This is a genomic window from Stenotrophomonas sp. RIT-551, assembly GCF_026241915.1.
GTDB lineage: Bacteria > Pseudomonadota > Gammaproteobacteria > Xanthomonadales > Xanthomonadaceae > Stenotrophomonas > Stenotrophomonas bentonitica_A.
Genome location: NZ_JAPJIU010000020.1, coordinates 1 through 45,699 on the forward strand (window position 1 = coordinate 1; position 45,699 = coordinate 45,699).

A 45,699-nucleotide genomic window follows, 5' to 3' on the forward strand; every position below is an offset into this window, starting at 1 on the left:
CACGGCGCGCGAGCCGCTGCTGGCGCTGACGGTAGCGTTCGCGTGCGGCCCAGGCCCGTTGCAGCTGCTGCTGCGCCTGCTGCAGGCGCTGCGGCAGGTCGGGATGACCGGGCAGCAGCTGTGCGTCGCCCGGGTGCGGAACGTAGTCCATCAGCCCGGCGTCCAGCGCGGCGTCCCAGTGATCATCGAGCACGAGCGCCAGCAACTGCGCCGGCGAAACGGTAGGGGGAGGCGACATGGCTCAGCGGTTCTGGAATACCGGTGGGCGGCGCGCCAGGAATGCGTTGGTCCCTTCGCGCATGTCCTCGGTGGCGAACATCAGGCCGAACTGCGCGCTCTCGTACTCCAGGCCCTCGCCCAGCGGGCACTCACCGCCGATGTGGATCGCATCCAGGATGCCGCGCAGTGCCAGCGGCGCGGCCGAGGCCAACTGCGACGCGATGGTCTGGACCCGCGCATCGAGCTCCGCGGCGGGGACGACCTCGTTGACGATGCCCAGTTGCGCGGCACGGGCCGCCGTGATCGGGGTACCCAGCAGGCACAGCTCCAGCGCCGCGGCGCGGCCGCACAGGCGCAGCAGCCGCTGGCTGCCGCCGAAACCGGGAATCAGGCCCAGGTTGACCTCCGGCTGGCCGACCTTGGCGGTCTCCGCCGCCACCCGCAGGTGGCAGGCCATGGCCAGTTCCAGGCCGCCGCCCAGCGCAAATCCGTTGATCTTGCCGATCACCGGCTTGGGCATGCGCTCGATGCGGCGCATCAGCCCTTGGCCGAGCAGGGAGAAATCACGACCCTGAACCGCGCTCAGGCCGTTCATTTCGGCGATGTCGGCACCGGCGACGAACGCCTTGGGACCGGCGCCGGTCAGCACCACCACCCGCACCGCAGGGTCGGCCGCGGCCTCGGCGAAGGCCGTATCCAGGGCTTCCAGCGTCGCCCGGTTGAGGGCGTTGAGTTTGTCCGGGCGGTTGACCGTCACAGTGCGTACGGCACCATCGTCCATAATCGCGATAAGGGCGTCGGCCACGGCAGGACTCCTGAAAACGTTAAAAAAAAGTGATGTTGAACTCTTGAAACGAAGTCAGGTCAGAGCCTGCGTCGTTAGTGGCGGTTCAACGTTGCGGCGGCTATCCTAACCCGTCGCCTCAGGGCGGCCCAACGCGTCCTGAGTTACCACCCCTGGAGAAAAGTTTGATGAAGTTGCGTTCTATCGCGGTCGCCGTCGCGGCCCTGGCCCTGACGGGCAATGCCTTCGCCCAGGACACCTCGTCCGAAAAGGGCAAGCTGAGCTATTACTTCGGTTACGACTACGGCAACAACCTGGCTGAACTCACCGCACGCGGCGAGCAGCTGGACATCAACTCGGTGGTGAAGGGCCTGCAGGATGCCTATGCCAAGAAGCAGCCGTCGATCACGGCCGAGCAGTTGAAGCCCGCCGTCGAAGCCTTCCAGAAGCGTGAGCAGGGTCGTGCGCAGGCCGCCAAGGCCGAGTACGACAAGGCTGCCGCCGAGAACAAGACCAAGAGCACCCAGTTCCTGGCCACCAACAAGGCCAAGGCCGGCGTGCAGTCGCTTCCGAGCGGCGTGCAGTACCGCGTGATCGAAGCCGGCAAGGGCGCCAAGCCGACCCAGGCCAGCACCGTGCAGCTGGAAGTGGCCGGTCCGTACCCGTTCGGCACCCGTCCGGCCGAAGCGCGTCCGGCCCAGCAGATCCCGGGCATCAAGGTCAGCGAAGTCGAAATGAAGGCCATGCGTGAAGCCCTGCTGCAGATGCCGGCCGGCTCCAAGTGGGAAGTGACGCTGCCGCCGGAACAGGCCTATGGTGCCGATCCGCGCACGCCGTTCCCGCCGAACGTTGCGGTGCAGTTCGAAATCAAGCTCGTCAGCGTCAAGTAATTTCCGCAACATCAAGAACGCGCCGGTGGCAACACCGGCGCGTTTTTCGTTTCCGTGCCATTCGCGCTACTGTTGACCGGTGCAATCGATGGAACACTCCCCGCATGCCGTGCCCACTCCCTGCATCGGAATCTGCGCGCTGGATCGCGCCGGTGTCTGCACGGGCTGCCTGCGCACCGTGGATGAAATCACCCGCTGGCGAACCATGAGCCGACCCGAACAGCAACACGTCATGCAGCACACGCTGCCCCTGCGCGAACAACTGCGGCAATCGCTGCAAGGCTCGCTGGCCGAACACGAACGCCTGATGCGCGCGCTGCATCCGCTGGACCGGCCGCCGCCCGGCGATGGCTGGAACCGCAGCGAGCTGGTCGATCTTCTTCCACCCGGCCCGCCGGTTGAAGCGGCCGTGTTGGCCGGCATCATTCCGCGCGAAGGCGGTGCCCAGGTATTGCTGACCCGGCGTACCGATACGTTGCGTCATCACGGTGGCCAGGTCGGTTTCCCGGGTGGCCGCATGGAACCGGACGACCGCGATGCGGTGGCCGCTGCGATCCGCGAGAGCGATGAGGAAATCGCCCTCAAGCAGGATCAGGTGCAGGTACTGGGATACCTGGATCCATTCGTGACGATTACCGGTTATCGGGTCATGCCGGTCGTGGCCGTGATCGATCCCGCATTCGTGGCCGTGCCCGAACCGGGCGAGGTCGCCGAAGTCTTCGAAGTTCCGCTCGCGTACCTGATGGATCCGGCCAACCTGCACCACGTCGAGATCGATCACCGCGGGCGCATCCGCCACGTGCTCGAGTATGGCTGGCCGGGGCAACGGATCTGGGGCGCGACCGCCGCCATTCTCTACAACCTGCGTCGCCGCCTGGAGCAGACCGCATGACCACGCCGCTGATCGATGTCACCGCCCTCGCACAGGCCCTGGAGGAGGGCGCCACGCGCCTGATGGATGCACGCGCGACGGCCAGTGCCGCAGCGCCGCTGCGCGTGGTGGATGCCCGTTTCTCGTTGGCCGACCCGCAGTCCGGTGCGCAGCTGTACGCACAGGGCCATCTGCCCGGCGCGCTGTACGCCGATCTCAACCGGGATCTGTCCGATCTGGGCCGCACCGGCCATGGCCGTCACCCACTGCCGGACAGCGAGGCGTTCGCCGCACGCCTGGGCGAGTGGGGCATCGGGCCCGATACCCGGGTGGTGGTCTATGACGCCGGCGATGGCAGCATGGCCGCCGCGCGCCTGTGGTGGCTGTTGCGGTTGATCGGGCATGCCAACGTGCGCGTCCTCGATGGCGGCTTCGCGGCCTGGCAGGCGGCCGGCCTGCCGGTGACTACCGAGCGGCCGCAGGTGACCGGGCTGCCGCCCTACCCCGGTCACTTCGACCGCAGCCAGATCGCCTCGGCCGAGCAGGTGCAGGCGCGTCTCAAGCATGCCCCGGGCTGGTTGATCGATGCGCGGGCCGGCGAGCGTTTCCGGGGCGAAGTGGAGCCGTTGGACCCGGTCGCCGGCCATGTGCCCGGCGCGGTGAATCGTCCGTTCGCGTTGAATGTGCATGACGGGCGTTTGCGCCCTGCGGACGATCTGCGCGCGGCGCTGCAGCCGCTGCTCGGCACGCACGCACCGGAGGAGGTGGTCCTGATGTGCGGCTCCGGCGTGACCGCCTGCCATCTGCTGCTGGCAATGGAAGCGGCCGGCCTGGAAGGCGCGCGGATCTATGCCGATTCGTGGAGCGGCTGGGTCAGCGATCCGTCGCGCCCGGTGGCAACCGGCTGATCATCGGCACACCCGCTCACCCACGCAGTTCCTGCAACGGCACCGCCGCGAGCACGCGCGGCCACGGGAACAGCGGGCCCGGGTCGCGCTTGCGCGGCACGCGCCGCTCCGGATCGTCGCTGGCCACTTCTTCACGTGTATCGAGCCACTCGTGGCCGGCGATATGCGCCAGCGCCGGCAGCGTGCCGCACAGGTGCTGCAGCAGATCGATCAGCGCCGCGATCTGCGCATCCGGGTAGGGCTCGTCCATCGCCTGGTGGCGGGAATCCCACCAGTGCGGGTAACGCCCGGTGTTGACCAGTTCGATGCCGATCGAGCGCGGGTTGAAACCCGTGACCTGATGCGCGATGCGGTCCAATGACACGTACTGGACGATGCGCCCGTCGCGGTCGATGTAGTAGTGCCCGCTGTTGCCCGTGCCGCTCTCATACAGCACGCGCTCGCCGTACTCGCGCGCCATCGCCAGGTCCGGCAGTTCGGTGCAGTGGATGACCACCAGATCGATGTCGTCGTGGGTGCGGGGCAGCAGCCTGTCCTGGTAGGGCAGGGGCTGTGCATCGATGGCGGGCGGGGCGCGGTCGGGCATGCGGCGATGCTAGCATTCGGGCATGAACGCTCCTATCGATTCCCGCCCGGTGTGTGCATGAGCCGCGGCCACTGCATTCTCTCCCACGGCTTTGAAAGCGGCCCGGACGCCATCAAGGTGACCGCCCTGGCCGACGTGGCCGAGCGCCTGGGCTGGACCCACGAGCGCCCGGACTACACCGACCTGGACGCCCAGCGCGAGGTCAGCAGCCTCGGCGATGTGCGCGCCCGCCTGCAGCGACTGGTCACCCTGGCCACCGCCCGCGCCGCGCAGGGCCCGGTGGTGCTGGCCGGTTCCAGCCTGGGCTCGTACATCTCGGCCATCGCCTCGCTGCAGGTGCCGGTCCGCGGGCTGTTCCTGATGGTGCCGCCGACCCGCATGGGGCCGATGCCGGCGCTGGATGCGGCGCGGGTGCCGACCAGCGTGGTGCATGCCTGGCACGACGAACTGATCCCGCCCGCCGAGGTCATCGCCTGGGCCCAGGCCCGCTCGGCGCGCCTGCTGATGGTGGACGACGGGCACCGCCTGGCCAACCACGTGGAGGCGTCGACCCGGGCCTTCGAGGAATTGCTGGCCTCGCTGTAAGCCGGGCGATCCAGCCCGCCTCACGTACAATGGCCCCCCGGGACCCCGTGCCCGGCTGCTTGCCGTGCCCGTGGGCACCCCCTCTCCGCTGACCTGCGATACCGATTCCGTGAAATTCTTTGTTTCCTGCGCCAAGGGCCTGGAGTATCTGCTCGCCGACGAACTGTTGGCGCTCGGCCTGGACAAGGCCACCGCCACCATTTCCGGCGTCAACGCCGAGGGCGAGCTGGCGCAGGCACAGCGCGTGGTGCTGTGGTCGCGCCTGGCCAGCCGGGTGCTGTGGCCGCTGGCCGAGTTCGAGTGCCCGGATGAGGGCTCGCTCTACCAGGGCGTGTCGGCGATGGCGTGGGAGCAGCACATCAGCCCCGAGCTGACCCTGTCGGTGGATGCGCATGTGTCCGGCACCGAGATCACCCACGCGCGCTTTGCCGCGCAGCGGGTCAAGGATGGCGTGGTCGACAGCCTGCGCGCGCAGGGCCTGGAACGGCCGTCGGTGAACGTGGAGTTCCCGGATGTGCGCATCAACCTGTCGCTGCGCAAGGGCCGCGCCACGATCTCGATCGATCTGGGCGGTGGCCCGATGCATCGGCGCGGTTGGCGCATGGCGCAGAACGAGGCGCCGCTGAAGGAAAACCTGGCCGCCGCCGTGCTGCTGCGCGCCAACTGGCCGAAGATCCACAGCGAAGGCGGTGGCCTGCTGGACCCGATGTGCGGCAGCGGCACGCTGCTGATCGAAGGCGCGCTGATGGCCGCCGACGTCGCCCCGGGCCTGCAGCGCCACGGCAGCATCCCGCCGAGCCGCTGGCTGGGCTTCGACCGCGAGAGCTGGAACACCCTGATGGCCGAAGCGCGTACGCGCGAGGAAGCCGGCCGCGGTGCGCTCAAGCAGGTCATCCACGGCAGCGATATCGACCCGCATGCGATCCGCGCGGCCAAGGAAAATGCCGAGACCGCCGGTGTCTCGCACGCGATCTGGTTCGGCGTTCGCGACGTGGCCGATGTGCAGGTGCCGCCGCAGGAAACCGGCTGCGTGGTCTGCAATCCGCCCTATGACGAGCGCCTGGCCGCCGATGCGCTGCTGTACCGCCGCCTCGGCGACGCGCTCAAGCGCGCGGTGCCGCAGTGGCGTGCCAGCCTGCTGTGCGGCAGCGCGGACCTGGCGTTTGCCACCGGCCTGCGCGCCAACAAGAAGTACCAGCTGTTCAACGGCGCCATCGAGTGCGCGCTGATTGTCTGCGACCCGATCGCCGTGCCGCAGCGTGAGAACACCGGCCAACCGCGCGAGCTCAGCGAAGGCGCGCAGATGGTGGCCAACCGCCTGCGCAAGAACATCAAGAAATTCAAGACCTGGCGGGCGCGCGAGAGCATCACCTGCTACCGCGTCTACGATGCCGATTTGCCCGAATACGCCGCCGCCATCGATGTCTACGAAGAAGACGGCGGTGCCCGTCGCACCTTCCTGCATGTGCAGGAATACGCGGCCCCGGCGACCATTCCCGATGTCGATGTGCGTCGCCGCCGCAACGAGCTGCTGTCGGCTGCCCGCGAGGTGTTCCAGGTGCCGGCCGAGCAGGTCGCACTGAAGTCGCGCGAGCGGGGCAAGGGCGGCAGCAAGTACGGCCGCTTCGAGCAGCGCGGCGAATTCGTGCTGGTACGCGAGAACGACGCGCTGCTGCGCGTGAACCTGTTCGATTACCTGGACACCGGCCTGTTCCTGGACCACCGCCCGCTGCGCTGGCACATGGCGCAGGAAGCCCAGGGCAAGCGCTTCCTCAACCTCTTCTGCTACACCGGTGTCGCCTCGGTGCAGGCCGCCGTGGCCGGCGCCGCGACCACCACCAGCGTGGATCTGTCCGGTACCTATCTGCAGTGGTGCGCCGACAACCTGGCCTTGAACGGCAAGGGCGGCAGCCAGCACCAGCTGATCCAGGCCGATGCACTGGCGTGGCTGGAGGCCGAGCGCCACCGCTTCGACGTGATCTTCTGCGATCCGCCGACCTTCTCCAACTCGGCCCGCGCCGATGACTTCGACATCCAGCGCGAACACGTGCGCCTGCTGCGCGCGGCCGTGGCCCGCCTGAGCCCGGAAGGCGTGCTGTACTTCTCCAACAACTTCCGCCGCTTCAGGCTGGACGACGAAGCGATCAAGGAATTCGCGGAGTGCAAGGAGATTTCGCCCGAGACCATCGGGGCGGACTTCGAACGCAACCCGCGCATCCACCGCGCGTGGGAACTGCGCCGCTACGGCGCCTGACGGGACGGCAAGGGACTGACATGGACGACAGCCAACTCCACGCCGACGGGCTGCTACTGCGTCCGTTCAAGGATGCCGACGCCGCCCCGTTTCTGGCGGCGGTGCGTGAATCGGCCGAGGGCATGCAGCGCTGGATGCCGTGGAGCTCGGTCGACTACAGCGTCGCGCAGGCGCTGCAGTGGTTCCAGGCCTGCCGCGACGGCTGGGCGGCAGGCTCGGCCTGCGAGTACGGGATATTCGAGCAGGACACGGCGGCGTTTGTCGGCGGCGCGGGACTGAACAAGATCCAGCACGATCCCCGGTTCTGCAACCTGGGCTACTGGGTACGGCAGTCGTGCCGTGGCCAGGGCGTGGCGCCCCGCGTTGTCCGGGCACTGGCTGCCCAGGCGTTCGGGCCGCTGGGCCTGCAACGGGTGGAGATCGTGGTGGCGGTGGGCAACCTCGCCAGCGAACGGGTGGCGGAGAAGGCCGGCGCGCTTCGCGAGGGCGTGGCACGCAACCGGCTGGTCATCGACGGCCGTCCCGCCGACGCGCACATGTTTTCACTGGTGCCCTGACCGGCGATCGCGATGCGGCGACGCCCGCGAGGGTGCGGCGGGTGCACCGCAGGGATCGATCTGAAGGTAGAGCCACGCCATGCGTGGCTGCTCCCTCAATGCCCGACCAGTGCCACCGCCAGCCCCACCACCGGCAACGCCCATGCCAATGGCGCGATCCAGCGCGGGCGATACGGGTACAGCCCGAACGCGATCAGCAACCCGCTGATCGTCAGCGCGCCCAGCCACAGCACCGGGCCGATCGCCCAGCCGTGATCCAGCACGCACAAGGCGAAGGCGACGGTCAGCAACGTCCAGCCCAACCAGCGCCACACCCGCATGCGCGATGCGCTGGCGCCGGCTTTGCCGTGCAGATCCAGCTGGTGCTTGTCCATGGCCAGCGACAGCGCCGTGAACGCGGAGAAGGTCAGTGTGATCGCGAGCAGCATCATGCCGTGGCCCCCGCAGCAGCGGCCTGCTGGCGACGCTTCTTCTCGGCGGCGCTCAACGGTGGCTGCCAACGCTGCATGCGATGGCCGCAGTAGGCCAGCATCGCGCCGAAGGCGAGCATGGTCAGATCGAAGCCGGCCAGCACCCAGTCACCGGTACGCAGGGTCACGCCCAGATGCGCGTGCGTGGTCAATGCGTTGACCACCGGGATCAGGGCGAACAGCGCGCCGCCCAGATACAGCTGCCAGGTCCACATCATCCGCTTGGGCCAGATGAAACCGGCCAGCAATGCGGCGGCCCAGGCGTAGAAGAAGGCATTGACCTCGGCCGCGGAGCGCTCGGCCATCTGCACCGGCAGCAGGCGGTTGGCCAGGAAGTAGGTGGCGAAGGCAATCGGCAGGCCGGCCACTGCGCCGATGTTCAGCGCGTCGACCAGGCGCAGGCCGAAGCCGGTCTTGCCGGACTTGGCGTGCTTGGGACGTTCCTTGACCGCCCACAGCACCACGCCGCTGGCGACCATCAGGCAGCCGATCAGGCCCGAGAGGAAGAACAGGGCACGCAGGCCCCAATCGGCGAAGCGCGCCAGGTGCAGTCCGTACATCACGCCGCGGGTCTGGGTCGCACCACCGGAGGCCGGGCTGGCCTCGAGCAATTGCCCGGTGACGGCATTGAAGCGCAGCGACGGGGTATCCACCGACAGGCGCTTTCCATCGCGCTGGGTGATATCCACGATCGCATTCGCTGCGCCCGGGTGGTACAGGGTGAAGCCGGCGACATCGGCCCCCTTCCATTCGGCGCGGGCGCTGTCCAGCAGCTGCTGGATCGGCAGCGGCGTGGCGCGCCCTTCGGCGGGGGTCTCGATCTCGGCCAGGCGCGCGAAAGCCTCGCTGAAGAACGCCTCCTCATCCTTGGGGTAGGCCACGCTCACGCCCCACGGCAGGTACATGAACATCAGGGTGACGATGCCGGTGTAGGTGATCATCGCGTGGTACGGCAGCGCCATCACGGCGCTGACGTTATGGAAATCCAGCCACGAACGCAGGCCCTTCTCCGGGCGGAAGGTGAAGAAGTCCTTGAAGATCTTCTTGTGCGTGATCACGCCGGTGATGATCGCCACCAGCATGAACATCGCGCAGAAACCGACCAGGTAACGCGCCCAGTAGACCGGGATGTAGTGCAGGTCGAAATGCAGGCGGTAGAAGAAGTCGCCGCCGCGGGTTTCGCGTGCGGCGATTTCCTCGCCGGTGTTCGGATCCACGGTGGCATCGCCGAAACGGCCACCGCCGCGCCGGCGGCGCTCGCCTTCCACCGGCGGCTTGACCATTGATTCGGGGTTGCGCCAGAACATGCGCATCGCCGGGTTGCGCGGGTCGGGCAGGGTGACGTTCCAGCTCTCGGCCTGTGGCGCCTTGTGCTGCAGGAAGGTCAGCGCACGCTCGGCGGCCACATCGGCGGTGACGCTGCTGCGCGGCAGCTCCGGGCGCATCCAGCGGCTGATTTCCTCACGGTAGTAGCTGGCGGTGCCGGCCATGAAAATCAGCAGCAGCAGCCAGCCGACCAGCAGGCCGGTCCAGGTGTGCAGCCACGCCATCGACTGGCGGAATCCGTTCTTCATGCGGCCCCCTGCAGCAGGCGGGTGCCCACCCAGAACAGCACGGTGGGTATCAGGATGCCGACCCAGGCGCGCAGGGCAGTGCGGGTAGCGAACGCCCACAGCGCCGCGCAGGCGCACAGCACGATCGCCACCATCATGCCGGTCAGCACGGCCTGCCCGCGCGCGATCGGCAGGGCGACCGCGAAGAACATCGAGCAGGTCGCGGCCAGCGCGTAGCCGCCGAAGATCGCCGCGAGCGAACGTGACAACACACCCAGCCAGGGGCGGGTGAAGAAGGAACCAAGACGGTTGAACCTGGCGCTGGCGTGCGGCGTGCTGTCCACGGAAACCTGCTGATCGATCGGGGAAACGGGCATCACCGGCCGCAGCCGGTGATGAAGGATAGTGGCCATCCGTGGCCGTGTTCACTGCGCGTCGCAGTGGTCCCTTGGAGCCGGTGTCAGAGCTTCCAGCGCAGGTTCAACATCACGTTGCGCGGTTCGCCCCAGTACACGCCGTTGTAGAAACCGACGTTGCTGAAGTACTTCTTGTCGAGCAGGTTGTTGACGTTGAGCTGCGCGGAGAAGTTGTCGTTGAAGCGGTAGCCGGCGAACACATTCACCAGGTAGAACGCGTCCTGGGTGATGAACGCCGATTCGGTACGGCCGCTGGTCGCGTAATCCGCGCGCGGCTTGGTGCTGGTCCGGTAGATCCGGCTCTGCCAGGTCACGCCACCGCCCAGCGACAGGCGGTTCCACTCACCGCTCGGGCGCCAGCTGGTGTTGAGGCGGAAGGTGTCCACCGGGTTGGTGGTGTTCTGCGCCACGCCGGCCTGGTTGCGGATGGTGGTGTGCGCGAAACCGGCCGAGAGGTTCCAGTTCTCGGTCAGGCTGCCCTGGGCTTCCAGTTCCCAGCCCTTGACCTTGTTGCCCTTGCCGGTGGAACGATAGGCGCTGCTGCCATCGGGCAGCGAGGCGGCCGGCACCGAGTCATCGAGCTCGGCGACATTGTCCTTCTCGCCCTTGAACACCGCGGCGGAGGTATTCAGGCGTCCACCGAAGAATTCACCCTTCAGGCCGGCCTCCCACATGTCGCCGACCACCGGCTCCAGGTAGTCGTTGTTCTTGTCGCGGTAGTCCTGCGGCTGGAAGATGTCGGTGTAGCTGGCGTAAGCGCTGAACTGCCTGCTGAAATCGTAGACCAGGCCGAAGTACGGGGTCAGCGAATCGTCCGGCTTGTAGCCGCCGCGGGTGGTGCCGGTACGGTTGCCGGCAGCATCGTGGGTGTAGCGCCAGCTGCGGGTTTCCCAGCTGCCGTAGCGCGCGCCGAGCACGGCCAGCAACGGATCGGCCAGCTGCAGGCGGGCGGCCACGTAGGCGGCCTTCTGCGTCAGCTCGTTCTCCGAGGCCAGCCAGTCATGCCGTGTGAGCGGCAACGGGGCGACATCCCCGGTCCAGTGGCGCCAGTCCGGCACGACGTCATAGCCCGGCGGCTGCGTGAATGCCGAGGCAGGCGATTCGCCCTTGCGCACGGATTGGCCGACGCCCGCCACCAGCTCGTGTTCACGGCCGAACAGCTGGAACGGGCCGCTGGCGTTGAGGTCGAACACATTCATTTCGCTGCGCTCGGCGAAATGCGAGAGATAGGCGCGCACCCCGGTGCCGTCCGGTGCCGGATACCCCTGCGCGCCATACCAGACGTCGCCATCGGTGTTGCGCTTGGCGCGGGTCGCGCTGGCCTTCAGCGACCAGCCGTTGCCGAGCTGCTGCTCCAGGCGCACGAAGGTGGTCTTCTCCACGATCGGCCAGCTGCTCCAGCGTGCCGAGAGGTTGGTCGAGCGGGGCAGGTTGGCCGGCTTGCCGTCCGGGCCCCAGTACGGCACCACGCCCCAGGTCACGCCCTTGGTTTCCGGCGACTGGTAGTCATAGCCGACTTCGAACAGGGTGCTGTCGGTCAGGTCGGCCTGCACGATGCCGTAGAACACGTCCTTGTCCAGACGGTACACATCGCGGAAGGAATCGCTCTGCTGCTTGGCGGCCACGAAGCGCGCACGCACGCGGCCATCCAGCGCGATCGGGCCGCCGATGTCCGCTTCCAGACGCTGGTTGCCCCAGCGGCCCAGGGTCAGCCCGGCGCTCATCGCCATCTCCTGGGTCGGTCGCTTGCGGACCATGTTGATCGTGCCCGACGGATCACCGGCGCCGGTGGTCAGGCCGGTGGCGCCGCGGACCACTTCGATGCGCTCGTAGATCGCGCTGTCGGTGTTGGTCTTGAGCGAGCCACCAAACGTGTTGAGCATCCCGTCGATCTGGAAATTGGTGATGCTGTAGCCACGCGAGATGTAGTTGATGCGCTCCGAATCGGTGACCGACACGTGCACGCCGGTGACCTGGCCCATCACATCGGACAGGGCGTACAGGCCCATGTCGTCCAGACGCTGGCGGGTCAGCACGGTGACCGACTGGGGGGTGTGGCGCAGCGACAGGTTCAACTTGGTGGCGGTGCTGGCCTGCTTGACCGTGTAGGAATTCGGGATCTCGCCATCGGCCGTCACCTTGACCGTGTCCAGCGTGGTTGCCTCATTCGGCCCGGCCTCGGCAAAGGCGGGCAGCGCCGGCCCGGCGAGGGCAGCAACAAGCGCGAGGGTCAACAACGATGGCCGGGACAACGGTGACGCGGACGAACGGGTCATGGCAACACTTCCAATGTGGGAAAACGGCGGCACGCGCGCAGTGACGCTGCCGGGGGCAGCAGGGCAGGCGAGGCAGCGGATCAGGAGGTGTACACGGGGCGTTGCGCAGGGAAGGCGTGAGGCATCCGGGCGCCGGTTGGCTAGGCGTACAGCCGATCAGTGAATGATAGTCATTATCATTTCGTTAGACAAGCGTCATGGCGGTGTCGAAATCAGGAAAAAGCCGTGCGCGGGCGTATGTGCGGGGGCGGCAACGACGGTCGTCTGCGTGTCACTGCCGGGCAATATCGCGTCAACACACTGTGAGGATGTCGTGACAAGCCGTCACGGCGAACCCCCACCTGTTCGTACGCGGAGTCGTCAGTGAATCGTTGTGTGCTTGCTGTAGCGGTGTCGTCCGTCCTTACCTTCGCCCTGGCCGCCGATGCGCGTGCCGAGGCCGCCCCGGCAGGGAATGCCGCGGCCCCCGCCACCCTGGACACGATGATCGTCACCGGCACGCGCGGCAGCAACCGCACGCAGTTCGACACGCTGGCCCCGGTGGACGTGTTCTCGCAGGAAGAAATCCAGGCGATCGAATCCTCCGACCTCAACGATGTGCTGGCCCAGCTGGTGCCGTCGTTCGTGGTCCAGCGCATGCCGATGAATGATGGCCTGGTGTTCGTGCGGCCGGCCACGCTGCGCGGCCTCTCGCCGGACCAGACCCTGGTGCTGGTCAATGGTCGCCGCTTCCACCGCTCGGCGCTGCTGGGCGCGCGCGGTGCGCAGGGGCCGGACCTGGCCCAGATTCCGGTGCATGCGATCCAGCGCATCGAAGTGCTGCGCGACGGCGCGTCCGCGCAGTACGGCTCGGACGCGATCGCCGGTGTCATCAACATCATCCTGGATGACCGGGTCGGCGGCGAACTGTCGCTGGGGCTCTCCGAGTACAGCGAGGGCGATGGCCTGGGCCGCAAGATCGGGGGCCGCCACGGCTTCGCGCTGGGCGACAAGGGCAGCCTGTCGCTGTTCGCCGACTGGGACAAATCCGATGCGACCTCGCGCAGCCGTCAGCGCGCCGATGCGATCGCCTTCCAGAACGCCCACCCGGCGCTGGCCGTGCCCGATCCGGTGCAGCGCTGGGGCCAGCCGGACCTGGAAAACCGGCATTTCGGCTTCAACCTCAACCTGGCCTTGAACGACAGCGTCGACCTCTACGGCTTCGGTCTGTACGGCCACAGCGAGGGTGTCAGCGATTTCAACTGGCGCAACCCCGATGGCACCGCCTCGGTCTACAACCGCAGCCGCGTATTCCCCGGCTGGGACGCACGCAGCCTGTACCCGACCGGCTTCAGCCCGAAATACGGCAACGAGCAGGACGATCTGCAGGGCGTGCTCGGTCTGCGTGGTTACTGGGGCGAGCGCTGGCGCTGGGATGTGAGCGGCTCCTACGGGCGCAACCGCATCGACTACACGCTGGGCAATTCGATCAATGCCTCGCTCGGCCCGGACAGCCCCACCGCGTTCTACCTCGGCCGCCTCTCGCAGGAAGAGAAGAACCTCAACGCGGATATCGTCTACTCGCTGCCGGTCAGCGCGCTGGCGGCGCCGATCAACATCGCCTTCGGTGCGGAGACGCGCGAGGAAACCTACGGCGTGGATGCCGGTGATCCGGCGTCGTATGCGATCGGCCCGGGCGCGGTGACCGGCCTGGCCGGGGGCGCCAACGGTGCGCCGGGGTTCAGCGCGGCCAATGCCGGGCGCTGGAGCCAGCGCAGCCGCGCGGCCTACATCGATGTCGAAGCGCCGTTGACCGCCCGCTGGACCGTCGGCGCGGCGACCCGTTACGAGCACTTCTCCGCCTTCGGTGAAAGCGTGGACGGCAAGCTCTCCAGCCGCTTCGAGTTCACCCCGGACCTGGCGCTGCGCGGCTCGGTCTCCACCGGCTTCCGTGCCCCCACCCCTGGCCAGCTCTACACCCAGAGCACCCAGCAGGGCCTGGATACCGTGACCTTGCAGGTGTTCACCACCGGCCGCCTGTCGCCCAGCGATCCGCTGGCGATCCAGCTGGGGGCCAAACCGCTCAAGCCGGAGCAATCGCGCACCGCCTCGCTCGGTCTGACCTGGAAGAATGAGCTGGGCTTCTCCGGCTCGGTGGACCTGTACGACATCAAGGTCACCGATCGCTTCAGCCAGTCGGCCTCGTTCGCGGTGCCGGCCGGCGTACCCAACCCGCTGGCGTACACCTCGGTGAGCTTCTACACCAACGATTTCGACACCACCACGCGCGGTGTCGACGTGGTGGCCAGCCACACCACCGCACTCGGCGCGGGCCGCCTGAGCACCACGCTGGGCTACAACTACAACCAGACCCAGGTGGACAGTGGTGCCACCGGCGTGGCCACCAACGAAAGCCAGCGCCGCATCTTCGAAGAGCGCCTGCCGCGGCAGAAGGCCACGCTCAGCAGTACCTATGCGTGGGGCCGCTTCAGCGTGCTCGGCAAGCTGCGATACTACGGGGCATGGACAGACTCTTCGGGCAATGCCACCGGCGACATCTTCCAGCGCTTCGGGGCGATGAGCTTCGTCGATCTGGCGGTGAGCTGGAACGTCACCGGGCAGCAGACGCTGCGGATCGGCGCGGACAACCTCTTCAACCGCTACCCGGACGAGGCCAGCTTCCAGGCCAGCCGTGGCCTGATCTACTCGCGGAACGCGCCGTATGACACTGACGGCCGCAACCTCTACGCCGAATACCGGATCCGCTATTGATGGACCGGCAACGACGACATCTGCTGCGTGGCGCGCTGGCCCTGCCACTCGCCACGGCGCTGTCCGGTGCGACCGCCATGGGCCCTGAACCGATGGCGCTGCCGGCGGTGGGCACGCGTACGCCGGCCGAACTTGCCGGTGATGAAGGCTGGTGGGACCAGGTCCGCGCACTGTATGACCTCACCGATGAGGTCGTGATGCTGGACAACGGCTACTGGGGCGCAATGGCGCGCCCGGTACTGCAGGCGTACCAGCAGGCTACCGCCACGGTGAATGCCGGCAACGCCTGGTTCGGGCGGCTGGCGTTTCCACCGCTGTTCGAACAGGCCCGCGTACGCCTGGCACAGGTGCTGGGCGTGGAGACCGACGAGATCGTGCTCACCCGTGGCGCCACCGAGGCGATGCAGGTACTGATCGGCAGCTACCGCGGGCTGTCGCCAGGCGATGCAGTGATGTATGCCGACACCGACTACGACAGCATGATCAGCGCGATGCAGTGGCTGCAGGCGCGGCGCGGCGTGCAGCCGGTGGCGATCACGCTGCCCGAGCCGTTCGACCACGACAGCATCGTGGAGACCTACCGCCGCGCGCTGGCCGCCAACCCGCGCGTGCGCCTGCTGTTGCTGACCCACGTCAACCACCGCAACGGCATGCTGCTGCCAGTGGCGGAGATCGCCGCCCTGGCCAGGGCGGCCGGCGTGGAGGTGGTGCTCGACGCGGCGCACGGCATCGGCCAGGTGGATACCCCGCTGCGCGCGCTGGGGGTGGATTTCATCGGGATCAACCTGCACAAGTGGATCGGCGCGCCGGTCGGCGTCGGGGCGGTGTATGTCCGCCGCGGGCGTGTCCGCGATCTGGATCCGTACATGGGCGAGCAGGATCACGACGACATCCGCACCCGCGTGCACACCGGCACGGTCAACTTCGCGGCGTACATGGCGCTGCCGGTTGCACTGGACCTGCACGAGCGCATCGGTGTCGCCAACAAGCGTGCGCGCCTGCTGCGCCTGCGCGCTCAGTGGATGGACGCATTGCGGGACGATGCGCGCATCCAGTTGCTGGGGTCGGACGATCCGCGCCTGTCCAGTGCGATCACCTCGTTCCGGTTGCGCGGGCAGACCACGATGCGCGACAACACCGCCACCTCGCAGCGGATGGTGAAGCAGTCGGGGGTGTTCGTGGTGCCACGCGAAGGGCTCGCCTCCGGCGCCTGCCTGCGGGTGACGCCGGGCATCTTCAGCACGCCGGCGCAGATGGACGCGCTGGTGGCGGCGGTCCGGGCGGTCGCTGGCTGAGTCATCCCACGACGCTGGCAGCGATCCTGCCAGCGTCGCAGGGCGCGGATGCTTCCGGTGTTACCAGTGGAACCAGACGGTCAGCGCGTGCAGGATCACGCCGATCAGGCCGCCCACCAGGGTGCCATTGAAACGGATGAACTGCAGGTCGCGGCCAACGCTCAATTCCAGCTGCTCGACCAGGTGGCGTTCGTCCCACCCTTTGACGGTCTGCGCGATGTGCTCGGTCACCCCGCTGCGCAGGCGCGTGGTCAGGCGTTCGGCACCGTCCATCAGGTGCTGGTTGAGTGCTTCGCGCAGCGACGGGTCGGCCTGCAGCGCCTCACCCACCGAGGCCAGGCTGCGGCGCAGATGGCCGGCCAGCGCGGAGTCCTCGCTGGCCAGGTCGGCACGCAGGCTGGCGTGGATCCGCGCCCACAGGCCCTGCACGTACTCCTGCACGGCCGGGTGGTCGATCACCTGCTGTTTGAGCTGCTCGACCTTCTCGGCCAGGGCCGGGTCCTCGCGCAGCCGCTGGATGTAGTCGCTCAGCCAGGTTTCGTAATCGCGCCGCAGGGGGTGTTCGGGCTGGGCCAGGATCTGCTGCAGTTCTTCCAGCACCGCGTGCGCCAGGCGCTCGGCAAGGGTGTCACCGATCTCGTCGATCGGCTTGACCCAGTTGACCGTACTGGCCAGCTTGGGCCACTCGCGCTGGATGTAGCCCACGATCAGGGTGGACGCGCGGTCCTTGACCGTCTCGTTGCCCAGCCATTCGCTGATGCGGGTCAGGCCTTCATCCAGCACGCGCTGGTGGCGGTTGTCGGCGGTGAGCAGGCTTAGCAGTTCACCCGCCGTGGCGGCTGCGTTCCATTGCCGAAGCTGCTGGATCACAAAGCCCTGGATGCTGCGCCGGACCGCCGCTTCATCAAGGAAATCCAGCGCCTGCAGGGCCCAGCCGCGGGCCATGTCCGCCAGCATGCGGGCCCGCGCCGGCTCGGCCAGCCAGCTGCCCAGGCGGCTGGCCGGATCGAACACCTGGAGCCGGGCCAGCAGCGCTTGGGGTTCCAGGAACTGGTCGCGGACGAACAGCGCCAGGCTGTCGGCGATGCGGTCCTTGCTGCGCGGGATGATCGCAGTATGCGGGATCGGCAGGCCCAGCGGACGCCGGAACAGCGCGACCACCGCGAACCAGTCGGCCAGGGCGCCGACGGCAGCGGCTTCGCAGAAGGCCGAGACCCAGGCCCAGATGCCGCGTTCGCCGTGCCAATGGCTGACCGCGAAGCCGGCCAGCATCGCCACCAGCATGGCCAGGGCGATCAGTTTGAGCCGTCGCAGCTGGGCACGGCGCGGGTCGGGAGGGGAGAGGGGCGTCATCCCGGCAGTCTAACGACCGAAGGATGATTGCGAGGTAGTGCCGGCCGCTGGCCGGCAACCAAGCCTCCCCCCACCCGAAGGTCAATCGCGTTGCCGGCCAGCGGCCGGCACTGCCCTCAGAGGTCCGCCACCTGCTTGCGCAGCGCGGCCAGCTGCTGGCGCAGGGTGTCGTTCTCCAGGGTCAGCGCGATGATGCGCTGGCGCAGCTCGGCCGGGCCTTCGCCCAGTGCGTTGAGCGCATCGGCGATCTCGGCGGCGCGGCTGGGGTCGACCTCGGCGTCGCCATCGGCGCTGTGCAGCACCTCCTGGGCCGGCTTGCGCGGCTTGCGCTTGGACTCGCGCACACGCTTGGCGGCCTGCTTGAGCTCGTCCTTGCCGGCGGCGGCTGCGGCACGCTGTTCGTCTTCCGGCAGGTCGGCCACGGCGGCCGCGGCGCTAATCGAGATCACCCCGGTCTTGACCGCTTCCACCAGTTCCGGCGCGGCCTGCTTGTGGATGCGCTCGATCATCGTCACCTGGCTGCTGCTCAGGCGCGCTTCGCGGGCCATGTCCGCGCGGCTGACCTTCGGTGCGGCGGCCCACGGCGGGCTGTCTTCGTCAGCGGCCTCGGTCGGCCCGCTGATCTCGCCGTCGCTTTCCTTCTGCAGCTGGGCCTGATCGGCGCGATGGCGCTCGGCCAGGATGTCGCGCTTGCGCAGCGCCAGCACGCCACGCTGGAAATCGGAGACGCTGCGGCGGCCCAGGTGCTGCTCGATCATCCACAGATGGACGTCGTCCATCGACTGGAATCGCGTGTTCTGGATCGTCTGGAACGGCAGTCCGTGCTTCTGGCAGATGCCGTAGCGGTTGTGGCCATCCACCAGCACCTCGCCCCACAGCACCAGCGCGTCGCGGCAGCCTTCGGCGAGGATGCTGCGCTCCAGGGCGTCGTGCTCGTCCGGGGTCAGCGGGTCGATATAGGCCTTGAGTTCTTCTTTGACGACAATGTCCATGCAATCCGGTACGCGAGCGAAACGTGACCGACCATTGTAAGGATCGCGGCGGCCGGCGTCGTCGCCGACGGATTCAGGCTCAGCCGGTGGCGCGGATCATCTCGCCCAGCACCTCCACGATGCGGTCGATGTGGCTGCGCTCCAGGATCAGCGGAGGCGACAGCGCGATCACATCGCCGGTGCAGCGCACCAGCAACTCACCATCGCGGAAGCAGCGCTCGAATACCTCATAGCCGCGCGCGCCGGGCGCGTCCTTGCGCGGCATCAGCTCGATTGCGCCGATCAACCCGACGTTGCGGATGTCCACCACATGCGGCAGCCCTCGCAGGCTGTGCAGTCGCTCCTGCCAGTAATCACCCAGTTCCAGGGCGCGCTCGAACAGATGCTCCTCGGCGTAGGTATCCAGCGCGGCCAGCGCAGCCGCACACGCCAGCGGGTGACCGGAATAGGTATAGCCGTGGAAAAATTCGATGGCGGCCGTCGGGCCCTGCATGAAGGCGCCGTGGATCGCATCGCTGGCCAGCACCGCGCCCATCGGCACCGCGCCGTTGGTCAGGCCCTTGGCCAGGGTCAGCAGGTCCGGGGTGACCCCGAAGCGCTGGGCGGCGAAGGCGTGGCCGACCCGGCCGAAACCGGTGATCACCTCGTCGAACACCAGCAGAATGCCGTGCTGGTCGCAGATCTCGCGCAGGCGCTGCAGATAGCCCGGCGCGGGCAGGATCACCCCGGCCGAACCGGCGATCGGCTCGACGAACACCGCGGCGATGGTGGAGGCATCGTGTAGCGCGATCAGGCGCTCCAGATCCTCGGCCAGTTCGGCCCCGTGGCGGGGCAGGCCAGGGCTGAAGGCATTGCGCTCCAGATCGAGCGTATGGCACAGGAAATCGCTACCGGGCAACAACGGCCCGAACGTCTTGCGGTTGTTGGGCAGGCCGCCGATCGACATGCCGCCGAAGCCGACGCCGTGATACGCCTTCTCCCGCCCGATGAAGCGGGTGCGGTGACCCTCGCCGCGCAGGCGATGGTAGGCCAGCGCGATCTTCATCGCGGTATCCACCGCCTCGGAGCCGGAGTTGGTGAAGAACACATGGTTCAAGCTGGCCGGTGCCAGTGCGGCCAGCCGCTGCGCCAGCACGAACGGCAACGGCGAGCCCATCTGGAACGGTGGCGCGAAATCCAGCGTGGCGGCCTGCTGCTGGATCACCTGGACGATCCGCGGCCGCGCATGCCCCGCGTTGCAGCACCACAGGCCCGCCGCGCCATCCAGGATCGGGCGGTCGTCGACGTCGTGGTAGTACATGCCCTCAGCGCGTACCAGCAGGCGTGGCGCGGCCTTGAACTGGCGGTTGGCGGTGAATGGCATCCAATAGGCGTCCAGCTCTGCTGGCGCTTGTCCGGCCAGGGTGGACAACGACAACTCGGGACGAGGCATGGGGCACTCCGCAGGGTCGCGACGGTCACGACTTTATCGCACCCGCATCACGTCACTCCGTGATGGCCGCGGGTATAAGCGCGTTACCCGACTCACTGAACGAGGACCACGCCGATGACCGCCGCACGCACCCGTGAGGACTGGCAGCGCCAGGCCGATGCACTGACCTTCCAGGGCCAGGCCTTCATCGATGGGCGCTACGTGGACGCCGCCAGTGGCGCGCGCTATGACTGCATCAGCCCGATCGATGGCCGCGTGCTGGTGCAGGTAGCCGACGCCGATACGACAGACGTTGACCGTGCGGTCGCCGCGGCGCGTCGCAGTTTCGATGCGGGCGACTGGTCGCGGGCGGCACCCTCGCACCGCAAGCGGGTGCTGCTGCGGCTGGCCGATCTGGTCGAGCAGCACGCCGATGCGCTCGCGTTGCTGGAAACCCTGGACATGGGCAAGCCGGTCCGCGACGCACGCGAAGGCGATCTGGCCGGTGTCGTGCGGTGCCTGCGCTGGACCGCCGAGGCGGTGGACAAGGTATACGGCGAAGTCGCCCCTACAGCGCTCGACACGCTGGGCCTGATCACCCGCGAGCCGGTCGGCGTTGTCGCGGTGATCGTGCCGTGGAATTTCCCGCTGTTGATGGCGTCGTGGAAAATCGCCCCGGCGCTGGCGGCAGGCAATTCCGTGGTGCTCAAACCCTCTGAACGCTCGCCGTTGAGCGCGATCCGCCTGGCCGCACTGGTGGCCGAGGCCGGTGTGCCCGACGGCGTGTTCAACGTGCTGCCTGGCCACGGCGAGCGCACTGGTGAGCCGCTGGCGCTGCACATGGACGTGGATGCGCTGGCCTTCACCGGTTCCACCGCTGTTGGCCGCCGGTTGCTGCAATGCGCGGGCAGATCGAATCTCAAGCGCACCTGGCTGGAGTGCGGTGGCAAGAGCCCGAACCTCGTCTTCGCCGATGCGCCCGATCTGGACAAGGCCGCCCAGGCCGCCGCCACGGCGATCTTCTACAACCAGGGCGAGGTGTGCACCGCCGGCTCGCGCCTGCTGGTCCAGCGCTCGATCAAGGATGCCTTCGTGGCCCGGGTCCTGGCGCATGGGCGGCACATGCAGCCACAACACCCGTTCGAGCCGGAGGCGGCGATGGGCGCGCTGGTCGACGACGCGCACGCCGGCCGCGTGCTGGACTACGTGGCCCGCGGCGAGGCCGAGGGCGCGCGCCTGCTGCTGGGTGGCAAACGCTTGGAGGTGGTGCCGGGTGGCAGCTATGTCGAGCCGACCGTCTTCGATGAGGTCGATCCGCAGCACACGATCGCCCGCGAGGAAATCTTCGGGCCGGTCCTCTCGGTGCTCACCTTCGATCACGAGGCGGACGCGCTGCGCATGGCCAATGATTCGATCTACGGGCTGGCCGCTGGCGTATGGACGCGCGACCTGGGCCGCGCGCACCGGGTGGCACGCGGCCTGCGTGCCGGCAGCGTCTGGGTCAACCAGTGGGATGGCGGCGACATGACCGCCCCGTTCGGTGGCTACAAGCAGTCCGGCATCGGCCGCGACAAATCCCTGCACGCCTTCGACAAGTACACCGAACTCAAGGCGACCTGGATCCACCTGGGCGGCTGACCTCGCTCAGCAGTCCTGGCTGTGGCGGACCAGCGACTCGCGCAGCAGGTCGCGATCCCGTTCATCCACCGCGTTGCGCAGGTAGTCGATCTGCTGCCGCGTCAGGCGGCACTGGTCCACCGTGTAGCCGGGCGGCCAGGCACCGATCAGCTGGAAAATGCCCTGCACGATCTGCTCCGGCGACATTCCGGCGTTCATCCGGAAGCGCTCGCGCCGCGGTTGGAAGGCCGCGTGCACCTCACGGGCGCCCAGCACGCGCGGGGCCAGTGAGGCTGCTTCGATGCCGCTGCCGGTCAGCGACGATGGCACGCTCAGATCAAGCGGCGCGGTCACTTCCGGCACAGCCGGCGCGGCGGCGGCTGCGGCGACCGGCACGACCACGGCCGGCGCAGGCAGGCGCTGCGATGCGGCGGCCTGCCGTGTGCGGGGCGTCGTGGCACTGGGCGGTGGCGAAACCGGTACCGGCAACGCGCGAGGCAGCCAGTACACCTGCAGGCGCTCATCCGCGAAGGCATCACCCGGGCCGGGTGAACGCAGCAGCACGCCCAGCATCAGCCCGTGTACGGCCATCACCACCGCGATGGCGGTGGGCCGGGTCCAGCGCGAGCGGGCACGCTTCCTTGAGCCTGACATCCGGAACCTTCCTGGCGGGGGACCGCGGTCAGACCCGGTGAGCGGGTGGGAGTTCCTGGCCGGCACGCAGCCTGTGGACCCGGTCACTGGCTGACAGTCTCGTCTGCAACCATCGCGGCAGGCGTGGGAAGGCCGTGGCAGAATCCGGCAGCTGCCCTTTTCTGCGTACCCGATGTCCACACCTGCTGTCGCACCCGTCGTGAACTCCCCCCGCCGCATCCTGCTGGCGAGCCTGATCGGCACCACCATCGAGTTCTTCGATTTCTACATCTACGCCACCGCGGCGGTGCTGGTGTTTCCGCACCTGTTCTTCCCCGAGAGCAGCGATGGCGCGGCGATGCTGCAGTCGCTGGCGACCTTCGCCGTAGCCTTCATCGCGCGGCCGGTCGGCTCGGCGGTGTTCGGTCACTACGGCGACCGCATCGGGCGCAAGGCCACGCTGGTGGCGGCATTGCTGACGATGGGGGTTTCCACGGTGGCCATCGGCCTGCTGCCCACGCATGCCAGCATCGGCCTGGTCGCGCCGGCACTGCTGGCGCTGTGCCGTTTCGGGCAGGGCCTGGGGCTGGGGGGAGAGTGGGGTGGTGCGGTGCTGCTGGCCACCGAGAATGCACCGCCCGGCAAGCGCGCCTGGTACGGCATGTTCCCGCAGCTGGGTGCTCCGCTGGGCTTCCTGCTCTCGGCCGGTATCTTCCTGCTGCTCGGCCGCGCGATGAGCGAGGCTGATTTCCTGCAATGGGGGTGGCGCGTGCCCTTCCTGGCCAGTTCGCTGCTGGTCGGCATCGGCCTGTGGGTGCGCTTGAACATCCACGAGACCCCGCAGTTCCAGGCCACGCTGGACCGCAACGAGCGGGTCAGGCTGCCGATGTGGAGCGTGCTGCGCGACCACCCGTTGACGCTGGTGCTGGGCACGCTGGGAGCGTTCGCCACCTTCGTGCTGTTCTACCTGATGACGGTGTTCACCCTCGGCCATGGCACCACCGTGCTGGGGTACTCGCGCGAGCAGTTCCTGCTGCTGCAGATGGTCGGCATCCTGTTCTTCGCGGCGGGCATTCCCATTTCCGCGCTGTACGGCGACCGTTGGGGCACACGCCGCACGATGATCGTGGCCAGCGGCCTGATCCTCGCCTTCGGCGTGGCGTTCGCGCCGCTGTTCCAGGCCGGCAGCCCGTGGCTGGTGCTGGGGTTCCTGGCGCTGGGCCTGTTCCTGATGGGCCTGACCTACGGCCCGTGCGGCACCTTCCTGGCCGAGATCTATCCGGTCCAGGTGCGCTACACCGGCGCTTCGCTTTCGTTCAACCTGGCCGGCATTCTCGGTGCGGCCCCGGCGCCGTACGTGGCCACCTGGCTGGCCGAACGCTATGGCCTGGTCGCAGTGGGCTATTACCTGTGCGTCACCGCATTGATCACCATCGTCGCCCTGCTGGCGATGGGCCGGCGCGGGCGCTGATCAGCGGAAGAAGCGCTTGAGCGTGCGGCCCAGCCAACTGCCCTGCTGGTGCTCGCGCGCGAACTGGTTGAGATGCTGCTTGACCTGCGGTGCGTAGGCCTTGTCGTCGCCCCGGATATGATTGAACAGCCAGCGCGAGAGCATCGTGCGCAGCTCTTCGGTGATGTCCTCACCGGCCTGGAAACGCAGCCGGTACTCGCCCACGCGCTTGCCGAAGATCTCATGCACGCGCTTGTGCGCCGAACAGAACGGATAGCCGGCTTCCTCCATCAGCTCTTCTTCGAAGGCGAAATGGGACATCGTGTAATCCACCAGCTCGTCGATCACCTCGGCCACGGCCAGCCGCTCCAGGCTCTTCTGGGCGACATGCAGGTGGTTGAGCATCTCCACGATGCGCATGTGCTGGTGATCGATGACATCGATACCGATGTTCAGATCATCCTGCCAGACCAGAAGTGCCATGGTGCGTTCCCCGTGCTGTTCAACTGGGGGCGACTCTAGGCAGTCGCGGCCGGGGCCGCGTTGATCTCGATCAAGGCACCAGGGCAGGCTCGCGCTGGCGTGGGCCGGTGGCCACGGTGGCGCAGTGGACCCGGTTGCGGCCGGCGGCCTTGGCCAGGTACAGCTGGCGGTCGGCCTCGGAAATCAGCCGGTGCAGCGAGTCGCGCTGCGGACGCAGGCAGCACAGCCCGATGCTCACCGTCATGCGCAGCGTGGTGTGGCCCAGGTCGACCTCCAGCGCGGCGATGGCCTGGCGCAGTTCGTCGAAGTAGTGCACGGCCTGCTCTTCATCCATGCCGGGCACCAGCAGGCAGAACTCCTCGCCACCGAAGCGCGCGATCAGGTCTTCCTGGCGCGCGTGCTGGGCGACCGCCGCGGCCACCGCGCGCAGCGCGTCATCGCCGGCCTCGTGGCCATGGGTATCGTTGATGTGCTTGAAGTGGTCGATATCGATCATCGCCACCGCCACCTGCTCACCATCCAGGTGCAACTGCGGCAGCTGGCGCTGGCTCTGTTCCAGGAAGCAGCGGCGATTGGGCAGGCCGGTCAGGAAATCGCGGGTGGCCAGGTCCTGCAGGGTGCCGATCAGCTCCAGCTGGTCCACGTTCTGCGAGACGCGGCAGAAGAACTCCTCGCGCGAGAAGGGCTTGCGCAGGAAATCGTTGGCGCCGTTCTTGAGGAAGCGCGGGATCAGCGACGGGTCGGTATTGCCGGAGATCCCGATCACCGCCAGCTTGTCGCGTGAGCGCATCGTGCGCAGGCGGCGGGTGAACTCCACCCCCTCCATGCCCGGCATCTCCTGGTCGACCACGGCCAGCCGGATGGCCGGGTGCGCTTCGATCGCCTTCAGCCCTTCGGCACCGTCGGCCGCCTCGTAGACGTCATGCCCGTACATGCGCAGCAGCGAGGCGGCGTACATCCGTGCCGACATTGAATCATCCACCACCACCGCGGCGATCCGCCGGTTGCGCTCCAGCCGCTGTACCAGCCACACCAGGTAATCGATGCTGCCCGGCGTGTTCTTCAGCACGTAATCGATGATCTGCTGCTGCAGCACCCGCTTGCGCAGGTCTTCGTCGTAGACGCCGCTGACCACCACCGTGGGCAACCCGCGTGAGAGGAAGTAGTCCACCACGGTATCGCGGTCACCATCGGCCAGCACCAGGCCGGTCAGGACCAGGAACCAGCCCTGTTCCTCATCCAGCAACCGCCCGGCCTCGGCCAGGCTGGTCGCGACCGACACCGGCAGCTCCAGCCGCTGCTCGATCGCCTCGCGCAGCATGCTGGTGAACGTGCGCGAGTTTTCCACCAGCAGGATCCGCTGGGGCAGGGCATCACCGGGGTCGCTGAGGACAGCGCCCTGCAACAGTGCCGGCATGAGGCGTACGCTCGGTTCCGAGTGGGTCGGGACTGGCAGCGGCGGTTTCACGCGTAACTTTAGGGGCGAGGGCGACGCGCAATGTCGCAGTCCCGGCCTGGTTGCCGGGTTGCCCGGTTGCCGATGGGCGCGTCGTACTGGTCTCGCCACTCAAGGTGGTCATTGTTCGGTGGACCGCCGGTTACAGTTACTATCGCCGAAGTTCCCCTCATCGGTTTTTAACTCAGGAGGTAAATGTGCGCATTCCAAGGATTGTTGGTGTGGTGGGTATCGTGATTCTCGCATCGGTTCCGATGGTCGGAATGGCCCAGTCCGATAGTCACGGAACTCCTCTGGCGAGAAGCGGGCTGGGCCAAGCGCAGCCGATGGCTGCCAACCTGAGTCAGGATCCGAACTGGCTCGTGTACGGATTCCAGCGGGACGGTATCTCGTATTTCCAGGTGAATGATCTTGCTGGCCGAGTGCAGGTGATTATCGGGAATACCGATGACGTCTTCTGGACGTTGCCTGCGGGCGACAGCTTGGCTCGGGTGTCGTTGCCAACGCAGCAAGTGCGGCACTCCCCGAACGCAGCGCGGGTCGAAGTGTACCGGGGGGCAAAATTCTCGTTAGTGCGCTATGGGCGGGGCGGCGACGCTGTGTGGGCTGTCGAAGTCGCGGATGAGCGACACTAGGAATGCTCTGATACGGCATCTACGACGTGCTGTCATCCCAAGGGTGACAGCACGTCGTTCGATAGAAAGTTGAAGTGGCGTGCCGTCTTGCTAATGACCGTAATCCTCGAAGGCAGCGAGGTAGGTTTGGTCAGGTTCCGATCAGGTCAACGCTTCGCTATTGTCCAGGTCAGCTGTTCCGCGCTTCACCGAATGGAAGCGGGCTACTCTGTTGGAAGAGCCGATTGCTGTTTCCGTCAGCACCAACCTGATCCGGTTGCGACGGCACTGCACGATGCCGCCATATGCGAGGGACAGGCCGGCCAATTGCTCATCTGCCATAGCGATCGTTGTCTCGGACAATGGCTGTGCCGAATCAAGAAGAGCGATGACTACGAGAATTCCCCGCTGTGGCCCGAAACGTCCACAACGGGCACGAACCACTACCTGACCTGTCTCATGCTCTAATAGAAGGGATACGGCATCGCTCAGTGCGCGATAGGCAGCCAACTGCAAATCATTGCTCAGCAGGCAGGGATCACCCTCCAGGCGAGGCCGGGCAACCCGGGCGGTCTTCTCCCACGCTTCGCGCAGGCCACCCATTTGCAATGCCACATAAAGGCCGAGTTGATCCAATGTGGTGGGATAGACCATGCTTGCCTGTTCGCGGAACAAGCGCGAATGCACCGTCGCAGTGTGAAGCAAGCCGCTGGCGATCTCGTGGTGTCCCTGCAACTTCAGCCAGCTCACGACTTCATTGAGGGAGACGTCAATGCCATCTCCGAGCTTACGAAGGTTGAGCGCGCGCTCGCGCAGACCGTTCTCCCTGGCCATATGAGACTTTCTGGCCAGTTTGATCGCGTTCTTCTCACCATCGTCCCTGATTCGGTAGCGGTGATAGTAATGAGTGATCCTGGAGCCGAACATGAGTAGCGCGGCGCCTGCGATGGCCATGATCATTTGCGTGGTAAACGTGGACTGATCAAATGCAGATGGGTATGGCTTGGGCGTGGTAAGACCGATGATCAGATTTAGTGTTGGCACCGCCACCGCTGCGCCACGCCAGCCGAGCAGGCATGTCAGTGCAATGGCTGGGAGCGCCATTAGCAGCTGCAGGCTGCTTTTGGCCGTAGATGATTCCGCAGGTATCAGCGTCGTGCATATGCCTAGCAGGATCATTAAGCCGAGCGCGCCAATGATTGGGGTGAGCAATCTACTTGTCCATGCCGGCTCGGTGTTCCTCCTTGCCCAAAGCAAGGCGAGCGGTGCCACGGTCAGAATCCCGATGAAGTCACCTACGATGTAGCGCGCTATGCCGGCCAGCAATGGCATATCCGGTGTTGTCCAAAGCAATTCCGCTAGAGCAAGATTGATTGACGTAACGGCTACGGCCGATGCCGCGCCAACTGAAAGCAACCAAGCCTGCGTCGTAGCGGCCATCATCCTGCGATGCAGTCGCACGATCAGTGCAACAGTGGGCATCAGCGACACGGAGGCGAGGATGACCCACGTCAACCCGTACTTGTCGATCATCGGGTAACGCATCTGAGCAAAGTAGGCGTATTCGCCAAGGAACAGGTAGGGCCACAGTCGGGGTGGGCAGAGCAGCAGGGCGGCCACTCGTATACCCGCAGGCAGGTAGAACTGGTCGAGGGACAGTTTGCGCGCCCCCCAGCATGCAAATGCGTAGAACACAGCGAGAACAAGCCCGATCGGCTCGATGCGCAGATTCAACTGAATTCCATTTTTCCACCACTCTCCGCGCACTGGCTCCCCCTGTTCGTGCCTTCAACATCCCTGTGTAGCAATGCCGCGATTAGATTGGACGGTATATATACACGCCCGATTATGCAATTGCGCAATTGGTCCGGCGCGTTGGCGGCACAGGGTATGGATGGACGCACAGGCGTGTGTCACGTTCATGGGCGTGACACATATCTCATTTTGGGGTGACAACCTTCATGCCGGCTCTGGCGCCGACATTAGTGAGGCGCTGTAGCCGCGCGGATGAATCCACGAGCTCGAGGAACGCCTGTCTCAGTCACCGCAAGCGTTGATGTGACGCATTCTGCTCGTTTCGTTTTTATGTGATCCGACCCGTGGAGGGCGTAGTAAGCACTGCCATAACATCTGCTGCGCGTCCTGTTGTGGAACTGCCGGAAAGTGGAAAGCCTGATTTCAGATGCCGCGCCCCGTCTCACTTTTCCATCGCACTGCGTAATTGCAGGGCGGCCAGCCTACGGCACGACGATCTTCACAATTCCGCGGCGGACGGCCGCGGAGGTCGTTGAGTGTCTGGAAGTGTCGAATCGGCACAAGGGCTCGAACCCGACGCCGCGCAGTACCCGGCCGGCACCGCCGCCGAGCCCGCCGCCCCCGCCGAAAACCCCTTGAACCCTCACCACAACGCATCGCGCAGCTTGTACCAGGACATCGCCGCCACCAGCAGCGGCGTCCGCAGCAGGCGCCCGCCGGGGAAAGGGCGGTGCGGGATACGCTCGAACACGTCCAGCCGCTCCGCCTGCCCGGCAATCGCCTCGGCCAGCACTTGGCCTGCCAGGCCCGCAGCGGCAACACCGTGGCCGGAAAAGCCCTGCGCGAAATAGACATTCGGGGTCAGCCGGCCCCAGTGCGGGGCACGGTTGCGGGTGATGTCGACATAACCGCCCCACACGTACTCCAGCTCCACGTCGGCCAGCTGCGGGAACACCGCGCGCATTCGCCGGGTCATCACCCCACGCAGGCCGGGCGGGGGCAGGGCGGAGTAGCTGGCCTGGCCACCGAACAGCAGGCGGTGGTCGCGGCTCAGTCGGAAATAGTCCAGCGCCCAGCTGACATCGGCCACGGCCATGTCGTTGCGGATCAATGATTGCGCCCGCGCCTGCCCGAGGACCGCGCTGGCGCCGATGTAGGTGCCGACCGGCATGATCCGCGATTCCAGCTCGGGCGCGATGCCCTCCAGCCAGGCGTTGCCGGCGATCACCACGTGATCGGCGCTGACCGTGCCGTGTGCGGTACGCAGTTGCGGCCGGGCCCCCCGGATCAACTGCAGTACCGGCGACTGCTCGTGGATCACCGCCCCGGCTGCCTCGGCGGCACGGGCCAGGCCCTGTGCGTAGGCCAGCGGATGCAGGTGGCCGCTGTGAGGATCGAACATGGCCCCGCGATAGCGCGGACTGTCCAGTTGCCCGCGCAGCTGGGCGCGGTCCCACCACTCCAAGGGATAGTCGTAGCGCTGGGCCAGATCGATCAGCCCGGCGCGCAGCATGCGCTCCTGGCGGGGCTTGATCGGCACGCTGGCGTGGCCGTCGCGCCAGTCGCAGTCGATCTGGTGGCGGGCAATGCGGTCGCGCAGCAGGCGCATGCCGTCGCGCGAGAACTCGAACAGCGCCCGCGCATCTTCGGCGCCGACCAGATGCTCGAGCGTGTCCACCTCGCAGCCGTAGCCGACGATGGCCTGGCCGCCGTTGCGCCCTGAGGCCCCCCAGCCGACCCGGTGGGCCTCCAGCAGCACGACGCGATACCCGCGTTCGGCGAGGGTGAGCGCGGCGGAGAGGCCGGTGTAACCGGCGCCGAGCACGCAGACGTCGGCGTTCAGATCGCCGGCCAGTGGCTCACGCAGCGGGGCAACAGCCACGCTGTCGGCGTACCAGCTGGGTGCGTGCGCCTCGCCGGCGGTGGTCATGCCGGGCTCCGGCGGGCGATGGACAGGTCAGGAATCATGGACAAAGGATGCCAGCAACCGAGGCGCGTAACAGCGGGCAGTCTGTCGCAGCGTCTGCCCCCGGCGTGTGAGGGGGCGCGCGCCGACGAGGCGGCGCTGAGTTGCGCGGGATCTGCGCGCAGGGGTAACGTGGTTGCAGGTCATCCGAGCATGACGCATGGTCTCGCCTGCATCCGCGCGTGCACGAGGTGCCGGGCCTGGGCGATCATCGCGAAGACCCGCAGGCGGCGGTCGAGGTCCAGTATGGTCCTGCACATGCGGTGCAGCTGTCCGAGGGCGGTTGGCTGGCCGGCTGGGCCGGGGCGCCCACGACAACGGTCAATTCCGTGCACGGGCAGGGCATCGACCGGTTGGCCGACGGGCTGCGGGTCGAGGCCATCGCCGCGGATGGGTTGATCGAAGCGGCGCGCAGTACCGCGCACCGGTTCGTGCTCGGGGTGCAGTGGCATCCTGAGTGGCGGGTGGCCGACAATCGGTTCTATCACAGCATTTTTCACGCTTTCGGCGATGCTTGTCGCCGCAACTCTCTTACAGCAGACCGGTCATGACCACCCGAACGCGTTCGCGCAAAGCCGCCCCCAAGCCTGTTCCGCAGGAGAGCACGCTGCTGCGCTGGCTCAAGGACCGGCGCATCACGGAGGTGGAGTGCCTGGTGCCGGACATCACCGGCAACGCGCGCGGCAAGATCATTCCGGCCGACAAGTTCTCGCACGATTACGGCACGCGCCTGCCGGAGGGCATCTTCGCCACCACCGTCACCGGCGAATTCCCGGACGATTATTACGAGCTGACCTCGCCCTCGGACTCGGACATGATCCTGCGCCCGGATGCCGACACCGTCCGCATGGTGCCGTGGGCGACCGATCCCACCGCGCAGGTCATCCATGACTGTTTCACCAAGACCGGCGAGCCGCATGAGCTGGCCCCACGCAACGTGCTGCGCCGGGTGCTCAACGCCTATGCCGAGCTCGGCCTGCGCCCGGTGGTGGCCCCGGAGCTGGAGTTCTTCCTGGTCCAGAAGAACACCGACCCGGATTTCCCACTCTTGCCGCCGGCCGGCCGTTCCGGTCGCCCGGAGACGGCGCGCCAGTCGTACTCGATCGACGCGGTCAACGAGTTCGATCCGATCCTCGATCTGATGTACGACTACTGCGACGCGATGAAGCTGGACGTGGACACGCTCATCCACGAATCCGGCGCCGCGCAGCTGGAGGTCAACTTCACCCACGCCAATGCGATGGACCTGGCCGACCAGGTGTTCCTGTTCAAGCGCACCATGCGCGAGTCGGCGATGCGCCACGGTATCTATGCCACCTTCCTGGCCAAGCCGATGGAGAACGAGCCGGGCAGTGCGATGCACATCCACCAGAGCCTGCTGCGGATCAGCGATGGCAGCAATGTGTTCAGCGGTGAGCACGGCGGTGAGGATTTCAGTCCGCTGTTCGGCCATTACCTGGCCGGCCTGCAGAAGTACGTGCCGGCGGCGATGGCGTTCTTCGCGCCGAACGTGAACTCCTACCGCCGGCTGATGTTCGGCGAGGTCTCCCCGAGCAACGTGCACTGGGGCTTCGACAACCGCACCTGCGGGCTGCGGGTGCCGCTGGATACGCCGGAGAACATGCGGGTGGAAAGCCGGTTCGCCGGCTCCGATGCCAACCCCTATCTGGCGATCGCCGCGACCCTGGCCGCCGGGCTGCTGGGCATCCGCGAGCAGGGCTCGCCGACTGCCCCGATCAGCGGCAGCGCCAAGGAGCTGGGCTACGACCTGCCACGCTCGCTGGGCGAGGCGCTGGACGGGCTGGAAGGCTGCCCGGCGCTGCGCGAGATGCTCGGCGAGCGCTTCTGCCGTGCCTATGTGTCGGTCAAGCGCAAGGAATACGAGACCTTCTTCCGGGTCATCAGCTCCTGGGAGCGCGAGTTCCTGCTGCTCAACGTCTGACCCCACGCACCACATCCGGCATGGCCGTGAGGGCCGTGTGCTGGGAAAATGGGGGCATGCCCGGTAGGCTGGCACCCGTTGCGCCGGTCCGGCCGGTTCCCCCCAACTCGCACCTGACCTGTGGAGAGTCCGATGAAGCTGCGAATCCTCACCCTCGGCATTGCCGTATCCGTGTTGACCGCCTGTGGCGGCGGTGACAAGCAGGACGACGCCAAGGTGCTGAACGTCTACAACTACAGCGATTACATCGCCGAAGACACCATCCCGAACTTCGAGAAGGCCACCGGCACCAAGGTGACCTATGACGTGTTCGACAGCGATGAGATGGTCGAAACCAAGCTGCTGGCCGGCAACAGCGGCTACGACGTGGTCGTGCCGACGCTGAATTTCTTCGGCCGCCAGATCAAGGCCGGCGTGTTCCTGCCGCTGGACAAGAGCAAGATCCCGAACCTGGCCAATCTCGACCCGAGTGTGATGAAGCGCATCGCGCAGCAGGACCCGGGCAACGAATACGGCGTGCCGTACATGATCGGCACCACCGGCATCGGCTACAACGTGGAACTGCTCAAGCAGCGCTTCGGCGGCAGCACCGAGATCGCCAACAGCTGGGACCTGATCTTCAAGCCCGAAAACATCGCCAAGATGAAGGACTGCGGGATCACCATCCTGGATACGCCGTCGGACATGATCCCCATCGCGCTGCATTACCTGGGCGAGGATCCGCACAGCCAGGACCCGGCCACGCTGGAGAAGGCCGCCGCGCTGCTCAAGGCGATCCGCCCGTACGTGCAGAACTTCCACTCCTCGCAGTACGTGGGCTCGCTGGCCAACGGCGGTACCTGCCTGGTGGTGGGCTGGTCCGGTGACATCATCCAGGCCCGCGACCGCGCGGCCGAGGCCTCCAACGGCGTGACCGTGGCCTATTCGATCCCGCGCGAAGGCGCCCCGCAGTGGTTCGACATGTTGGCCATCCCCAAGGATGCCAAGCACCCGGAGGCCGCCTACGCCTTCATCAACTACCTGCTCGAGCCCAAGGTCGCCGCAGCCAACACCAACTTCATCCATTACGCCAACCCGGTGACCACGGCCACGCCGCTGGTGGACGAGGCGATCCGCACCGATCCGACCATCTACCCGCCGGCCGATGTGGCGGCCAAGATGTTCACCTACTCGATCAACACGCCGGAAGTGGACAAGCTCTACACCCGGCTGTGGACCGAGGTGAAAACCGGGCGCTGAGTGCCCCCTGCGACGCCGGCCCCGCGCCGGCGTCGTCGTTTCGGGGGCCGCGTGCGCCCGGGGTCGGCAACGCGGGCCGCCCCGCCGGGTAGCACATGACGCGGCCACCACCGGTAAAATGGGATGCTCCCCCCGTCCTGCCGCCGCTCCTGGAGCCGCCCCCCATGCCATTTGAAGCCAAGCCGGAAGGCGCGGTCCTCCCGGTCCTGGAACCGGGTTACCTGTCCATCCGCGCGCTGCGCAAGGAGTTCGACGGCTTCGTCGCGCTCGACGACGTCACCCTGGACGTGCGCAAGGGCGAGATCTTCGCGCTGCTGGGTGGCTCGGGCAGCGGCAAATCGACGCTGCTGCGCTGCCTGGGCGGCTTCGAGACCCCCACCCAGGGCACCATCGACCTGGACGGCCAGCGCATCAACGCGCTGCCGCCGTACCAGCGCCCGATCAACATGATGTTCCAGTCCTATGCGCTGTTCCCGCACATGACGGTGGAGCAGAACATCGCCTTCGGGTTGAAGCAGGACGGCATGGCCCGCGATGCGATCAACCGCCGTGTCGGCGAGATGCTGGAGCTGGTGCAGCTGGGCAAGCTGGCCAAGCGCAAGCCGCATCAGCTTTCCGGTGGCCAGCAGCAGCGCGTGGCGCTGGCGCGGTCGCTGGCCAAGGGCCCGAAGCTGCTGTTGCTGGATGAACCGATGGGCGCGCTGGACAAGAAGCTGCGCTCGCAGATGCAGCTGGAGCTGGTCAACATCATCGAGACCACCGGGGTGACCTGCGTGATGGTCACCCACGATCAGGAAGAGGCCATGACCATGGCCACCCGGATCGCGGTGATGGATGCCGGCTGGATCCAGCAGGTCGGCAAGCCGGATGAAATCTACGAACAGCCGGCCAACCGGTTCGTGGCCGAGTTCATCGGTTCGGTGAACCTGTTCGACGGGGTGCTCGATGAGGACCTGCCCGAATACGTCACGGTGCGCACGCCGCTGTTCCCTGCGCCGATCTACGTCGCCCACGGCATCACCGGCTACGAAGGCCAGCCGGTAGCCTTCGCGCTGCGCCCGGAGAAGGTGATGATCGGCAAGGACGAACCGGCCGGCGACACCAACAAGGCGCAGGGCGTGATCGAGGAGATCGCTTACTTCGGCAGCCACTCGGTGTTCCATGTGCGCCTGCCGAGCGGGGCCAAGGTGCTGTCCAACTTCGCCAACTCGCAGCGCTGGGCCAGCGATGGCCTGACCTGGGGCGACACCGTCTGGGTGCACTGGCGCGACAACGACGGCGTGGTGCTGACCTCATGAGCGCGACCGGCTGGAAGCGCTGGCTCCCGGGCACGCGCGCCGGCGTGATCGCCGCGCCGTACCTGTGGCTGCTGCTGTTCTTCGCGGTGCCGTTCGTGATCATCCTGATGATCTCCTTCGCGCGCACCCAGGTCGGCTCACCGCCGTACACCTGGCTGCTGGAGTACGTGGACGGCGCCTTCTCGCTCAAGCTCAACCTGGGCAGCTATGCGGCCCTGGTCAAGGACAACCAGTACCTGCTGGCCTACCTGAGCTCGATCAAGATCGCGGTCATCTCGACCCTGCTCACGCTGTTGATCGGCTACCCGATGGCGTATGTGATCTCGCGGATGAGCCCGGCCGCGCGCAACGTGGCGATGATGCTGGTGGTGCTGCCCTCGTGGACCTCGTTCCTGATCCGGGTGTATGCGTGGATCGGCATCCTGGACCGCAACGGCCTGCTCAACCAGCTGCTGCTCAAGCTGGGCCTGATCGATGCACCGCTGCAGATCCTGTACACCCCGACCGCAGCCTACATCGGCATCGTGTACTGCTACCTGCCGTTCATGGTGCTGCCGCTGTACGCCAACCTGGTGAAGCTGGACAACCGCCTGCTCGAGGCCGCCTACGACCTCGGCGCCAAGCCGTGGCAGGCCTTCATGCGGATCACGCTGCCGCTCTCGCGCACCGGCATCATCGCCGGCTGCATGCTGGTGATGATCCCCGCCGTGGGTGAATTCGTGATTCCGGAAATGCTGGGCGGGCCGGACACGCTGATGATCGGCCGCGTGCTGTGGGGCGAGTTCTTCAACAACCGCGACTGGCCGACGGCCTCGGCGGTGGCGATCGTGATGCTGGCCCTGCTGCTGGTGCCGATCCTGCTGTTCAACCGCATGCAGCAGCGCGAGCTGGAAGGAAAGCTGGCATGAGCATGGTGCGCAGCAACCGCTGGTTGGGCTGGAGCCTGCTCGGGCTGGGCTTCGCCTTCCTGTACCTGCCGATCCTGTTGTTGATGGTGTATTCCTTCAACGCCTCCAAGCTGGCCACGGTGTGGTCGGGCTTCTCCACGCGCTGGTACGGTGAGCTGTTCAACAACCGCCAGATCCTGGACGCGCTGTGGATCAGCCTGAAGGTCGCATTCTGGACCGCCTGCGCGGCCACCGTGCTCGGCACGATGGCGGCGATGGTGATGACCCGCATGCGCCGCTTCCCGGGCAAGACCCTGTTCGGGGCGTTGATCACCGCACCGCTGGTGATGCCCGAAGTGATCCTGGGCTTCTCGCTGATGACCCTGCTGGTGGCGATGGGCGGCATCCCCGGCTTTCCCAGCCGCGGCGTGACCAGCATCTGGATCGCGCACGTCACCTTCACCCTGTCCTTCGTGACCGTGGTGGTGTCTTCGCGGCTGCAGGAGCTGGACCGCTCGCTGGAGGAGGCCGCCATGGATCTCGGCGCGAGCCGGCTCAAGGTGTTCTTCCAGATCACCCTGCCGATCATCGCCCCGGCGCTGGTGGCCGGCTGGCTGCTGGCGTTCACGCTCTCCCTTGATGACGTGGTGATCGCCAGCTTCGTGGCCGGGCCGAACTCCACGACCTTGCCGATGAAGGTGTTCTCCTCGGTGCGGATGGGCATCAAGCCCGAGATCAACGCGCTGGCCACCTTGATGGTGTTGGCGGTGTCGATCGCGGCCGTGGTGGGCTGGTACATCACCGCCCGGGCCGAGAAGCGCCGCCAGCGTGACATGCAGATGGCACTGCAGGACCCCAGCTGAACGGTGCCGGGGCAGGGCGCTGCTGCGACGCTGTGTCGCGGCGTTCAACCTGATCCGGCAACATCCGGCTCACGAGGCCGGGCGCACAATGCGGGTCTGACTTTCGGAGACCCGTGATGACCGCTGACATCATCAATCCCGCGACCGGCCAGGTCACGTATCGCCATGAACTGCTCACCGCCAAGGAGGTCGAGCAGCGCCTGGCGGCAGCTGCCGGGGCGTTCCCGGCATGGGCGGCGCGTTCGCTGCAGGAGCGCGGGGCGATCCTGCGCGCGATTGCCGCCCAGCTGCGCCAACGCAAGGGCGACATCCAGCACGCGATGACCACCGAGATGGGCAAGCTCAAGGTGGAGGCGCTGGGTGAGATCGAGAAATGCGCCGAGGCCTGCGAGTTCTACGCCGACCATGCGGCTGACTACCTCAAGCCGCAGCTGATCGATACCGAAGCCCAGCGCAGCTACGTGCGCTATGAGCCGATCGGCTGCGTGTTCGCGGTGATGCCGTGGAACTTCCCGATCTGGCAGGTGTTCCGCTTCCTCGCGCCGGCGTTCATGGCCGGTAACGTGGCCCTGCTCAAGCACGCCAGCAACGTGCCGCAGTGCGCCGACCTGATCCTGGCGGTGTGCCGCGACGGCGGCCTGCCCGAAGGCGTGTTCGATGTGCTGCACATCGACAACGACCAGGCCGCCGAAGTGCTGCGCGACAAGCGGGTCAAAGCGGTAACGCTGACCGGCAGCGAGCGCGCCGGGCGCTCCATCGCGGCCAACGCCGGCGACCAGCTCAAGAAGTGCGTGATGGAACTGGGCGGCAGCGATGCCTTCGTGGTGCTGGACGATGCTGATCTCGAAAAGACGGTGGCTGCAGCAGTGAAGTCCCGCTTCGACAACAGCGGGCAGACCTGCATCGCGGCCAAGCGGTTCATCGTGGTCGATGCGATCGCCGATGCGTTCGTGGAGAAGTTCGTCGCCGCTGCAGGCAAGCGCGTCTACGGGGATCCGCAGGACGAGAACACCACGCTGGCCCCGATGGCACGCGCGGACCTGCGCGACGAACTGCACAAGCAGGTGCAGGACAGCATCGCCAAGGGCGCCAAGCTGCTGCTGGGCGGCGAGCCGGTGGCCGGTTCGCATGCCGGTTATCCGGCAACGATCCTGGACAACGTCACCCCCGGCATGCCGGCCTACGACGAAGAACTGTTCGGCCCGGCCGCGGCGATCCTGCGCGTCAGCGATGACGCCGAAGCACTGCGCGTGGCCAATGACACCACCTTCGGCCTGGGCGGCAGCGTGTGGACCACCGATGCAGCCCGTGGCGAAGCCATCGCCCAGCAGCTGGAATGTGGTGCCGCCTTCGTCAACGCCATCGTCAAGAGCGACGTGCGGCTGCCCTTCGGCGGCAGCAAACGTTCCGGCTTCGGCCGCGAACTCGCCGAGCATGGCATCCATGAGTTCATGAACATCAAGACCGTTTACGTCGCCTGATGCCATGAACCGGGTAGTGCCGGCCGCTGGCCGGCTCACGCCCATGCCCCGGACGGCTGCGAACACCAGATGAGGGTCATGCCACCGGAGGAGCCGGCCAGCGGCCGGCACTACCCACCGTCGTGGCCAGCCGTCGCCCGCCGTAGCGAGCAACGGTCACCACCGTAGCGACCAACGGTCGCTTCCTACAGCCAGCGCGCGCGCTTGAACAACCGGTACAGGCCCACGCACACCGCGCCCACGCCGATGATCATCGCGGGGTAGGCCCATGGCTTGTCGAGCTCGGGCATGTGCGTGAAGTTCATGCCGTACCAGCTGGTGATCAGGGTCGGGGCGGCCAGCAGCGCCGCCCACGCGCCCAGGCGCTTGACCGTCTCGCCCTGGGCCAGGGTGACCAGCGAGAGGTTCACGCTCAGCGCGGTGCCCAGCATCTCGCGCAGGGTGTCGATCACATCGCTGATCCGTACCGCGTGGTCGTGCACGTCGCGCAGGTACAGCTTCACTTCGTCCGGCACCAGGTCACCCTGGTAGCGCTTGATCTGCGAGAGCATGTCCTGCAGCGGCGCCACGGCCATGCGCATCTTGTTGAGCTCGCGCTTGAGCTCGTACAGGCGCACCACGGTGTGGCGTTTGTAGTTGTCGGAGAAGATGTCCTTCTCCAGCAGTTCCAGCGTGTCACGGTAGCGCTGGGTGATCGGCAGGTAGTTGTCGACCACGAAATCCAGCACCGCGTACAGGCAGTACGAGGGCCCCATGGTGCGCAGCAGCTCCGGCTCGCGCTCCACGCGGGCGCGCGGGGCGGCATAGGAGAGCGACGCGCCGTGGCGCACCGTGACCAGGAAGCGCGGGCCGAGGAAGGCGTGCGTTTCGCCGTAGCGGATCCGCTCGTCCACCATCTGCGCGGTGGTCACCACCACGAACAGCGAATTGCCGTAGGCCTCGACCTTGGGCCGCTGGTGCGCGTTGCGGGCGTCTTCGATGGCCAGCGAATGCAGGCCGAATTCTTCCTGCAGCTTCAGCAGCACGCTGTCATCGGGCTCGTACAGGCCGACCCAGACGAAACCGTTGTCGCTGGCGATCACATCGCTGATCGCATCCAGGCTGATGTCGTGGCGCTTGCCCTGGTCATCGTAGTGAACGCAGTTGATGACGCAGGCGGGGTTATCGGGTGTGACGGTATCCATGGCGGGCATCGTGCGTCAGCGGCCCGTGACGGGCAGGTCACGGCGGCCCAGTGCCCATGCCAGCGCCACGTGGATCGGCAGCAGCAACACGATCCACTGCAGGTTGTACTGCGCCTGCAGGGTCAGCCAGTGCAGCACCAGCCCCAGCAGGGACAGCCCGGCCACCGCCCACAGCACGATCCGGAACCACGCGCGCGGCACGCGGCCGCGCAGCAGGGTGACCGCGGCGGGGACGAGCAGCAGGCACAGCGGCGAGAGCTGCAGCAGGTTGCGGTTGGCCCAGGCGGCCTGGTGCGCGCTGAAGCCCCACAGGTAGGTCAGCAGTGCGCCGCCAATACCGCAGAACAGCCAGAACGGCAGCGCGAGGCCACCCAGCAGACGACGCCGGCGCCGCAGTGCGACCACGCCTGCGGCAGCGATCAGGCCGCACAGCAGCCACGGCCACCAGCGGCGGGGAGACTCGCTCGGTTCCGGCGCGATCCGGTGCGGCAGCAGTTCCTGCTCGGCCTGCACCAGCGGGCGCCCTTCGCTGTTGCGGACCTGGCGCAGCGCATCGGCCAGGCGCATCGGGACGAACGCTTCCTGCCAGCGCGACAGCGGCTGGTCGGCAAACGGGCCCAGGCCGATATCGAAGCCCAGCCACATCCACGGCGAGGGCGAGGCCAGGCGCACCGATTCACTGCGGTAGGTGTTGCCGCGCGAGCGCCCCGACAGCTGCGAATGCAGCCCGCCACCGAGGGCACCATCGATTGCATCGCGGACCATGGTGGCGCAGTTGGCGGTGTAGTAATCGTAGTGGTAACGCGCGTTTTCCGGCTTGGCGCGCTCGGCCAGCGATTCGGCCAGGGTGCGCGCCTGCACGGGCGTCAGGTCCAGCCACTGCACGCTCGCGCCGCGGCCGCTCTCCTGGTAGTAGGAAAGATCCTGCCCGAGCGGCAGCGCGACCAGGTAGTACATCATGTCGCCGCGCACGAAGTTGCCGATGAAATCGGACTCGCTCGGGTCGAAGTAACCGAAGTTGTAGGAGGTCGCTTCGCCAGTGACCGGATCGACCACCACCAGCGCGTCATGCCCGAAGCGTTCGAAGAAGATCTCGCCCGGCTGCATGGTGACCACGCCGATGCGCGGCGCCTCGCCGGCAGGTGCCGCGGTGGCGGGAGCGGGCACGGCATCCTGCGCGGCCAGCGCCCCGAAGGGCAGGCTGGCCATCGCAAGCAGCGACAACACGAACAACAGGCGGCACAGCGCCCACCGATTCAAAGGGGGCCGCATGGCGTGGGTCAATCCTCGTTGTGGGTGTCGGGCGGCAGCACGGTCACGTGGAACGCCTGCACGCGGCGGGCATCGGCACGCGCCACCCGGAACACGAAGCGATCCAGGGTGAGCTCATCGCCGGTTTCGGGCAGGTGCCCGATCGCCTCGGTGACCAGGCCACCGATGGTGTCGTAGTCATCGTCGGGGAAGGTGGCACCGAAGCGCTCGTTGAAATCCTCGATCGCGGTCAACGCGTCGACCACGTACTGGCCATCGGCCTGGATCGCGATCTGCGAGGTGTGGTCCTCGGCCTCGTCATGCTCGTCGTCGATCTCGCCGACGATCTGCTCCAGCACGTCCTCGATGGTGACCAGCCCGGCGACCCCGCCGTACTCGTCCACCACGATGGCCATGTGGTTGCGCGAGAGCCGGAACTCCTTCAGCAGCACGTTGAGCTTCTTGGCCTCGGGGATCAGCACCGCCGGGCGCAGCAGCTCACGGATGTTGGCCGGCCCGTTGTCGGCGACCACGCCGCGCAGCAGGTCCTTGGCCAGCAGGATGCCGAGGATGTCGTCCTTGTTGTCGCCGTGCACCGGGAAGCGCGAATGGCCGGATTCGACCACCTGCTTCATCAGTTCAAGGAAGGGGGCTTCGACCGGCAGGGAGACCATCTGCGAGCGCGAGATCATCACGTCGCCGACGGTGAGCTCGGCCACCGAAATGGCGCCTTCCATCATCCGCAGCGTGTCCGCGGCGATCAGGCCGTCTTCGTGCGCGGTGTGCAGTACCGCCACCAGCTCGTCGCGGGTGTGGGGTTCGCCGGAGAAGGCAGAGGTCAGGCGTTCGAGCCAGCTGCGCTTCTTTTCATTGTGCTCCTGCGCGGAGCTACTACTGTCGTCTTCAGACATCTCTGGAAAAAAGGCACCCGGCAGGCCGGGCGTTGGATTTAGTCTATCAGGATGCGAGGGCCTGTCAGCGCCTCGCCGCCGCCGGGTTCACGCCCGGCGAGGGGGCCACGGTGGGGCTGGCCGCCGGTGTTTCCTCCTCCGGCGGCAGGTCCAGGCTGTAGGTGCAGCCTGCCAGGGTCTTGCCCGGGTGGGAGTTGACCGTGGACAGGCTCAGGATCACCGATTCGATCAGGGCCTCGCCGGTCCGCGGGTCGGTGACGTCGCGGCTGACCAGCTCGCGCCCGGCCATGAATTTCCGGGGGGTGTCCACGCCGTCTTCCAGGGCCAGGCGCTTGGCCAGCGGGCGCGGGTCGGGCAAGTCCAGGATGGCCATGATGCTGGCCCCGGCGACGGCGATGTACTCGGCGCGCTCGCCGAACACCGTGATCGGCGCGGCCAGGCGGAATTCGGTCATGAACTGGTTGGTCTGCGGCAGCGGCTGCAGGCCGTTGGCGACTGCCTTGAGCGGGTCGGCCACGACCGGGGCGACCGCCTCGTAGTCGCTCACGCGCTGGCGGCATTCGATCAGGGCGGGCAGGTCCAGCGGTGGCGCTTCGGCGAAGGCCGGGGCGGAAAGCACGGCCAGCAGGGCCAAGCAGGCAGATCGCAACGGGGTCATCGGAACAGGTCCATCAACAAAGGCGTGCAGCGCACGGACGCGGCGTCGATCATAGCGGGGGGCGGCCCGCCATGGCAGGCCGTCAGCGACGGCGCAGCAGCCAGCGCACGGTGGCGGTGAAGGTGACCACCGCGATCCCCGCCGCACACAGCAGCAGCACCACCGCACCCAGGTGGATCAGCGCGGGGGCGCCGGCGGTGGAGGCGACCAGTCCGCGCCCGAATACCAGTGCGAAGGCGGCGGCCAGCACGAACAGCAGGGCGACCTGCACCGGCCGGGCACGGAAGGTCGCCGATTGGGCCGGTCGGGCAGCATCGCGCCGCGACCAGGCATACAGCGTCCGCCACCCCAGTGGAGCGGCCAGCGCGGCCGCCAGGCCTGACCAGGCCACCACGCTGAAGCCGGTGGCGGTGAGCGTTGCCCCGCCCGGGCCGGCCAGCAGATGGGGCAGGATCAGGCCCGCGAACAGGCACGTGAGGGTGCCACCGATGAACACGGCCGCTGACAGCGCCGCCAGCCGGCGGGCCCAGCTCGCGGACAGCGGCGCGCGCCGCTGCCGGGCCGCCCACCAGCTGCGTGACGGCGCCAATGACAGCAGGGCGATCACCGCCGACAGCGCCAGCATGCCCATCCGGATGGCGCCGGGATCACGCCCCGCTGGGGCCAGCGCGGTCAGGCCTGGCGCGCCCAGGGCGGAATACACCCCCGCCAGCAGGGACAGGGCGAGCAGTGCAGGGCCCAGCGCGGAGCGTCGATCAGGCATCGGCATGGCGGCATACATCCTTGTACGGCGAAGACATCAGCAAGCGCAGCGCAGGGGGGACTCAGCGCTCGCCGGCATACGGATCGGCGATGCCGAGTTCGGCCAGGATGTCGCGCTCGAGCTGTTCCATGGCATCGGCTTCCTTCTCGTCCTCATGGTCCCAGCCGAGCAGGTGCAGCACGCCGTGCACGGTCAGGTGCGCGTAATGGGCGTTGAGCGCCTTGCCCTGTTCGTCGGCCTCGCGGGCAACCACCGGGGCGCAGATCACCAGGTCGCCCAGCAGCGGGAACTTCACGCCCTTGGGCAGGCCCTCCGGCAATTCAGCGGGGAAGCTGAGCACGTTGGTCGCGTAATCCTTGCCGCGGTAATGCCGGTTCAGGGACTGGCCTTCCTTGGCATCGACCAGGCGGATGGCCAGGTCGGCCTCGCGGATACGGCCTTTCAGGGCCGCGGCCACCCATTTGCGGAAGCTCACCGCCGAGGGCAGGCCCGCGCGGGGCAGTGCGTAGTTGATGGCGACGTCCAGGCGTACGGGGCCACGGGTCATGGGTTCGCTCCGGGTTGGACCTGTTGCAGATCGCGGCGATCGTAAGCGCTGACGATGCGCGCCACCAGCGGATGACGGACCACGTCGCGCGCTTCGAAGAAGGTGAAGCTCACGCCCTCGACATCGCGCAGGACCTCGATGGCATCGCGCAGGCCGGATTTCACGTGCTTGGGCAGATCGGTCTGGGTGAGATCGCCGGTGACCACCGCAGTGGAGCCGAAGCCCAGGCGGGTCAGGAACATCTTCATCTGTTCGACCGTGGTGTTCTGCGCTTCATCCAGGATCACGTACGCATCGTTGAGGGTGCGCCCGCGCATGTAGGCCAGCGGCGCGATCTCGATGACGTTCTTCTCCAGCAGCTTGATCACTTTTTCCACGCCGAGCATTTCATACAGCGCGTCGTACAGCGGGCGCAGGTACGGGTCCACCTTCTGGCTCAGGTCGCCGGGCAGGAAGCCGAGCTTTTCGCCGGCCTCCACCGCCGGGCGGACCAGGATCAGGCGCTGCACGCGCGCTTCGTTGAGCGCTTCCACCGCACTGGCCACGGCCAGGAAGGTCTTGCCGGTACCGGCCGGGCCGATGCCGAAGTTGATGTCATGGGTGGTGATCTGGTGCAGGTAGCGGGCCTGGTTGGCGCCCCGGCCGCGCACGGTGCCGCGCTTGACCTTGATCGCCACCTCCTGGGCCTCGTAGGCGCGTTCTGCCACCTGCTCCACGTTGGCCTGGTTCAGGCGCAGGTGGATGGCGTGGCTGTCGAACACCACGTCGCCGGCTTCGGCGTACAGCGCTTCGATCAGGGCCTGCGCATCGGCGACGACGGCCTTGGGGCCGGTCACGCGGAACACGTGGCCACGGTTGGCGATTTCCACGCCGAGTTTGAGTTCCACCTGGCGGAGATGTTCGTCGAACGGGCCGGCCATGTTGGCCAGGCGCTCATTGTCTTCCGGGGTGAGGGTGAAGTCGCGTTGTGCGAGTGCGGTCATTGCGTCCGGCGGCCGCCGGTCCAGCCGACCGGGCCGCAAGCTGGGAAAGGGAGAACAGGGTAGCGCGGGTGTCGGGCCGCCGCTACTTTTCCACATCGCCTGTGCAGTGCCGGTGCAGCAAGCTGTGGATAGCTGCGCGCAGCCCTAGTGCGGCAACGGGTCTGATGGCGTGATCAAAAAATCGTCACGCCGGGCGCGCGCCGTGGTCCGGCGCGCGCGATGCCTTGCTCAGTCCGCCGTCACCATCCGCGCGCGCAGCGAATTGCTGTACGCCTCGGTGATCACCACATCGACGAACTGGCCGACCAGGCGCGGGTGCCCCGGGAAATTCACCGAGCGCATGTTCTCGCTCTTGCCGGTCAGCTCGTTCGGGTTGCGCTTGGAGGGGCCTTCCACCAGCACGGTCTGCACGGTGCCGACCATCTTTTCGGAGATGGCCGCGGCCTGCTCGTTGATCCGGGCCTGCAGGCGCGACAGGCGCGCGTGCTTTTCCGCATCCGTGGTGGTGTCTTCCAGATCGGCAGCCGGCGTGCCCGGGCGGCGCGAATAGATGAAGGAGAAACTCTGGTCGAAGCCCACGTCTTCGATCAGCTTCATGGTCTTTTCGAACTCGGCATCGGTCTCGCCGGGGAAGCCGACGATGAAGTCCGAGCTGATCGAGATGTCCGGGCGTACCGCGCGCAGCTTGCGGATCTTGGATTTGAATTCCAGCGCGGTGTAGCCGCGCTTCATCGCCGAGAGCACGCGGTCGCTGCCGGCCTGCACCGGCAGGTGCAGGAAGTTGGCCAGCTGCGGCACATCGCGGTAGGCATCGATCAGCGAGTCGCTGAACTCCAGCGGGTGCGAGGTGGTGAAGCGGATCCGGCCGACCCCGTCGATCTCGGCGATGGTGCGGATCAGCAGCCCGAGGTCGGCGAACTCGCCGTCGCCATACGGGCCACGGTAGGCGTTGACGTTCTGGCCGAGCAGGTTGATTTCCAGCACGCCCTGCGCGGCCAGCTGCGCCACTTCCACCACCACGTCCTCGAACGGGCGGCTGACCTCGGTGCCGCGGGTGTAGGGCACCACGCAGAACGAGCAGTACTTCGAGCAGCCTTCCATGATCGACACGAATGCGGAGGCCCCCTCGGCACGCGGCTCGGGCAGGGCGTCGAACTTCTCGATCTCCGGGAAGCTGATGTCCACCTGCGACCGGCCCGATTCCCGGCGCTGGCGGATCAGCTCCGGCAGGCGGTGCAGGGTCTGCGGGCCGAACACCAGGTCCACGTGCGGGGCACGCTTGATGATTGCTTCGCCTTCCTGCGAGGCCACGCAGCCGCCGACGCCGATGATCACGCCACGGCCGTTGTTCTTCAGCGCCTTCCAGTAACCGAGCTGGCTGAACACCTTCTCCTGGGCCTTCTCGCGGATGGAGCAGGTGTTCATCAACAACACGTCGGCCTCGGCCGGGTCGTCGGTGAGTTCCAGCCCTTCGGCGGTGGCGAGCACGTCGGCCATCTTGGTCGAGTCGTACTCGTTCATCTGGCAACCGTGGGTCTTGATGTACA

At 67.1% G+C, this 45,699-nt stretch carries 40 protein-coding genes and 1 pseudogene; 18 read left to right on the top strand and 23 right to left on the bottom strand.

Going from position 1 to position 45,699, the window contains the following annotated elements:
- Both ORK51_RS16685 and ORK51_RS16690 read right to left on the bottom strand, forming a co-directional pair.
- On the bottom strand, window positions 1-238 hold a 238-nt coding region (locus ORK51_RS16685; RefSeq protein WP_266085963.1), incomplete at its 3' end, for a hypothetical protein.
- A gap of 3 nt (window positions 239-241) precedes the next feature.
- Window positions 242-1,000 carry an enoyl-CoA hydratase/isomerase family protein gene (locus ORK51_RS16690; protein WP_390328393.1) on the bottom strand — a complete coding sequence of 253 codons (759 nt, stop codon included), beginning with the start codon at window positions 998-1,000 and terminating at the stop codon, window positions 242-244.
- A gap of 191 nt (window positions 1,001-1,191) precedes the next feature.
- Here ORK51_RS16690 and ORK51_RS16695 point away from each other — a divergent pair, with 191 nt between their 5' ends.
- The 3 genes from ORK51_RS16695 (at window position 1,192) to ORK51_RS16705 (ending at window position 3,672) form a co-directional block, all read left to right on the top strand.
- A complete protein-coding gene (locus tag ORK51_RS16695; protein WP_046272022.1) occupies window positions 1,192-1,893 on the top strand; it encodes an FKBP-type peptidyl-prolyl cis-trans isomerase in 702 nt (233 codons plus the stop codon).
- Between the two features lie 88 nt (window positions 1,894-1,981).
- Complete coding sequence (locus ORK51_RS16700; RefSeq protein WP_046272021.1) at window positions 1,982-2,785, top strand: CoA pyrophosphatase; 804 nt, start codon at window positions 1,982-1,984, stop codon at window positions 2,783-2,785.
- Window positions 2,782-3,672: a sulfurtransferase gene (locus tag ORK51_RS16705; RefSeq protein WP_266085967.1), complete on the top strand. Its 891-nt coding sequence runs from the start codon at window positions 2,782-2,784 to the stop codon at window positions 3,670-3,672. Before ORK51_RS16700 ends, ORK51_RS16705 begins: the two co-directional genes overlap by 4 nt.
- A 16-nt stretch (window positions 3,673-3,688) precedes the next feature.
- Here the strand turns inward: ORK51_RS16705 and ORK51_RS16710 are convergent, their stop codons facing one another.
- Window positions 3,689-4,258 (bottom strand): N-acetylmuramoyl-L-alanine amidase, encoded by a 570-nt coding sequence (locus ORK51_RS16710; protein WP_019185881.1) that lies wholly within the window; start codon window positions 4,256-4,258, stop codon window positions 3,689-3,691.
- A gap of 57 nt (window positions 4,259-4,315) precedes the next feature.
- Between ORK51_RS16710 and ORK51_RS16715 the strand changes: the two genes are divergently transcribed.
- The 3 genes from ORK51_RS16715 to ORK51_RS16725 all read left to right on the top strand — a co-directional run bounded on the left by ORK51_RS16715 (window position 4,316) and on the right by ORK51_RS16725 (window position 7,654).
- Window positions 4,316-4,843, top strand: coding sequence for an alpha/beta hydrolase (locus ORK51_RS16715; RefSeq protein ID WP_266085970.1), 528 nt, complete (start codon window positions 4,316-4,318; stop codon window positions 4,841-4,843).
- Between the two features lie 109 nt (window positions 4,844-4,952).
- Window positions 4,953-7,097 (top strand): bifunctional 23S rRNA (guanine(2069)-N(7))-methyltransferase RlmK/23S rRNA (guanine(2445)-N(2))-methyltransferase RlmL, encoded by a 2,145-nt coding sequence (rlmKL, locus tag ORK51_RS16720; protein WP_266085972.1) that lies wholly within the window; start codon window positions 4,953-4,955, stop codon window positions 7,095-7,097.
- Window positions 7,098-7,117: 20 nt separating this feature from the next.
- Window positions 7,118-7,654: a GNAT family N-acetyltransferase gene (locus ORK51_RS16725; protein WP_266085974.1), complete on the top strand. Its 537-nt coding sequence runs from the start codon at window positions 7,118-7,120 to the stop codon at window positions 7,652-7,654.
- Between the two features lie 95 nt (window positions 7,655-7,749).
- Here ORK51_RS16725 and ORK51_RS16730 read toward each other — a convergent pair whose 3' ends face one another.
- The 4 genes from ORK51_RS16730 to ORK51_RS16745 all read right to left on the bottom strand — a co-directional run bounded on the left by ORK51_RS16730 (window position 7,750) and on the right by ORK51_RS16745 (window position 12,369).
- Window positions 7,750-8,085 (bottom strand): DUF3325 domain-containing protein, encoded by a 336-nt coding sequence (locus ORK51_RS16730; protein WP_266085976.1) that lies wholly within the window; start codon window positions 8,083-8,085, stop codon window positions 7,750-7,752.
- Complete coding sequence (locus tag ORK51_RS16735; RefSeq protein ID WP_266085978.1) at window positions 8,082-9,698, bottom strand: PepSY-associated TM helix domain-containing protein; 1,617 nt, start codon at window positions 9,696-9,698, stop codon at window positions 8,082-8,084. The genes ORK51_RS16730 and ORK51_RS16735 overlap by 4 nt, the downstream gene beginning before the upstream one ends.
- A complete protein-coding gene (locus ORK51_RS16740; protein WP_235318833.1) occupies window positions 9,695-10,054 on the bottom strand; it encodes a DUF3649 domain-containing protein in 360 nt (119 codons plus the stop codon). The genes ORK51_RS16735 and ORK51_RS16740 overlap by 4 nt, the downstream gene beginning before the upstream one ends.
- A gap of 83 nt (window positions 10,055-10,137) precedes the next feature.
- On the bottom strand, window positions 10,138-12,369 hold the full coding sequence (locus ORK51_RS16745) for a TonB-dependent siderophore receptor (protein WP_266085980.1): 2,232 nt from the start codon (window positions 12,367-12,369) through the stop codon (window positions 10,138-10,140).
- Window positions 12,370-12,759: 390 nt separating this feature from the next.
- Here ORK51_RS16745 and ORK51_RS16750 point away from each other — a divergent pair, with 390 nt between their 5' ends.
- Both ORK51_RS16750 and ORK51_RS16755 read left to right on the top strand, forming a co-directional pair.
- A complete protein-coding gene (locus tag ORK51_RS16750) occupies window positions 12,760-15,120 on the top strand; it encodes a TonB-dependent receptor plug domain-containing protein (protein WP_266085982.1) in 2,361 nt (786 codons plus the stop codon).
- Complete coding sequence (locus tag ORK51_RS16755) at window positions 15,120-16,415, top strand: aminotransferase class V-fold PLP-dependent enzyme (protein ID WP_266085984.1); 1,296 nt, start codon at window positions 15,120-15,122, stop codon at window positions 16,413-16,415. Before ORK51_RS16750 ends, ORK51_RS16755 begins: the two co-directional genes overlap by 1 nt.
- A gap of 60 nt (window positions 16,416-16,475) precedes the next feature.
- Here the strand turns inward: ORK51_RS16755 and ORK51_RS16760 are convergent, their stop codons facing one another.
- The 3 genes from ORK51_RS16760 to aptA form a co-directional block, all read right to left on the bottom strand.
- Window positions 16,476-17,768, bottom strand: coding sequence for a DUF445 domain-containing protein (locus ORK51_RS16760; RefSeq protein ID WP_019185870.1), 1,293 nt, complete (start codon window positions 17,766-17,768; stop codon window positions 16,476-16,478).
- Between the two features lie 116 nt (window positions 17,769-17,884).
- On the bottom strand, window positions 17,885-18,760 hold the full coding sequence (locus ORK51_RS16765; RefSeq protein WP_266085987.1) for a plasmid replication/partition related protein: 876 nt from the start codon (window positions 18,758-18,760) through the stop codon (window positions 17,885-17,887).
- Between the two features lie 79 nt (window positions 18,761-18,839).
- Window positions 18,840-20,192: an omega-aminotransferase AptA gene (aptA, locus tag ORK51_RS16770; RefSeq protein WP_266085989.1), complete on the bottom strand. Its 1,353-nt coding sequence runs from the start codon at window positions 20,190-20,192 to the stop codon at window positions 18,840-18,842.
- Window positions 20,193-20,306: 114 nt separating this feature from the next.
- Between aptA and ORK51_RS16775 the strand changes: the two genes are divergently transcribed.
- Window positions 20,307-21,809, top strand: a complete 1,503-nt coding sequence (locus ORK51_RS16775) for an aldehyde dehydrogenase (RefSeq protein WP_266085991.1) — start codon at window positions 20,307-20,309, stop codon at window positions 21,807-21,809.
- A gap of 6 nt (window positions 21,810-21,815) precedes the next feature.
- On the opposite strand, the gene ORK51_RS16780 is transcribed toward ORK51_RS16775, so the two are convergent.
- Window positions 21,816-22,442, bottom strand: a complete 627-nt coding sequence (locus ORK51_RS16780; RefSeq protein WP_266085993.1) for a hypothetical protein — start codon at window positions 22,440-22,442, stop codon at window positions 21,816-21,818.
- A 172-nt stretch (window positions 22,443-22,614) separates the two neighbouring features.
- Here ORK51_RS16780 and ORK51_RS16785 point away from each other — a divergent pair, with 172 nt between their 5' ends.
- Complete coding sequence (locus tag ORK51_RS16785; RefSeq protein ID WP_070426986.1) at window positions 22,615-23,892, top strand: MFS transporter; 1,278 nt, start codon at window positions 22,615-22,617, stop codon at window positions 23,890-23,892.
- Here the strand turns inward: ORK51_RS16785 and ORK51_RS16790 are convergent, their stop codons facing one another.
- Window positions 23,893-24,354 carry a bacteriohemerythrin gene (locus ORK51_RS16790; protein WP_019185865.1) on the bottom strand — a complete coding sequence of 154 codons (462 nt, stop codon included), beginning with the start codon at window positions 24,352-24,354 and terminating at the stop codon, window positions 23,893-23,895.
- Between the two features lie 70 nt (window positions 24,355-24,424).
- Complete coding sequence (locus ORK51_RS16795) at window positions 24,425-25,771, bottom strand: diguanylate cyclase (protein ID WP_266085996.1); 1,347 nt, start codon at window positions 25,769-25,771, stop codon at window positions 24,425-24,427.
- Between the two features lie 263 nt (window positions 25,772-26,034).
- Between ORK51_RS16795 and ORK51_RS16800 the strand changes: the two genes are divergently transcribed.
- Entirely contained in the window at window positions 26,035-26,445 is a 411-nt protein-coding gene (locus ORK51_RS16800; RefSeq protein WP_254427856.1) for a hypothetical protein, read from the top strand.
- 141 nt (window positions 26,446-26,586) lie between these two features.
- On the opposite strand, the gene ORK51_RS16805 is transcribed toward ORK51_RS16800, so the two are convergent.
- Window positions 26,587-28,191 (bottom strand): MASE1 domain-containing protein, encoded by a 1,605-nt coding sequence (locus tag ORK51_RS16805; RefSeq protein WP_266085999.1) that lies wholly within the window; start codon window positions 28,189-28,191, stop codon window positions 26,587-26,589.
- A gap of 631 nt (window positions 28,192-28,822) precedes the next feature.
- Window positions 28,823-30,109: an NAD(P)/FAD-dependent oxidoreductase gene (locus ORK51_RS16810; RefSeq protein ID WP_266086001.1), complete on the bottom strand. Its 1,287-nt coding sequence runs from the start codon at window positions 30,107-30,109 to the stop codon at window positions 28,823-28,825.
- A 206-nt stretch (window positions 30,110-30,315) separates the two neighbouring features.
- Between ORK51_RS16810 and ORK51_RS16815 the strand changes: the two are divergent.
- The 7 genes and pseudogenes from ORK51_RS16815 to ORK51_RS16845 form a co-directional block, all read left to right on the top strand.
- A pseudogene (locus ORK51_RS16815) lies at window positions 30,316-30,696 on the top strand (gamma-glutamyl-gamma-aminobutyrate hydrolase family protein); the annotation flags it as partial.
- Window positions 30,693-32,087, top strand: coding sequence for a glutamine synthetase family protein (locus ORK51_RS16820; RefSeq protein ID WP_019185860.1), 1,395 nt, complete (start codon window positions 30,693-30,695; stop codon window positions 32,085-32,087). The pseudogene ORK51_RS16815 and the gene ORK51_RS16820, both read left to right, overlap by 4 nt.
- Before the next feature lie 132 nt (window positions 32,088-32,219).
- Window positions 32,220-33,326, top strand: coding sequence for a polyamine ABC transporter substrate-binding protein (locus ORK51_RS16825; protein WP_266086004.1), 1,107 nt, complete (start codon window positions 32,220-32,222; stop codon window positions 33,324-33,326).
- A 164-nt stretch (window positions 33,327-33,490) separates the two neighbouring features.
- On the top strand, window positions 33,491-34,624 hold the full coding sequence (locus ORK51_RS16830; RefSeq protein ID WP_070426989.1) for an ABC transporter ATP-binding protein: 1,134 nt from the start codon (window positions 33,491-33,493) through the stop codon (window positions 34,622-34,624).
- Entirely contained in the window at window positions 34,621-35,532 is a 912-nt protein-coding gene (locus ORK51_RS16835; RefSeq protein ID WP_266086007.1) for an ABC transporter permease subunit, read from the top strand. The genes ORK51_RS16830 and ORK51_RS16835 overlap by 4 nt, the downstream gene beginning before the upstream one ends.
- Window positions 35,529-36,374, top strand: a complete 846-nt coding sequence (locus tag ORK51_RS16840) for an ABC transporter permease subunit (protein ID WP_019185856.1) — start codon at window positions 35,529-35,531, stop codon at window positions 36,372-36,374. The genes ORK51_RS16835 and ORK51_RS16840 overlap by 4 nt, the downstream gene beginning before the upstream one ends.
- Before the next feature lie 116 nt (window positions 36,375-36,490).
- A complete protein-coding gene (locus ORK51_RS16845) occupies window positions 36,491-37,855 on the top strand; it encodes an NAD-dependent succinate-semialdehyde dehydrogenase (protein WP_046272011.1) in 1,365 nt (454 codons plus the stop codon).
- A 185-nt stretch (window positions 37,856-38,040) separates the two neighbouring features.
- Here ORK51_RS16845 and ORK51_RS16850 read toward each other — a convergent pair whose 3' ends face one another.
- The 8 genes from ORK51_RS16850 to miaB all read right to left on the bottom strand — a co-directional run.
- A complete protein-coding gene (locus tag ORK51_RS16850; RefSeq protein WP_019185854.1) occupies window positions 38,041-39,039 on the bottom strand; it encodes a magnesium and cobalt transport protein CorA in 999 nt (332 codons plus the stop codon).
- Between the two features lie 15 nt (window positions 39,040-39,054).
- A complete protein-coding gene (locus ORK51_RS16855; RefSeq protein ID WP_266086011.1) occupies window positions 39,055-40,311 on the bottom strand; it encodes a lipoprotein N-acyltransferase Lnb domain-containing protein in 1,257 nt (418 codons plus the stop codon).
- A gap of 8 nt (window positions 40,312-40,319) precedes the next feature.
- Window positions 40,320-41,201, bottom strand: coding sequence for a CorC family transporter (locus tag ORK51_RS16860; RefSeq protein ID WP_046272009.1), 882 nt, complete (start codon window positions 41,199-41,201; stop codon window positions 40,320-40,322).
- Window positions 41,202-41,265: 64 nt separating this feature from the next.
- A complete protein-coding gene (locus ORK51_RS16865; RefSeq protein WP_266086014.1) occupies window positions 41,266-41,859 on the bottom strand; it encodes a hypothetical protein in 594 nt (197 codons plus the stop codon).
- An 82-nt stretch (window positions 41,860-41,941) separates the two neighbouring features.
- Entirely contained in the window at window positions 41,942-42,628 is a 687-nt protein-coding gene (locus ORK51_RS16870; protein WP_266086016.1) for a hypothetical protein, read from the bottom strand.
- A gap of 55 nt (window positions 42,629-42,683) precedes the next feature.
- Window positions 42,684-43,169 (bottom strand): rRNA maturation RNase YbeY, encoded by a 486-nt coding sequence (ybeY, locus tag ORK51_RS16875; RefSeq protein WP_019185849.1) that lies wholly within the window; start codon window positions 43,167-43,169, stop codon window positions 42,684-42,686.
- The gene (locus ORK51_RS16880) at window positions 43,166-44,152 is read right to left on the bottom strand and encodes a PhoH family protein (protein ID WP_070426995.1); all 987 of its coding nucleotides are present in this window, start codon (window positions 44,150-44,152) and stop codon (window positions 43,166-43,168) included. The genes ybeY and ORK51_RS16880 overlap by 4 nt, the downstream gene beginning before the upstream one ends.
- A 228-nt stretch (window positions 44,153-44,380) precedes the next feature.
- The coding region (miaB, locus tag ORK51_RS16885; protein WP_266086020.1) for a tRNA (N6-isopentenyl adenosine(37)-C2)-methylthiotransferase MiaB at window positions 44,381-45,699 on the bottom strand (1,319 nt) is incomplete at its 5' end.

Coding starts and splice junctions, on each gene's coding strand:
- ORK51_RS16715 (WP_266085970.1), top strand. CDS start 4,316: ATGAGCCGCGGCCACTGCATTCTCTCCCACGGCTTTGAAAGCGGCCCG.
- ORK51_RS16700 (WP_046272021.1), top strand. CDS start 1,982: ATGGAACACTCCCCGCATGCCGTGCCCACTCCCTGCATCGGAATCTGC.
- ORK51_RS16790 (WP_019185865.1), bottom strand. CDS start 24,354: ATGGCACTTCTGGTCTGGCAGGATGATCTGAACATCGGTATCGATGTC.
- ORK51_RS16730 (WP_266085976.1), bottom strand. CDS start 8,085: ATGATGCTGCTCGCGATCACACTGACCTTCTCCGCGTTCACGGCGCTG.
- ORK51_RS16840 (WP_019185856.1), top strand. CDS start 35,529: ATGAGCATGGTGCGCAGCAACCGCTGGTTGGGCTGGAGCCTGCTCGGG.
- ORK51_RS16830 (WP_070426989.1), top strand. CDS start 33,491: ATGCCATTTGAAGCCAAGCCGGAAGGCGCGGTCCTCCCGGTCCTGGAA.
- ORK51_RS16850 (WP_019185854.1), bottom strand. CDS start 39,039: ATGGATACCGTCACACCCGATAACCCCGCCTGCGTCATCAACTGCGTT.
- ORK51_RS16690 (WP_390328393.1), bottom strand. CDS start 1,000: ATGGACGATGGTGCCGTACGCACTGTGACGGTCAACCGCCCGGACAAA.
- ORK51_RS16880 (WP_070426995.1), bottom strand. CDS start 44,152: ATGACCGCACTCGCACAACGCGACTTCACCCTCACCCCGGAAGACAAT.
- ORK51_RS16780 (WP_266085993.1), bottom strand. CDS start 22,442: ATGTCAGGCTCAAGGAAGCGTGCCCGCTCGCGCTGGACCCGGCCCACC.
- ORK51_RS16835 (WP_266086007.1), top strand. CDS start 34,621: ATGAGCGCGACCGGCTGGAAGCGCTGGCTCCCGGGCACGCGCGCCGGC.
- ORK51_RS16820 (WP_019185860.1), top strand. CDS start 30,693: ATGACCACCCGAACGCGTTCGCGCAAAGCCGCCCCCAAGCCTGTTCCG.
- ORK51_RS16775 (WP_266085991.1), top strand. CDS start 20,307: ATGACCGCCGCACGCACCCGTGAGGACTGGCAGCGCCAGGCCGATGCA.
- aptA (WP_266085989.1), bottom strand. CDS start 20,192: ATGCCTCGTCCCGAGTTGTCGTTGTCCACCCTGGCCGGACAAGCGCCA.
- ORK51_RS16785 (WP_070426986.1), top strand. CDS start 22,615: ATGTCCACACCTGCTGTCGCACCCGTCGTGAACTCCCCCCGCCGCATC.
- ORK51_RS16845 (WP_046272011.1), top strand. CDS start 36,491: ATGACCGCTGACATCATCAATCCCGCGACCGGCCAGGTCACGTATCGC.
- ORK51_RS16825 (WP_266086004.1), top strand. CDS start 32,220: ATGAAGCTGCGAATCCTCACCCTCGGCATTGCCGTATCCGTGTTGACC.
- ORK51_RS16795 (WP_266085996.1), bottom strand. CDS start 25,771: ATGCCGGCACTGTTGCAGGGCGCTGTCCTCAGCGACCCCGGTGATGCC.
- ORK51_RS16735 (WP_266085978.1), bottom strand. CDS start 9,698: ATGAAGAACGGATTCCGCCAGTCGATGGCGTGGCTGCACACCTGGACC.
- ORK51_RS16855 (WP_266086011.1), bottom strand. CDS start 40,311: ATGCGGCCCCCTTTGAATCGGTGGGCGCTGTGCCGCCTGTTGTTCGTG.
- ORK51_RS16760 (WP_019185870.1), bottom strand. CDS start 17,768: ATGACGCCCCTCTCCCCTCCCGACCCGCGCCGTGCCCAGCTGCGACGG.
- ORK51_RS16745 (WP_266085980.1), bottom strand. CDS start 12,369: ATGACCCGTTCGTCCGCGTCACCGTTGTCCCGGCCATCGTTGTTGACC.
- ORK51_RS16860 (WP_046272009.1), bottom strand. CDS start 41,201: ATGTCTGAAGACGACAGTAGTAGCTCCGCGCAGGAGCACAATGAAAAG.
- ORK51_RS16705 (WP_266085967.1), top strand. CDS start 2,782: ATGACCACGCCGCTGATCGATGTCACCGCCCTCGCACAGGCCCTGGAG.
- ORK51_RS16810 (WP_266086001.1), bottom strand. CDS start 30,109: ATGACCACCGCCGGCGAGGCGCACGCACCCAGCTGGTACGCCGACAGC.
- ORK51_RS16765 (WP_266085987.1), bottom strand. CDS start 18,760: ATGGACATTGTCGTCAAAGAAGAACTCAAGGCCTATATCGACCCGCTG.
- ORK51_RS16870 (WP_266086016.1), bottom strand. CDS start 42,628: ATGCCGATGCCTGATCGACGCTCCGCGCTGGGCCCTGCACTGCTCGCC.
- ORK51_RS16725 (WP_266085974.1), top strand. CDS start 7,118: ATGGACGACAGCCAACTCCACGCCGACGGGCTGCTACTGCGTCCGTTC.
- ORK51_RS16755 (WP_266085984.1), top strand. CDS start 15,120: ATGGACCGGCAACGACGACATCTGCTGCGTGGCGCGCTGGCCCTGCCA.
- ORK51_RS16710 (WP_019185881.1), bottom strand. CDS start 4,258: ATGCCCGACCGCGCCCCGCCCGCCATCGATGCACAGCCCCTGCCCTAC.
- ORK51_RS16865 (WP_266086014.1), bottom strand. CDS start 41,859: ATGACCCCGTTGCGATCTGCCTGCTTGGCCCTGCTGGCCGTGCTTTCC.
- ORK51_RS16740 (WP_235318833.1), bottom strand. CDS start 10,054: ATGCCCGTTTCCCCGATCGATCAGCAGGTTTCCGTGGACAGCACGCCG.
- ORK51_RS16695 (WP_046272022.1), top strand. CDS start 1,192: ATGAAGTTGCGTTCTATCGCGGTCGCCGTCGCGGCCCTGGCCCTGACG.
- ybeY (WP_019185849.1), bottom strand. CDS start 43,169: ATGACCCGTGGCCCCGTACGCCTGGACGTCGCCATCAACTACGCACTG.